Raw genomic sequence first — 51,063 nt, forward strand, 5'->3', positions numbered from 1 at the left:
TAGAATATCTTTGAGAATCGTGTTAAAAATCATATTTGTACAGATTCGAAGCAAATAGAATGAAGGTAATAGACTCTGAATAACAACTTTTTATTTGGAAAGGAACTATATGAGTACAGTTTTATTTGAAGATTTAGATTTAAATCCGCAGATTCTGCGGGCAATCAAAGAAATGGGATTTGAGGAGGCAACTCCGATCCAGGCACAGTCTATTCCGGCTGTTATGAGTGGCAGAGATGTCATTGGACAGGCGCAGACAGGAACAGGAAAAACGGCATCTTTCGGTATTCCGCTGCTTCACAAAGTGGATCCAAAACTGAAGAAGCCCCAGGCACTGATCTTATGCCCGACCCGTGAGCTTGCAATCCAGGTATCTAATGAGTTACACAACCTGGCAAAATACATGCATGGTATTAAGATTCTTCCAATCTACGGCGGACAGGAGATTGGAAAACAGATCCGTTCTTTGAAAGGCGGCGTACAGATCATCGTTGGTACTCCGGGCCGTGTGATGGACCATTTAAGAAGAAAAACCATCCGCTGTGATTTCATCCATACGATCATTCTGGATGAAGCAGATGAAATGCTAAATATGGGATTCCGTGAGGATATCGAAGAAGTATTGAAGTATCTTCCGGAAGATCGTCAGACCGTTCTTTTTTCCGCAACGATGCCGAAAGAGATCATGGAGATTACAAAACAGTATCAGAAAGATGCCCTGACCATTAAAGTTGTAAAAAAAGAGCTGACGGTGAAAAATATCGAGCAGTATTACTATGATGTAAGAAGAAAAGACAAACTTGATATTTTGACAAGACTTCTGGATGTTTATGATCCGAAGCTTTCCCTTGTATTCTGTAATACAAAACATATGGTAGATGAACTGGCAAACGAACTGCAGAACCGCGGTTATTTTGCAGAAGGTCTGCATGGTGATATGAAGCAGCAGCAGCGTGACCGCGTGATGCGTAACTTCCGTAATGGCAAGACAGAGATTCTGGTGGCAACAGATGTGGCTGCCCGCGGTATTGATGTCGATGACGTGGAGGCAGTATTTAACTACGATCTGCCGCAGGATGACGAGTACTATGTTCATCGTATCGGTCGTACCGGCCGCGCAGGCAGAACGGGTAGAGCATTTTCTTTTGTAAAAGGAAAAGAAGTTTACAAGTTAAAAGAAATCATGCGTTATTGCAAGACCAAGATCTATGCACAGCCGATTCCGTCCATGCGTGACGTAGAGGAAGCTAAATGCGAAAAAATTATGGATCAGTTAGACCAGATCATCGAAAATGAAGATCTGACCAAGATGGTAAATATGATCGAATCTCAGATCAATAACGGTGATTATACAGCAATGGATCTGGCAGCAGCCTTTTTATATCAGGCACTTGGAAAAGCAGAGCGCGAAGGTGTGAAACAGGATAATTTCGATTTCTCTGATACCGGTGCAGAAGATGGCATGGTTCGTCTCTTTATCAATATTGGCAAAAAACAGCGCGTGCGTCCGGGAGATATCCTTGGAGCAGTTGCCGGAGAATCCGGAATGCCGGGTGATCTGGTAGGAGCTATTGATATGTTTGACAGCTATACATTTGTAGAAGTTCCGAGAGAGTATGGAGCAGCTGTATTGAAAGCAATGAAAAATGCCAAGATCAAAGGAAAGAGCATTAATGTAGAGCCGGCCAATGCGAAATAGGGTTTTGGACTTTTTGAGCGGTGGCATGTAGGTAGTGAAGCGGCAGGGATTTAGGTCGTGAAAGAAAAAGAGGTTTAAATTGTATCACGCGAACTAAGACGTTCGCTTTGATAAAATTTAAACCTCTTTTTCAATATCAGAATATGGACTGCCGCAGTGTCAGTTAATGAGCCGCCGCAGAAGAATGCCGATTGAATATTTTTATGTAAATTGGAACTGAGAGGAAAGAATCGAATGCAAGACGGTAGAGCAATTTTCGTTATCGGAGCGAGCATAGCCCGCCTCCGTAAGTGTGTCTGAGCCGACAGCTGATTTTGCTGTGGGCGAGTTCGCGAGAGGAGGCGGAGATAGGCGGCGCAGCGAAGATAGAAAATTGTTCGTGTCTGCATTCGATTCTTTCCGTCAGTTCCTTTATATAAAAAACTCACATTATTTTCCTGCTTTTTTCAGGGCTTTCAGTGCCTGTCCTCCCATCGGGTAGAGTGCAATCAGATTGAAGATGGTCATAAGGCCAACACCTACGTCACCAAGATCCCATACTGTGGTGTAGGCTGCAAGTCCTCCGATGAAGAGCATTACAAGAGCCACGATTTTGTAGGCAGTCTGGTAACACCACTTATTTCCGAACAGGTAGGCTACGTTAGAGCGGGCATAGAACAGAATTCCGATGAAGGTGGAAAAACTGAACATTGCCAGAGTAGCTGCAATAAAGATCGTTCCAAATGTTCCAAGGTGGTACTGCATAGCAGTCTGCAGCAAATCCATGCCGACAAGTCCGTTGGTGAGTTCCTGTGGTACGAGAAGCAGGATCATTGCAGTACAGGTACAAATCACAATGGTATCAATAAATACGCCCAGTGACTGTACCAGACCAATTTTAACAGCGTCATCGCTTTTTGCAGCAGCTGCCGCACACGGAGCAGAACCGGAACCGGCTTCATTGGAAAACAGTCCTCGTTTTACACCATTCATTAATACAGCACCGAAGCCGCCGGCTGCAACCTGGCGGAAACCAAATGCTTCCTGGAAAATACGTGCAAAAACGTCCGGCATCTGTCCGAGGTGTGTAAGAATGATAATAACAGTAAAAATAAAGTATGCACATGCCATGATCGGAACCATGATGTCCAAAACTTTTACAGTTGCATTTTTCCGAAGTACAATAATTGCAGCAAGAACAACAAGGATGATAGTCGTTGCCAGCGGCGGGATGGAAAATGCATTTTCAAAGGCAGAGGTAACCGAATTGCTGATTACCTGACTGATTCCGCACCAGCAGATAAGACCGGAAATTGCAAAAAGTACAGCAAGTACGGAGTATTTGCGATAAGTGCCGTCTTTTCTTTTGGCAAAAAAATGATGCATATAATAAGCAGGTCCGCCATGGTATCCACCGTAGAGCGGATCTTTTTCTTTGTGAAGCTGTGCCAGGGTACCTTCAATAAAAGCAGTAGAAGAACCAAGCAGTGCGGTGATCCACATCCAGAATACAGCACCGGCGCCTCCTGCTGAGATAGCTGCTACAACACCTACGAGATTACCCATGCCGACGCGGGTAGCCGTGGAGACGATCAGTGTCTGAAACGAAGACAGACCGCCGCGTTTGTCTTTTTTTTCATTTAAGGCACGAACCATATCCGGAAAAAGGCGGATCGGCAGGAATTTTGTGCGAATGGTAAAGTAGATTCCGGTTGGAATCAGTAAAATAACCAGAAGCGGAAGACCTAATGTCCCGCCGCCGGGTAATGGAAGAGTGACCAGATCACCCCATAAAAAGTTGTACACAAGTTCAATAATTGTTGTCATGTTAAACAATCCCCCTAAATAATAAAAAATTACCTATCCATCAAGTTATATAAAATATCAAACGATATCAAATGTATAGAATGACAATTTTTGATGATTTAGTCAGTATATCATGTTTATACATAAGCGTCAACACGTTAAAGTATAACACTTCAACGTACGAAAATAGCAAAGTAAAAGAAACGCCAGAACCGAAAGTTGATGGAACGGGCGTTTCCTGATTATGGATTTGTTTTGTGATTTATTTCTGTATCTGAATTGACGGCATTCAGAAAAGTGTTGGTATTCGTTATGTAATATAATCAATTACATCTTCATTTCTTTCAGAAACAGCCGTTGTTTTTTCACAGTAACCAAGGGAAATGGCACATACAAAGTGATAATTCTCAGGTATTTTCAGCACTGTATGCATTTCCGGATTTTCAGAAAACATGAATTCCGCAGAGCCTATAATACAGCTTCCGATATTTTTCCCATAAGCTGCCAATGCAATATTTTCCGCAGCAGCACCACAATCAAAAGCTGTAAATTTTTCTTCCTTTGCGGAAATCACAATAACTGTTGGTGCATGATAAAATGTATGATATTCAGGTTGTGTTATCTTATTCTGTAAAAATGAAATTCCTGACTTTTCTATTCCGGCAATAGTGGCTTTATTCATTTGTTCAATTGTATTTGCATTGCTGACTACGGTAAAATGCCACAACTGCTCATTCATTGCATTCGGAGCCCAGATTCCGGCTCTTACAATTGCCTGTAAATCTTCCGCTGCAATCATATCTGGTTTATATCTTCTTATACTTCTTCTTTCTTTTATAAGGCGTTCAATCTGATTCATGATTTTCTATCTCCTGATATTTTTCTTAAAGTTATGTCAGATAAGACAATTAACAATAACTTTCATATAGGAAACGGATGGCGTTTTCCATATGTTCCTGAGTAACAGGTACAGGACTTGCATCCAGAAATCCATTATTGTTGATAGCTCCAGTGGCACAGCCGAGGGCCTGTTCAAGTGTTATGCCGCGTGCATTTAACGACTGGATCCCTGTATCACGAAGAAGGTTATGAATTTTATCCTGTAAATATTCTTCCGGCTGCTGTGCATGTGTGGAAGGATCATAACCAAACAGTTGTGCAACAGCAATACCACGATTAGAATCTATGGAAAATATATCATGAAGTACTGTTGTAAGGGTCAGGGCGCAGGCAACACCATGTGACAGATGAAACTGCAAACCGAATTCATGTGCAATGGCATGTCCAATGTGTACGCTGACCTCGTTAAATGCGATACCTGCAATGTTGCTTGCAAATGCCAGATTTTCACGGGCAGTGATATTATTTCCATCCACGTAGGCAATAAGTATATTTTTCGCGATCAGTTGAATGGCTTGCAAAGCCAGTGTATCAACTTTTTCTGTGTGATATTTTGAGGTGTAGGCTTCCAGTGCGTGGGACATGGCGTCAAATGCGGAAGCGGCAGTGACAGCCGGGGGTGCACTGACCGTCAGCATAGGATCAACAATGGCCAGATTCGCACTTCTGTAAACAGGAATCTTGGCATGGGAAGCAGTATCATGGATGACGCATAAACCGGTTACTTCACTTCCTGTTCCAGAGGAGGTTGGGAGCAGGATCAGGGGAATCCGTGAGGAAAACTCAGAAGCATTTCTGGCATAGTAATCAGAAATTGTACCTGGATTATCCAGCAATACGGAAATTGCTTTGGCGGTATCCATGCTGCTTCCACCACCAATACCGATAACCAGGTCAGAGTGACTTTCGCGGGCCAGTTTTGCAGCCGCATTTATAACATCATCCGGAGCATCCGGAACTACACCATCAAAAATAGTGTAGAAGATGTTCTGTTTTTCCAGTGTATCCGTAAGGGATGTGATAATATTTGTGTTTCGAATGCCCTGATCACAGACGCAAAAGACGCGAGTGCCATGATAACTTCGAATGTAGCCTGGCAATTCTGCTAATGTGTCAACGCCGAAAACAATAGGGCATACAGGTTGAACCTGTTGATAAATTGTTGACATATTTTACCTTCCTTTTTTGTTACATTCCCAGTAAGTTAGGAATAAATGTAATGATGACCGGTACCATACCAAAAAGTACGCAGGCTGCTAATTCTGCAATAAAGAATGGTGTGACACCTTTGAAAATCTTCATTGGATTTTCCCCGGTTATAATCGCAGTGGTAAATACGGAGTTACCAACTGGCGGGGTAATATTTCCGAGTTCGCATAAAAGTACCAGACAGATTGCCATTGCATACGGGTTAAATCCAAGGTTCTGAAGTAATGGTAATAAAACCGGTACAGTAATGATGATGATCGGCATAACTGCAATAAAGCATCCGCAGAACAGGTAAAATACAATGACAATCAGGAAAATAAAGATCGGTGCCATATGCAGACCGGAAATTAAATTTGCAAGCTGGTTTGCAAGGCCAGTGGTTGTAATAAATCTACTGAACAGGGAGCCGGCCATGATCATCAGGTAAATACCTGCAAACTGGGAAGCACTTTCGCATACTGCATGGATTAATTGCTTGATTGGCATACGTCGAATAAGTGCGTAAATAATAATGGCAACAGATGCAACTGCGCCGCCTACTGTGGCGGAGAACCATCCAAAGAAGGAGCCTCCAACGATCAGGGCAAATAAGGCCAGGATCGGAACCAGTAGTTTTAAACTTTTGATCTTGTCCTGAATGGTAATGTTACGGTCTTCTTCCGTTGGTTCAGGAACTTTATTTGGACGGATCAGCTGAGTTCCTTTGATAATAAACATCATGATCAGCATGGTGATGATTCCGGCAGCTGTTCCACAGATCAGGGCCGTTCCAATGGATAAATTGGATAAGATGCAGACCGTGATGATCGGAATACTTGGTGGAATCAGGGAGGACAAACTTCCTGCTGCTGAAATACATCCGAGGGAAAGTGAGTCATCATATTTTGCTTTTCTTAATTCCGGTGCGGCAATTTTACAGAATACAGCATTAGATGCAACGGAGATTCCGGAGCAGGCACCGAATAATGCGTTGGAAACAACGGTTGTATAGAGAAGACCACCGCGGTATTTGCCAACCCAGGCACGGGCACCATTATAAGCACCCGAAGCAATACCGGTTTCTCCGGCCAGTACACCGACGATCATAAACAATGGAACGACAGCAAAGGTGTAGGAAGCCGACAAAGAAAAGATACCATTGGATAACTGAGTGCCCAGCATGCTGATTCCACCGGTGATGTAGAAACCAACGACGGAAATAACAAACATGGAAATTGCAATTGGTACACCGAGAATAATCAGTGCGATCATAATGCCAAAACAGGCAAGACCGAAAATGGCTGTACTTGTCATAATGGTTCTCCTTCCTCTGATAATAAACCATCAGCTGTTGTAACATCTTTTGGTATTTCTCTGGTGATGCCGTTTACAAATACACGTAAAATACACCAGATCATTGCAAGCATCATTAATAATGTAAAAATAATAATAATCAGGTTAAATGGCCACAGCGGGAATGCTCCGTTTGCAGTGGAGGACATGGCATGGTATTTGAAATTCTGCTGTAATAAAGGGATGGAGTAACGGAAAATTGCACCAAAAATAGCAATTCCGCAGCCATCGGCAACAATAGACAGAATGTTTTTCACTACAGGCGGATAGTGTGAACTTAACAGATCAACCGCGATCAGTCCGGTGTCCAGTCTGACGTATACAATGGAACAGTAAACTGCGGCAAGAAAAAGGTAGGTTACCCAGTCATTTGCGGCAGGAATGGACCATTTGAAAAGTTTGGAAGTCAATACATTGGCTGTTGCCAGGAATGAAATAATGATCATAAAAATACCGGATAAAATAGAAATTTTTCCAAATATTTTTGTGAGTTTTTTGTCCAGTTTATAAAACATAAGAACGCTCCTTTCTAATCAGCTGGTTCATTTATGTTCTCTCAGATATAATCCCGGTAAAAATTCGGCAAGGCTGCCCATTTCTTCCACATTGTGCAGGTTCATGGCGCGGGTATGTTCCCGGGTATCGCCAGGTGCCCAGAAGCGGTTTCTGAGTTCGCAGCCATAGTAGGTATCACGGGCAACGTGAAGGAAACAGCTTAATAACTGACCGGTTTCCTGCAGACGTACTTCTGCAACCAGGAAGCATGAAATGTTGGCGGCTTTGACGCGGTCCGCATCAACCAGATCCGTATAATCATAAAAAGAAATAGCCATAGGGATGGTTTCGGTTCCGAAGGTCTCTTTGCTGATGTGGGTGCCTCCGATGGTTGTTCCCGGTTTTTTATTGTCCGCCCATTCAAAGGTACCGTGATCCGGACTCCAGAATTGATAATGATCTGTGTTTCTTAAATAGGAACTGAACCACCAGTCGATCATATATCCTTTTGCATATGGAAAACGTGCATAGGTGGATGAGTAGACAGTTCCGTCTTCCAGCATCACATCGCCAAACTCCATAGGACCATATCCAGGCGCCAGAAGTTCTTCAATAACATCCTGTGGAATATCTTTGTAGCTTTCAAATTTTTTCATAGTAAAAATCCTTTCTTATCAGTTTTTTGTTTTAAAAACGAAATACTCGCGAGATTTGATGTAATCACAATACCATTGAATAAAACGGGTTGTACACAGACAAAGAGTCAGACTGCATCGGACAAAATGTCATAGGAAAATGGCCGTCAGTTACTATGACAAAAAGTGGGAAGCATAGAGACATTTTGTTTCTGTTCGCCGATACACAAATATGCTTTAATCAGTTTATCGAAAACCTGGCCGGGTCATGATAAGACAAATTGATCAAGTGAGAAGGAGGAAAAACAATGCAGTCAATGGTTGTGAAAGAAAAAGATTGGGTTGTTGTAAATGATACAAAATTAGATTATCTGAGAATTTATCCAAAGTGTCATGTTACAGCACCGGAGGGGAAAACGGTGACAATGCTGCTGAATGGCCACCCGGAGCGGATTTTACCGGGAGAGTATGAAGGAGACATTCAGCTTTGCGTCAGAGATGCAATTGTCCGTCCGTTTGTATTTGACAATAATAAAGAGTATACATATCGTGTTGCAGCACACATTACAGATAATAAGATCGTGGATCAGACATCGGTACTGGACGGTATTCAGAAAGGAAGTGTCGGAGAGACACTTGCCGATAAAGTAGAGATCAAAGCGAATGATCCGGATTTTAACGGAATTATCGTGGATGGTAACAGCGAGTATAAGATTACAAATACGAAGATAGATTTTCTTGGAAATGGATCAAATGACTTTATGGGAATGGGCTTTGGAATTATGGCCAGAGACCAGGCAAAAGTCCTGATCGAGGACTGCGATATTCACACAAAAGGTGTAGTCAGAGGTACAGTTTACGCCGGAGATGATGCGGAACTGACCATGCGTCACAGTACGATTTTTGCGGAAACCACAGATGAAATGCCAATTGGCTATAAGCAGCATATTGGTCTGGGAAGTGCGTATTCCAACGCATGGGTGTTGGGAACACTTGGAACATGCCGTGCAACATTCTTTACAGACCGCGCAACGGTCAATATTGAAAATTGTATCTGTAAATCACAGGGATGGGGCGTACTTTCCATTGATATGCCACAGAATGTCCGGATGAATGTAAAAGATTCTGTGATTTATAAGACAGGAGAGAGTGCCTACGGTGCATTTTCTATCGGAAATACGATTGATACGTTTGACAATTGTGATTTTTCCGATATTACATATGCGATGATCATGGCAAGTAATGAAGCAAGTGGTGTATTTAAAAATCATACAAAAGTCAATGCGAGAATCGGTGTCATTGTATATCGTAACTATCAGGGAACACTTGATATTGTGGATAAATGTGTATTCCATACAGAAAAAGCAGGTATCTGTATCAAAGGATCCAGTTCCTATATCAACATTAAAGACAGTGAGTTTTATCCGCAGAACGGGGTATTGCTGCAGGTTATGGATAATGATGAGCAGCCAAATGCAGATGGTTATTACGAAGATCCGCTGGGAGAAGATGATATTCCAATGGAAGGCCGCGACATTACCGAGGCAGATCCGACAGAAGATGTCATGGTTACATTTTCTGATATGGAAATCCGCGATAACATTTTCAACTGCAGTACCAATTTATATGTAAATCAGAGATGCCCGCAGTTTGAGATGCCGTGGCAGCCACCAGAAGGACCAAAACATCATGGATTTGGCGCAGATCTTCAGGGCGCAAAGAATCTGGATGTTGTATTAGATCATGTAGATTGCAGCGGTCTGATCTCTGCAAGTATCGGACGCCATGCATCTCCGGTTCTCACATCTTATAACTATTATGAGATCGGTGTGGTAACCAATACCGTCAAAGAACCGGTAAATAACGGTGTGATCGTTCATCTGAATAACAATACCGTCTGGACAGTTCCGGGTGAGTGCTGGATCACAGGTATTCATATTGATGAGACTTCTGAGCTTACAGCACCAGAAGGAAAAACACTGGTCATGACAGTGGACGGAGAGACTGTATCTGCGAAACCGGGTACTTACAGAGGAAAAATTCATTTAGAAGTAGTCGATAAATAAAGTTTGGGGCAAATATTTTTTAGATTGAATGCTGCTTGTGGTACAATAAAAGAAAACGCAGGATGAGGGGCAAAACAGAATGAATCTTTTACATCTGGAATATTTTAAACTCGTTGCAGAAACACAAAATATTTCAAAAGCGGCGAATGAGTCTTATATTTCATCTTCCGGCTTGAGCAAAGTGATCGCGCGTCTGGAAAATGAAGTGGGATATCCGCTGTTTGAACGATACAGTAATAAATTGATCCTCAACGAAGCGGGGGAAATTATGTACCGTTTTGCAGAATCTGTACTGGATCAGCAGAAAAAATGCAAAGAAGAAATAAAAATGCTTATGGAAGAAGCAGAGCGAAATGTGCGGGTGGCAATCCCAGCAGATCGTCTCGTTTCCGGTATTTTCAATCTGTATATGAAAGAAAATCCAGAAATTATATTTAATCAGCTTGTGATGGGCACTCTGGAAAGTGAGCAGGCAATTATGAACCATGAGATTGATTTTGCCATAAGCCATAAAGCACCGGAAGCACCGGGATTCGTGTGGAAACCGTTGACAGAAACGGAAATGTGTCTGGCGGTTGGAAAAGAGCATGTGCTGGCGGTAAATGATATTCATGAGATTCGACTGGAGGAATTGAAAAATGAACTGTTTTTTATTCAGGCATCCAGTTCCGATGAGAGAAATGCGATCATTTCCTGGTGCAGACAGGCCAATTTTACTCCTCATATTTACCAGAGCAATCCGGAAATGACATTTCAGGCACTGAGTAAAGGAATTGGTGCGGCATTTGTCATGGATTATTTCTTCGGAGATGAGAAACAGCAGAGTCTGACCGGACAATATATGAATGGAAATGATATTGCGCATAAAGTAAATATCATCAGTCCGGAATGCATCATCCCAACGGGGCTGATCAGACGGGAAGGTCAGGTTTTAAGCAAATCTGCACAGAAATTATATCAGATGATATGTAGATATTATTGTGTAGAAGATGATTTATAAAAAATTCAATCTGAAAAAATTTGCGGTTCACGTTAATAAAACATAAAAAGGAGAAAACAATGAGCCGGAAAATTAGTTTAGTAAAAAAGTTATTAGCAGGAGCAGTATGTGTATCTATGCTTGGCGCAATGGTCGGATGTGGAACGACAACGGGGGACAGTGGAAATAACAGTGCAAATGCAAACGCCACTTCTGCGGAGAATGAAGAGGGGGCATCTTACAATAAATCCGATGCTTCACTGGTATTAAAAGTAGGATCTACATTTAATGAAGGATCCATTTTGTGTGATTCACTGGAACACATGTGTCAGCTGATCGAAGAAAAGACAAACGGCGATATTCAGTTTGAGCGTTATTATGGCGGAACATTGTATACATTGCCGGAAGAATTTTCCTATCTGCAGCAGGGCGCTGTTGATATGGCTTCTCCGATGCAGGGAATCGCATCACAGGTAATGCCGTTATGGCAGATTGGTGCAAATGGAACCACTGCATCAAAAGGTGTGGATGTTTTCAATTATATTGCAAATGAAGATGAGACAACTTCACCGTTGTTACAGGCAGAGGCAGAAGCTGCCGGTGTGCATCCGTTTGGATATAATATTGGTGATTATAATGTAATTGTATGCCGTTCCGAGGCATCCTCTATGGAAGATTTAAAAGGACGTGCCTTTGGTATTCCGGCGCAGGGTGCAGCGGTATATGAGGCAATGGGATTAAATGTAGTTACCTGCGAAACTGCAGATGCATATGAGTCCCTTTCCAGAGGCGTTGTGGATTGTTTCGCAGCTGGTATTTCTGCTGTATCTTCCATGAAATTGTATGAGACAGGAGAAAGCTGTCTGGTTCTTCCGGCAACCGGCGGTACAGGAATCTGCATGATGAATGAGGCTTCCTGGCAGAAATTATCCGAAGATCAGCAGAAGATTTTCACAGAAGCTTACGCAGAGACGATTTCTTGGATGAAAGACCGCTATGAGAATGAGCTGCTTCCGGCTTACGAAAAAGAGCTTTCAGATGCTTGTACATTAACTTATATTGAAGGTGATGAGCTGGAAAAACTGATTGATGTAAAGACAGAAACAACCATTTCCCAGTATGAGCAGGCTGCTGAAATCGCAGGTGTTTCTGATGATTATGAGCTGGTGCAGAATACAGCAAAAGAATATGCAGAAAAATTAAATGCGGAATAAAAATTCTGTATAAATGCAAAAAAATCGGAGAAGTTCTCCGATTTTTTGCATTTATGTAAAGATACATTAGTTGACGGAAACTTCTCCGGATAATACCTTTTTGTAGTCTTCGTAGTTCTTTTTCAGAAGTTCCGGTGTATTCAACTCATACGGACATTTCTTCATACACTGACCGCATTCCAGGCAGTTTTCAATTTTCTTCATCTCTTCCTGCATCTTCGGAGTCAGCCATCCTGCACTCGGAGCACGACGCAGCATCAGTGACATTCTTGCACACTGGTTGATCATGATGCCTGCCGGACATGGCATACAGTAACCGCAGCCGCGGCAGAAATCACCGGTCAGCTCCTGTTTTTCTTTTTCGATATAAGCGGAGATTTCCTCATCCATGGAAGGTGTATGTTCCATATAAGAAAGCCACTCTTCCAGCTCGGTCATTTTCTGAATTCCCCAGATTGGCAGAACATTGTCAAACTGTGTCATGTAAGCCATGGCAGCCTTGGAGTTGTGGATCAGCCCTCCAGCCAGTCCTTTCATGGCAATAAAGCCCATATTTTGTCTGGAACAGGCTTCTACCAGCTTCAGTTCCTGTGCAGAGGAAAGATAGCTGAACGGGAACTGCATGGTTTCGTACAGACCGGAAGCGACACATTCTTCTGCGATACCGATCTTGTGTGCAGTGACACCGATGTGGCGGATCATACCCTGTTCTTTTGCTTTCAGCATACATTCATACATTCCGGTTCCGTCTTCCGGGCGGTAACACTGGTTGACACAGTGGAACTGGTACAGATCAAGATAATCGGTTTTGAGTAAGTGCAGGGATGTTTCTAACTGACGCCAGAATTCATCCGGAGTCGTTGCGGCTGTTTTGGTGGCAATATAAATTTTATTGCGCATGTGTCCGAACGCTTCTCCCATTTTTTCTTCGCTGTCGCTGTAGGCACGGGCAGTGTCAAAAAATGTCATGCCGCCTTCGTAAGCGCGGTGCAGGATTTTGACTGCCTCTTCCGTGGATACACGCTGGATTGGTAATGCACCAAAGGCATTTTGTGGTGTCTGGATGCCGGTGGATCCTAATATAATTTGTTTCATAATGTTTCACCTCATAAATAGCTGTTTTTTATTAAAAAGATAGTATCAGTTATAGATATTGTATACTGCCAGGAAGCATGATGCAAGTTCAAGTCGAACCTGTTTATAAGATCTGAAAAGCATAAGATGTATCGAATGCTCATCAAGCAAAGACAAATGTGCGTTGTATAAAGAAAAATGCTTGCATATTGCAAAAACCTGTGATATGCTTTTCTACGGATTTGTCGTTGGTCGTTGAAATCAGATGCATATTATTGCATCGCAGACAAGTTCACTCTGGAGAGTCTTCGCATATGCGAAGCGCCGAAGGTGTCGCGGTTAAGTGATCGGATGATCTGTGCGTATCGTATGGATCGGTCCTTTCAGGTTATAACCGCTTATCTCTCAGGCAAAAGGACAGAGCATACCACAATATATGCATGTTCTACTCTTTAGAGGCTGATATGTTATCAGCCTTATTTTTTATATAAAAAGGGAGAGAAGAAAATGGCAAAATTATTCAATCAAATTCTTACATCAATCGACGATTTTGTATGGGGCGTTCCCCTGATCGTCCTCATTCTGGCAGTCGGTGTATTTCTGACCATAAGAGTCAAAGGTCTGCAGATCCGACTTCTGCCACGTGCAATCAAGGAACTTTTTGTAAATGAAAAAAGTGGTGACAGCGGAGAAGTATCCAGTTTTGCAGCATTGTGTACTGCATTGTCCGCAACTATCGGTACCGGTAATATCGTCGGTGTTGCAACCGCGCTGGTAGCCGGAGGTCCGGGTGCGTTATTCTGGATGTGGGTAGCTGCATTTGTAGGTATGGCTACCAAATATGCGGAGTGTCTGCTGGCAGTGAAATATCGTACCGTTGCAGAGGATGGTCATATTGTGGGTGGCCCGTTCTACTACATTGAAAAAGGTATGGGACCAAAGTGGAAATGGCTGGCAAAGATTTTCGCGTTTTTCGGTGTCTGTGTAGGTTTGTTTGGTATCGGAACATTTACACAGATCAATGGTATCACAAATGCCGTACAGACATTTTTTGATCCGGATAAAACATGGACTGTGCACATGTTTGGAATGGATTATTCCTGGACAGTTGTAATCGCAGGCGTATTGTTATCTATCTGTGTCGCACTGGTAGTTATCGGTGGTATCAAACGTATTTCCAGTGTTTCACAGGTTGTCGTACCGTTCATGGCAGTTGCATATGTAGTTGTTGTATTAATCATTCTGCTGACACATCTCGGAGATATTCCGGGAGCGTTCAAGACAATTATTGAGAGTGCGTTTGGTCTGCGGGCAGCAGCAGGTGGAGCGTTGGGAGCAGTATTGATGGCAATGCAGAAAGGTATTGCCCGTGGTATTTTCTCCAATGAGGCAGGTCTTGGTAGTGCACCGATCGCAGCAGCAGCAGCATTGACCGATTCTCCGGGACAGCAGGGCTTGATTTCTATGCTGGGAACATTTATTGATACAATCGTAATCTGTACAATGACTGGTCTTTCTATTGTAATTGCAGGTACATGGAATATCGGTCTGGAAGGTGTGGCAGTTACTACAAAAGCATTCCAGATGACATTACCGTTCCCGGAGCAGTTTTCATCCTTTATTCTGATGATCTGTCTGGTGTTCTTTGCATTTACGACGATTCTCGGATGGGATTATTACAGTGAAAAATGTCTGGAGTATTTATCCAATGGAAATCAGAAAGTAGTCAAAGGTTATCGTTGGTTATATATTCTGGCAGTATTTATCGGACCGTACATGACAGTTTCTGCTGTATGGACCATTGCAGATATCTTTAATGGACTGATGGCGATCCCGAACCTGATCGCACTGGTGGCACTGAGTGGAGTGGTTGTCAGTGAGACAAAGATTTATCTGAAACGTATCGGAAAAGCGTCATAAAAATTATTTTAAAAACTTTAATATATGAAACGAAAATGTGGTATTTTACCTTCGCGGCTAACAATCGCCTGCTTAGGAAAAATACCACATTTTCTTTATCTGCGTTTTCTAAATAATCTTAAAATTTTTCTATTACTTTTTCTGTTTCGTTTGTCGAAAACGAATAGTCCGATTTTTCTATTTAGATTGTAAAATATCAGGTTTTCTTTTTTATTCGTAAAAAAATTGCAGAAAAATAGCAACTTTTGGAAAGGTGATCCCCATATAGAAAACAGAGGGATTCTTAAAGTGTGATAACAAAGTGACATATCATTAACCAGCAGTTTATGTTTATATCCCCTGGAATCAGATAAACTGGGTACACATGAAAAAGACACTCTGCAAATCGTTCTCACCAGTTGCAGGAGAGATCAGACGTTAGATAGATCCGTGGTGGGATTGCATGCAGAAGGAAGGAGAAAAACATGAAGAATAATTACAGTTATGTAAATCCCGATAATGGAAATGTTTCCTGGAATGGACCGCTTGATAGACAAAAAGGCGATCATACCAATATGCCGCACCGCACCGCAGCATATCTGCCGGGAGATGAGAAAGGGCATGTAAATGCATCTTCATTAGGGGGTTCTTCGATTAATAACATAGTCCCACAAAATGCAGAACTTAATCATGGTGCTTATTATGCCATGGAACAAGGCGAACGTACAGCACTTGAGAACGGAGCTTCCATTCATTCTTCAAAAACTGCCATTGTTGATTCGGAACCCGGAAACAGACCGGATGTTTTTCTGGTTTCAGACAATGTGACTTATGCAGATGGTCATTCGGAATTGATCAGTCATTCTTTTACCAATGAATCTATTGCGACGCAGGAAGCATGGAATGACTGTTCCGCTGTTCTGCCGGACACTTTTGATGCTCAAAATTCGGCGGATGCGCTCGGTGTTCCCATGAGCAGTGCAGAGTACGCAGAGCTAATGGAAGAAACAGAAGCTGCATTACCCGGAATTGCAGAAGATTATGCAGCCGCAGATTTCAGCGGTGTACCGGCAAGCTGTGTGGCAGAATCTGATACTGCGTTTGCGGATACCGGAGGTGCAGGTGCTGGTAGTGATACAGGTGTTAGCAGTGATGCAGAGTGTGGCAACGACGCAGATTGTGACGATGCTGCAGATTGTGATTCCGATGATGAATAGAGAGGTGAGATTATGTTTTATGATATTCCTGCAACGATGAAAAAAGAAGAATCGCCACAATGGCCAGAAGGAGTTGGCTGTATTCAGGCGACGCTTCCAGACGGTATGGCAGTTGAAGTGCCGGTTCTGAAAGGAACAAATGTGGTGACTTTTGGTGTTGTTGGTACTGGAAAAACAAAATCTTTTACAGAAAACGCGGCAGACATATTGCTGGCCGGTGATCCTGATATAAAGGGAGTGTTTTTTGAGATAAAGCACTCTTTTATGGACAGATTTTTAGCAAATAACGATAAGGTGCTTACATATGATTCTAAAGCTGTACCGGAAAAGAATCTGTTTGTGCCAAATATGATAAAAGAGATTCGTCAGGCAAACGATTCAGAAGCAGAAATGAGAGAACTTGCAGATTTCCTTTTTGCAGAACTTTTGAATGGAGCGAATCAAAACCGGGCCTGGATTCAGGCAGCCCGAAACACTTTTATCGGTGTATTGCGAACCATTGTAGATTGTTTTCCGGGTGAAAACACTGGAAACGGGACGTTGATCCATGCTCTGCGTCGGATGACAACAGGTGAAATCCTAGCCTATTTAGCAAAAAATCCGCGTAATCATTCCATACTTTTAAAGGATTGGGGATACGATGTCCATTATCCCGAAGAATTTAAATTTACCAGACGTGCGTATGATATTCAGTTTTTTCTGAATCAGGTACTGGAAAATTTTTCGGGAAGCTTTGCAATGAATGGAACAGATACGATCCATGACTGGTTAGCCGGAAAATATGGAAGAAATTTGTTTTTCCACTATGATCTTGCATCTGCTGAGATATCCAGACCGTTTTTTCTGTACTATATGAAGAAAATCAAGGATTACAAATTGAGCAATACAGCGGGGACATCTGTGCCCATCCTTATGGTGCTGGACGAATTAGATAAGATGACAGATGGTGGGAAGACTGCAGATTGGGGACTTTTTCAGGCGGCGAATCTCGGGCGTGAGTATGGTTTACAGATTTTGCTTACCACGCAGTCTGTATCCAACCTTTATGGACTCAGTACAGATTTTAATGAGCATATTACAACCGGTGGTCTGGCAGGATTTCCATATCTTGTCAGTTTTCGTCCCGGAGATCCGGAGACGATATCAGTACTTCAGACGCTCTATGGTTCTGACTACAGAGAACATATTGTATTTCCGGCATCACGTTATGCCGAACCGACGGTGAGATGCGAGATGGAGCCTCTCGTTACGGAGGCTGAGTTTGCCTCTCTGGAAACCGGAGACTGTATTGTGAAAATATTGTCTCACCGTCCGCAAAGAGTACATATTGACCTGTAGATCAGGAGCGCACATACAAAGGAGGAACAGTATGAATTATTTACAATACATCAATTCCGTATACAGTTCTGCACAAAGCACTGTGGATATGAGATACCTTGTCAGTGGTGTCGATTCCCGGGTGCGACAAATCGTGGGACAGTATATTGTGAATTCGGTTTATGATGCAGGAAAGATTCTTTTTATTGTTGACAGTACAAAGGATGGCCGCGAATTTGGCAGTTTTGGCAGATTCAGAGTTTTGAACCCGCTGAACGGGGATGTTAATCTGTGCGATGATCTTCTCGAAGTATCTTCGCTCAGAGAAATCAGTCGTTTGCGGAGTTTACTTTCAGAACTTGGATTTGACGGAAGCAGGGCAATGAAAGTGGTCAGTTATCTTTCTTTTGTGAAAGAAACAGAACGGCGTCTTGGAAACTGCGGATCACTCCGTATAGAAACGCTGGAAGAATACAGTGGCACAGTGCTGGTTGAATGGAAACTGCGTCAGCTCGTGGAACGTGGAATGCTGACACATGGAAACTACGAATATCTGTTGGCACGTTACGCAGAGGTGAGCGGAGCGACCGCAGATTTTGAACAGTTTCTTATGATGCTGGCACCGTTCATTGGCAATGGATGTCAGCCTGGCAGTGGCTCGGCGGTACATTTTGCAATCGGTGAATTTGCTTCGGACAGACCGATGCAGGAAGTGATGAGCAGTCTGATGCTTGCATTTATCAGAAAGCAGCCGAAAAACTGTGCAGTGCTGATCATTGATGATGGAAAATCTGACCGCTGCTGTATTCTGGATATTTTGAAAAATCTGCCTGTTTCAACAGATGTACATATGTTTACCGCAGATGCATTTTCGTTGGATGACAGAGATATCAGCGTGCTGATGAGTACATTTCCGGTGAGGATTTATTGTCGCCATGATGCTATGAGTTCCTGTTTGAAAATTGAGGATTGCTGTGGACAGATGGATGTGGTAAAGCGCGCTTATCACACTGCGGTTGATAAGCGGATTCGTGCATCTACCGCGTTTGATCTGCTTCTGGGAACAAACAGGACAGATACGGAAGTCATCAATGCCCCGGTCCGGGAAGCCCGTTACCGAAAAGAAATGATTCATTCACTTTATACCGGTACAGCGATTATTGACTGTGGCGGGACACAGACATTGTTTCAATTTTGAGTTTTCAGGGAGGAGTTACTATGATTCGATTATCAGGTTTATTTAAAGTTGCAGCCGTATTGATGTTTGATTTTCTGGTTGTCTATACATTATGTCATAATGCACAGGCAGCCGCAGCGGTTACCGGTGTGATCGCACTTTATGTCTGGCTGGGTGGACATTTTACTTTGTTCAGAGAGGGAGCAGTCCGGGCTGACAAACTGCCTCAGTATGAACGGACACGTCTTGAGCATGCAAAATTGCAGCTTACAAAAGATGTAAAACGTACCAGCTCGGCAGATATTTCCAGTTTAAAAGTTTATCTGATTCCTGGAGACAGTGACATGCAGGCTACAGCATATGGATCTAATTGTATTTCTGTCTCTAAAGGAACCTTTGACAATACAGATCCCATGACATTAAACGCTGTCCTTGGACATGAGATTTCACACACCCTGCATCTGGATGCAGAATTCAGCAGAGCCGTTTTTGCCACGATTCTTCTTGCGTGTGGAGCGATCAGTGTGATGTCATTTGTATTTATGGTCATTATTTTTCTGATTTTTTTCGTGTGCAGCCTTTTTCGTTCATGGCTCGGTGTGATGGCTTTTAAAGGAACAACCAAAGTGGTAGGAGGTATGTTCCAACTGTTCCAGAAAGGGCTTGTCGTTATTTACCGGGCGGTTGCAGGCTGCGTAAGCCGTGCAGCAGAGTTTCGGTGTGACCGTTATGCAGCACAGCTTGGTTATGGCGTTCAGCTTGCACATTTTCTGTCCTATGCCGCACCGGATGATCCGCGTCAGATGACGCTTACAGAGGCTCTTTATCGTTCACATCCATCTTCCGCAAAGCGTGTAGCGCGCCTGGAAGCATTTCTGAGAGATGAGACACGTCCTGTGATCAGATAGAAGGGAGGATTCAAATGATACGCAATAATAATAGTTTTGCTCCTGAGAATTATATTCTGTTAGGAACGCCACTGACCCGGCAGTCTGATATCGAAAGCATCGTCCATAATGCGAAAACACAGCATCCGGAACAGTTTGCAGGAAAGAAAGATTCCTTTGCATTTGAGCTTCGTTATACAGAATCTTTTGATAAAAATTTTATGGAACTGAAACGTTTGCAGGGAACCGCAGCCGAGGTTGCCGGACGGAGAGATGAATTCAGAGGTTATATCGTGATCAATCTGAGCAGTTACCTGAATCATTACGAGGAAGATTATCTGAAGAAACTGATCCTCTTTCTGATTGATATGAGTGACTGTTGGAAGTACATCTTCATTGTAGATGATCAGAATGCCAGATCTGCCAGAGAGCTTGTCGGGAAAGTACTGACATTTTTTATCCATGATAATTTGCGCTGCAGCGTCAGTGAGAAAAAAGAAAAAACTCCCGTTGGTGATCCGGTGAGTGAAATCTGCAGGGAATGTGGAATCACCTGCACCTTGCAGGTGAAGAGAATCCTTCGCCGCATGCTTGACCAGAATTTCAGTAGTGAGCTGATCACAGCGTTGCTGACCGAAATGTCGTGGTATTCTGACAAATGCATCAATAAGGATATGCTGGAAAACTTTCTGTCAGGATCGGATTCCATGCTCCGATACATGCTGACACAGAAAGAATTTAACCGACTCATGTCATTTTTTAAATGTCGAAAGGAAAGTAGAGATGGAGAAAAAGAAGCAATATGAAGCCGTTTATGCGGGTTATGTTTTTGAAAAACCAGTCAATCACTGGACATCGCAGGAAGAAGTAAAGCATCGTCTTACAGAGGTGGATCTTACGAAACCAGGTACAATAAAAGCAGGCGGCATGCCCATTATATCGGATGGAAGACGGGCTTATATTGATGCCGGGGACAGCCATACTGCCATTATTGCATGCAGCGGTATGAAAAAGAGTATCTGCGGGTTCATGCCGTTGGAGATCATGCTTGCCAGAGCAGGAGAAAATATGGTTCTGACAGATCCCAAAGGAGAATTGTTCCATCGCACATCAGGATTCCTGAAAAGTCTGGGTTATAAGGTACTTTGTCTTGATTTTCGAACCATGGACAAGGACTGTTTTAATATTCTTTCTTATGCGGCCTCAACTTATCGAACCGAGGATAAAGATAAGGGACTGAGCCAGCTTTCGGATATTGTAAATGTACTTGCGGACAAGCAGAAACGCTTTGCGAAAGATCCGTTCTGGCCGGATACCGGTGAGATGTGGCTCAATGGTACAGGAGCGGTTATGCTGGATGGATTTCCGAGATTCAGTCAGGTGAATGTTATGAACTGGGCGGATTTTAACGTAAGAAGCTCTGCCGATATGATAAACGAAGCGCTGCTTCCGCTGATGCCTGATAATATGGCAAAATCTGCCCTGAAACAATGTCTGTCTTCCGCAGATAATACCTTCCGAAGCATTCTCATAACGGCATCCAGTTTCCTGTCACCGTTCAACCAGAATCCGAAACTTGCAGAAATGCTTTCGTACAGTACCTTTACGCTGGAAGATCTTGTGAAGCCAAAGACAGCACTGTTTCTGGTGACTGACGACACAACTTCCACAGCAGATATGATTCTGGGAATTATCATCAGCCAGATCCAGAGTTTTCTGGTCAGCAGAGCTTATCACCGGAAAGACGGTAAACTGGAAACCCGGGTCAACTTTGTGCTGGATGAATTTGCATCGCTGCCAATTCCAAATATGGATAAAGCACTGGCGACACACCGCAGCCGAAATATCAGATATTATCTGTGCATTCAGAGTCTTGCACTTTTAAAAGAACGTTATGAGAATCCGGAAAAACTTCTGGCCAATTGCGAATCTACGCTGTTTCTCGGATCCTGCGAGCTTGAATTGCTGAGTGAACTGGAAACAAAACTTGGAACCACACATATTACTTCGGATGGAAGTGAAAAACCCCTGTGTTCGCAGGCGGAACTTATGACGCTTGAGAAAACATGGGATTATAAGGAAGCAATCTATATGAACCTTTCTAAGGGAATCCGCTATTGCACGATGCTTCCAAGTATTGAGCACTATGAAATTGGAGATGATCCAGCCCCATCCTGCGTCAGACACCATCGGTCTATTGCAACTTATACGGTGAAACAGTTTATAACGGATATCATAAACAAGAGAATACGTGTACCTTTTGCATCGGGGAAAAATAGCGGAAATCTTGTCCCAGTTGATGAAACTATGGTTATTTCAAACTCGAAACGTGATCGTTATGCCCGGAGACAGAGGGCTTATGTGGAGAATGATGTTTCAGCTGAAATGGTTGCTGCTGAACTGGAAAAGCAATTTGAAGAGCTGTTTGGCACATGTGAAGATGATTAGAAGAGGAGGAATTACATATGTCGATACCAACAACAAGAATGGCTACATCTGCCGGTTATGTAACATCTGATTGTCTGTCAGAGGAATATTCCCGCAGAAGAATTTATATTACAGGAGAAATTACGGATTCACTGGCTGCTGATATCTGCTGTCAGATCAATCATCTTGCATCTTTGAGTGATGATGATATCACGCTCTGGATCATGTCGCCGGGAGGATCTGTCAGCGCCGGGGCGGCAATCCTTGATACCATGTCAAACTGTGGATGTGATATCAGGACAGTGGTGATGGGAACGGCGGCTTCCATGGCGGCTGTACTTGCCGCTTCCGGAACAAAAGGAAAGCGTTATATCGGTAAGAATGCATGGATGATGATCCATCAGGCATTAGGAGGCGTTTCCGGTCAGACGGCAGATATTCTCCGATGTGCCCGACATATTGAAAAAGTCAATCAACGTCTCTATGAGATTCTTGCGGCAAATTGTGGCGTGAGTGTGGAACAGATTGAGGCAGACTGTGACAGAGATTATCACCTGAGTGCCTCGGAAGCGATTGCGTATGGTCTGGCAGACCATCCTTTTTCAAGTTTTGATGAATAGATCTGCGATGCGGAAGGAAAAATTGATTGCTGATGCGTCGGAGAAACAGTATAGTATATTTATAAATGCAGCGAGGAGAAAGGAAAATTTATGAAATCGGAATTACAGGCAGAAGAAGTTCTGGCGATGTATGACGTCAGGGGTATACAGAAATTTATTTTTAAAAGTAATGTTGCAAAAGAAATCATCGGAGCATCAAAGTTGGTGGATCAGATCATTACGCAGGGAATGATTTCCTATCTGGAGAAGAACGTGCTACAGGAGCAGAAAAACAAGTATCTTACGGACTGGGAAAAGGATGATCCGGCTGCATTTTTAACGCAGGATGAGATACAGATGCAGATTCTGTTTATCGGAGGAGGAAATGCCTATGTATTGTTCCGTAAAGGAGAAATCTGTCAGAAGGTAAACCGTTATCTGGCGAAATATCTGTTGGAGGAGACGTATTCGCTGAATCTGGCAGTTGCGGTAGTAAAGAAAACAGATTCGTATGCGTACGATTATAATGCAATTCAGGAAGAAATGCGGCGGATCAAAGCGGCAATGCCGATGACAGAACCGATGGGAGCAATGCCGTTTATGGCAGTAGATTCTATTACGGGCTATCCGCTGACCAGCAGAGTGAAAGGTGATTATTATTGTACCGAAGCGAAGAAGAAGCGGGACAGATTTCCCAAGGATGAGAGTGAGAAAGTATTTGACAATATGGTAACTGAAAAAGGAGACAACTCCACGCTGGCGGTATGCCATATTGACGGAAACAGCATGGGAATGCGGATCTGTAAGGAGATGGAGCAGAAAAAAGAGTACAAGGATGCCGTTTCCTGTATGCGAAAACTTTCGCTGGAAATTGCGCAGGTTTTCCGCGAGACGTTTGACCAGATGACGAAGTATATGGATGAGCTGACACCGAAGGTCAAATCTTGTGTAAAAACGCATCTTTACAGGGAAATCATCGTGGCAGGAGATGATATTACCTTTGTGTGCAATGCAAAACTGGCCATTCCTGCGGTTCGATATTTTCTGGAAAACCTCGGAAATGAAAAAGATTACAGCGCCTGTGGAGGAATTGCTTTTTTCAACAGCCATTTTCCATTTTCCGATGCTTATCAGGTGGCAGAAGCCTGTTGTGACAGCGCAAAAAAACGTGCCAAGAAACCGGAAAGCAGGGGCGCTGACAATGCGATCGGAAACTTTTTTGATTTTCAGATCTGTACGAATGTGCGGGCAGCAGATCTTGAAAGTTATCGTGAGAAACATTATGTATCCGGAACAGAGTATTTTATTGCAAGACCGTATTATGTGGCGCCCAAAACGGACCGTCATGAACTGAATGCAGTAAATGAAAGATACAGTGTAGCACGTTTGGATGAGTGGTCAGAACAGTTTGGAAAAACCAGCATGCCACGCAGCAAGGCGAAGCAGCTGCGCAATGCGATCCCGGTGAAAAATAAACGGGAAGAGGCCGTATCGTTCCTTACTTCTCGTGGTTATCCTGTTTTTAAAGAGAGAAGCGAAGCGTATGCTTTGTGGTATGACGCGTTGGAGATCATGGATTTCAATATCGAGCTGGAAGATATCACCGTCCAGGCTCAGAGCTAGAGGGGGAAATGCAAAAAGATGAAGTTATATATAAAGCTGCTGTCGGATCTGTGCACCTATTCCGGTGAATCCTATAACAGTATGGTGGATACTGATGTTGTATACGACAAATATGGAATCCCCTATATTCCGGCCAAAAGAATCAAAGGATGTATCCGCGAGGCGGCATTGGAATTGCTGGAATTCGGACTGATCAGCAAAGATACATACGAAAAACTGTTTGGAAAAGAAGGGAGTCAGCAATCGGGATTTTCCCTGTCAAATGCTTATCTGAAAGAGCATGCCGCACTCGTAGCTGTGGCAGAGCATTTTAAAGAGAATGGACTGGCTGCACCGCAAAATGTGTTGGATCAGTATACAGATCTAAGAACCCAGACGGCGGTGGATTTAGAAACCGGTGTGGCAGATAAAAATTCTCTGCGCACGATGCGGGTGATCCGTCGCGGACTGGAATTTGAAGCGGAATGTAATCCGGGTAAAAAAGTGGATGCGGAATTGCTGAAATCATTAAAACTGGCTGTGTCACTGGTAAAACATATGGGGGTGTCACGCAGCAGAGGTTTGGGACTGGTAGAAATGAAGCTGGATAGCACCGGTAAAATGGATGCAGAGGGAACAAATAAGCACGTATTCATTACAAAGGAGCAGTTGAAAGAACATAATAAGATCAGCTACTGGATTACTTTGAAATCTACCATGGTCTGCAAATCCCCACAGGGAAATCAGGCGCAGACGCAGGATTACATCGCCGGAAGTAAAGTCCTTGGTCTGCTGGCGGGAGCACTTGGAAGAGAAGTCTATCTTGATCTGATGGAACATCATGGGATCCGGGTTTCCAATGCGTATATTATGAATGGAGAAAAGCGTTGCATGCCGGCACGAATTTCCCTTCAGAAACAAAAAGATCAGTCCTATGATAACGAAGGAAAGATGCTGCTCAAAGATATGCTGTATGATCCGGATGTTACAGGAAAACAGATGACACCGGCAGGAGTGGCATATATGGATGCAGACAATCATACAGCAAGTGTGGTGACGGAGATCAGTTATCATCATCAGAGACCGACGGATAAGTCGGTGGGACGTGCGACAGGCGAAGATGGTTCCAGTTTTTATCAGCTTTGCGGAATCAGCGCGGGTCAGACGTTCGGTGGATCTATCTATGTAGATAAAGTGTGTGCAGAAAAGATTTTGGATGCGGTAAATGCGCTGGGAGAAGTGCGCATGGGATATGGAAAATCCAGTGAATTTGGTGCCGTAGATTTTGTTTTATATGATGTGGAATCTTTTGGTGAGCAATCTCCGTCAATGATGCATGATGCGGTGCTCACGCTTGGGTCAGATGTCATTCTCTATAACGAATACGGAATGCCGAGTACAGAAATCAATGTATTGAAACACTGTTTGGAAGCTGTTATCGGAGTGGATGATCTGGAACTGACACACCCATTTCTGGATTTTGCCCTGATCGGAGGCTTTAACGTCACCTGGCAGCGGAGAAAACCGGCATTTCATGCCCTTGGTAAAGGCAGTACATTTCTTATACATTCAGATAAGGGATTTGATGCGGAACATCTGCATTCACAGTTTATCGGGGAGCGTACCGCAGAAGGTTACGGCGAACTGATTGTGACACCGGCAAAAGCATCGGCAGATGTCTGCATTTATAAAACGGCGGATGCTGCACCGAAAAAAATGGAAAATGCAGAAAAATCAGAAGTGACATCATCTAAGCCTCTGGATACGGAAGAAGCCATACGGAATCAACTGATTGCAGGAGAAGAAACCGGCCGCATTTTGCAGCAGCTTCTTCAGACCGAGTTTGCACGGCAGATGGAGGAAGCTGTCAGAATCAGGTTGAAGACTGCGTTGGAAGAAAATCAGGATCTGTTTACCGAAAAAGAGGAAAAAACGGGAGAACGTGTTGTAAAACGAGGATTAAATGCTTCTGTCGCAAAACTGCGTGCGATTTTTAAAAATGAAACAAGCTATCAGGCAATGAAAGAGCAGGCAGATGCGATTGAGGACAAGAAAAAAAGAGAAATCTGTCAGGATATTTTAAAACTGATTGTTCCAAAAGAGATGGAAACAGAAGTTTCCGAAAAGATAAATCAGCGCTATCAGGTACCTTTTACCAGTCAGTGGGATGAACATACATTGTATAAAAAAGTATATCGGATTTATCTGATAGAATTGAAATATCTGGTAAAATCACTGAACAAGGCAGAAAAGAAGGGGTGAGAGGAATGGAAAGGAATCATATTATAAAAAAGATAATGTTGTATGTGCAGGTTCGTTTTCTCTCACCACTGAATGTGTCCTCCGGTGAGGATGAATGGACGGATGCTGATCTGCTCAGAGATGGAAACGGAAATGCCTTTGTGCCCGGAAGTTCTCTGGCAGGAGCTATGCGTGCGTACATCAGAAAAGAAAAAAATGAACCCTGTCTGCTCGGGTATACAAAAAAAGAAAAAAATGGCCAGGATACCGGAAAAATGAGTGCGCTGTTTATTTCCGACCTGACATTTGATGAGCAGCCGTTATCCGGAGTCAGAGATGGTGTGGGATTAACGGCACAGAAAACGGCAAAATCGGAAAGCAAATATGATATGGAAATTCTGGAAGCCGGAAGCAGGGCGCATTTTTTCCTGGAACTGACCGTTCGTGAGAAGGATGACGAAGCGGAAATGCAGCAGGAGATAGGTAAGATTTTCCGTGGAATCAAGGAAGGGGAAATCCGTCTTGGAAGTAAAAAGACCAGAGGTTTTGGCAAATTTGAGATTTTGTCTGTTGCAGAAAAGGAATATACAAAAGAGAACTATGCTGATTATGCAAATGCATATCAGAATGATTCCTGGAGAGATGCCGAAAATCGGTTGAATGTATGGATGGAAAAGACAGACTGGGAGCCTTCTATGGTACATATAGAAGTACCACTCAGGATGAAAGGCGGGATCAGTATTCGGCGGTATGCAGCAAAAAAAGGAGAACCGGATTATGTGCATCTGACAAGACCGGCACTTCAGACAGATGAAAACGGAAACAAAGCGGAAAAGACAGAGATTCCGATACTTTCAGGAAGCAGCCTTGCCGGAGCGATTCGTCACCGCATGGAAACGATCATCGGGGAACTAAAGAAAGCTGGTGTAAACTTTCCGAAAAACAGTACCGATATGATCCACACCATATTTGGATATGTGGATGGGGATCAGGCCTGTGCATCGAATATCATTGTCCATGAAGTGGATATAAAAGGCGCAAAACCGCTTACGATGGTGCGAACCGGTGTCAGCCGCTTTGAGTCTGCGGTAAAAAACGGTTCTTTATATACAGAAAAAACATATGTGGATGGAACACTGAACGTGCGGATTGACGTGCGAAAAGGAAATAATCCGCAGGATGAAGCATGGATGATTGGTATTCTTCTTCTGGCGCTGAAAGACCTACAAAATGGATTGCTGGCCGTGGGAGGTCAGACAGCGATCGGAAGAGGTATTTTTTCGGCAAATGGTCCTATCACAATTGATGGAGAAGATAGTGTGGAAAATTTTCTTATTGGAAACCTGCTGAAAAACATGTCCGAAAATGGAGGGGAAGAAGCATGAATCTGTCAAAAGCACCCGAACAGGGAATCATGTATGCACTTTATACAGACAGAGTGGAATACAGACCTTACAAAAAAGAAGAATTATCCGAAGATGATATCCAGAAGCATCTTCTGGAACTGCATCTGTTTGATGACTCAACAGAGTACCGAATCATACAGTCAGAGCATGGTGAAATAGAGAACGTGATCAGTGATGAGAACATGCCACATGATGACATCTACTGTGAAAAAATTTATACCCTGAAAGAAAATGATGAGCAGTCAGGAGAACAGGATCTTTGCGTTGAGGTGGTCAATTATCTGACATATGATGAAAACGATCTGTTGCTGATCCGTAACTATCGGTTGAAAGAGGTGAGATAACGATGGGTGATACGAAAAACATGAGAGGTTTTGTAAATCCGTATAATTTTATCTGTTTTCCGAAAGAAAAGGCGCATGCTTATGCAGATGAAGACCGGCATACAGGTGTGATTCATTATACGATCACCACAAAGACACCTCTGTTTATACCAAATTCAAGTTCAGAGACAGCATTTACGGAATCCGAAACACCGGATCATAAATCCTGTGATTTCTTTTCTTATACGGAACTGGATCCGACAAAGAAATACGAGGATGAATATCATATTCCGGTCATTCCGGGCAGCGAAATGCGTGGTGTTGTCCGCAATGTATATGAAACATTGACGGATTCGTGCATGAGCGTGCTGAATACAGATACTTATCCGGTAAAAAGAAGCCCGGAACGATTTACACCGGCGCTGCTTCACCGGGACCATGAGGGAAACTGGGAATTGCTGCCTGCGCAGTCATTGCGGATTGGTCTGGGGGAAGATGCCCATTGGGAGACAACAAAAAAAGGAAAAAAGATTCGGCGGGCGACAAAACCTCCAAAGAATTTTGAAAATTTTCATAATGGAACAACGGTTTATTATCAAAAACCGGAACAAAATGAGAAAGGATCATGGAAAGCAATCGAACAATATTCTGATGAGCCGGGAAAATACACGAATTATGGATATTTGCTCAAATGGGGGATGGGAGTAGCCAAACTTCATTACCATGTATTTGCTGTACAAAAAAACAAACCGGCAATTTCGGAACTTAAGGTCAGCAGAGATATTGTAGAACGAAAAATGTTTCCGGTGCTTGAGTCTTATCTGGATCAGCCTGCATTGACACCACATAATAAGGCTGCCTACGAAGAATATGCAAATGATCTGAAAAGATTTTTGAATGGGAAGGAAGAAGCGTATTTTCCGGTGACATATTCCCAAATCGGCAATCGGGAGATTTTTTATCTGGCTCCTGCTATTTTTTCAAAAGAGGTATCCAATCAGAATCTGGATAAACTTGCCGGGAAGTTCCGTCCATGTAAAGAAGATTTTTGTCCGGCCTGTGACCTTTTTGGATCTGTTGGAACAAATAATGAAAATGCAAAAGGTTCCAAAATCCGTTTTTCAGATCTGTATCCGGAGAAATATGATCAGATAATGACAGAGTGGAAAGAACCTGAGCAGATAACCGATTTAAAGAAAGACGAACAGAAAAAAACAGACATCAATCAGAAGATAAAAAACGCATTTTATCTCGAAAAAAATAACGGAAAAGTCACATTACAGGCACTGGCTGAACCAAAACTTGGAAATGTGGAATTTTATCTGAAAAAACCGGACGAAAAAGCAGAATTTTGGACATATGATTATTATACTACACGAGATGAGTATGATGACGGACGTGGACAAACGCATCTGTATACTGCTTCCGGAAAGAATTGTCAGTTGCGTGGACGAAAATATTACTGGCATCACAGGAAGGTTGACATCTCACAGGAGATAGAGAAGACGAAACTAAATAAGACAATCCGACCGGTAAAATCAGGTGTGACATTTGAAGGTGAACTTTATTTTGAAGGGATTTCAAAGAGACAGTTAAATCAGTTGCTCTGGATTTTGGACAGCAGCGAACAGGTCGAAGGAAAAACGCCTGGATTAAAGCTGGGCGGAGCGAAACCGCTGGGCTACGGAAGCGTGGTTTGCAATGTGACATCTGTGGAAGAAAGAACGTTTTTGTTTGCTGACAATGTGCTGAGTTATCAGATGGAAAAGAAGGACCGGAGGGAAGAACCTGACTGGTTTCACATTTCCTATGGTGCAGATTCTGATAACGGGAAGGGCGCAGGATTCAGTGAAGCAGTAAAAGATGCATTTTTCAAAATAGCGGATATCTATGCTGTTCCGGAAGGTGTGGAGATCACATATCCGAAAATCTGGAATCAGAAAGATAAACCTCTGACGGAAGGATTTCGGTGGTTTGGCCAAAACCATGGCACGCTTTCCGGAAAAGGTATGCCAAAGAACCGGGCGGATGTGACAATTAAAAAAGTGTTGCCGGATATTTTGGAGGAAGATGTTTCACTACCATACAGTCTCAATCCTAATTATCAAAATCAGAAAAAAAGGAATTCATGATCATGCAGTTAGAAGTAGCCATTAATTTGCAGGAACCATTGGTTTTGCCGCTTAATTACAATCATATCATCCAGTCAATTATATATCGGGCATTAAGTGCAATGCCCGATTACTCAGAATTTCTCCACGAGTACGGATACGGCAATGGAAACAGGCAGTATAAAATGTTCCAGTTCAGCCAGTTGAACGGAGATTATTATGTTGATAAAAAGCATCACAAGATTGTATTCCGTTCGTATGTGAGCTTTGAAGTACGAAGTCCGGAACCGCTGCTGATCAATCTTCTGGCGATGAGTTTTCAGTATCAGGGGATTACATTTGGAACCATGAACTGTCGGGACATACATCTGGAATTATATGATTATACGGTAGAGGAGACCGAATTGCTTATCCGGATGAAAACGCCGCTCACCGTATATTCCACCGATTATGACACAAGAAGAACGTATTTTTATTCACCGGAAGAACCAGAATTTTATCAGAAGATCGTGGATAATTTCAGACGGAAATATGAGGCATTTTATGGAGTTCGGCCATTTCAGCCAATCACACTGACTTATGTCGGAGAAGAACTGCCGCAAAAACTTGTGACACGTTATCAGGGAAGCTATATCAATGCCTGGTATGGAAGCTATAAGCTTTCCGGAAAACGAAAATATCTGGACTTTCTGTATCAGACAGGATTGGGATCAAAAAATGCACAGGGATTTGGCATGTTTGAGATAAACTAAACGAAACCAAGAAAGAGAAAGGAACTGGTTATTTACAAAATGAAATATTGATAGCCTGTTTGCAGGAAAAGAGTAAGAAAGGTACTCCCGAATTTTTTCGGGGGTATTTTTTTACTTTTTTTGGAAACTTTTTGCAATGCCTGCTCCATATCTATAGTGAAAGGGAGGGAATGCATATGGAAACAAAAACACCCATTATGAAACAATTAAACAAAAAAACACATCCGGATGGTTTTATGAATTTCAGATTTGTACTTTCAAAAGCTGGAGAACGTGATTATAAAAATTCCCAGCTCTGCATTCAGGATGGACGCTATCTGACCCCATGGATTCAGGAAAGAATCCGCTGTCTTGGAGAGTATAAAAACAAAGTATACTGTCAGGTTGATGAGGCACTGAAATCCATTGCGCATACTGTCGGGAGTGAATGCAAAGAACTGGAAGTTCTGCTTCAGAGCAATACACCACAGAGTCAGAATCCGGAAAATCAGGAGCGTCAGCAGGCACGCCGTATGGAGCTCATTATTCATCTTTCCGAATTGAATATGGAAATGGAATCCATTGATGCGGCATTACAGCATCATCTGCAGAGAGCAGAAAATGTGATCATGAAACATCTGTCCAGTTATTGGAAAGGAATCCTGAAAGCTGCCGGAAGTACAGACATGCCATCCAAACCGGATGTGGAGCTTGCTGTCATTCCGGGACAGAAAGTATATGAGGCACATTTTAAATATATCAAACAGATTCTGACAAAAGGACTGATCCAGGGTGGCTATAGTGAGCCGATGAGATATGAAGAGAACTCTGGAAAAATGATGGGAGGTACAGAAGATGGCATGGTTGAAGCATAAGAAAAAGACAAATAAAAAAACGGGAAAATGGTTCAAAAAGAAGAAAGTGGTTGAACAGGAGGAACCTGTAATACTTCCGGTGTATGGACCGCATGACACATTGGTAGCACAGGATTATCAGACTCCGGCATCGTTAGCTTTTCTTGAGCAGAATTTTGAAAGCTGCTGTAAAGAATGGCTGGAGAAGGCAAAGCCGGATATGTACAACAAAGGTTATATGAACATGTTGATCGACAAGGTGCGCAAGGAAGCTCTTGCGGAACTTGATGAACAGGAAGTTTTCCACAAGAGAGTCATCTATGAACTCGGCAAGATCTGGAGAGGTGACGAAGTAAAAGCAATGGGAAAGCTTGCGGAAATAAAAGCTGAAAAAAAAGAAGTAGAGGAAGATCTGAAAAGAATCGAGCGGATCTACTACCGGCATACGGCGTTTGATCCGGAATATATGAACCAGAACAGTTTTGGAAAGAAGGAGGCATAATATGATGAGTAATGAGCGTGGCATCAAAATCATGCAGGATGAGGGCTATGCCCGTCCGATTGAGAGTGAAAACAAGCTTCAGAAGACAGAGTTTACCTGGTGGTCCAGTCCGATATTTATTATTTTTCTGACAGTTTCCATGAGTGTACTGGATGCGATGGTCCTGTACGATATTATGGATCTGGCGACGACGCAGTCAGAAAACCTGGGTAAGATCATATGTTTTGGTGTTGCACTGATATTGAACATGTTACCGTTACTGGTCGCAAAATTTGTTCATCAGGCAATGTACAAGATCAAGCGTGGTGCAGCAGTCTGGGCACTTCTTTCCACCATTGCATTTTTCACGCTGTTCGCAGCAACGGTATTTCTTCGTTTTTCCTATCAGGATCAGTATGGCAACAGAAGTGTCTCTCACTTTAAAAATGAAGCGGAGGTAGAGACAATGGAAGAAGCAGATACAGATACAGATGCTGGTTCAGATACCAAAGGATTTGCGGTGGTATTATTGCTTTCTGTGGAGCCGTTAGTGACTTCTATTGTGAACTTTGGACTTGCGTACATTTCAGATGATGAAGTAAGAGCACGTCTGAATCATCTGCGGAAACGCAGACTGGAGCTTGCGGAATGTGAAAGCGATCTGAATGCTTATTTGGCAACGAGAGAGCCGGCAGAAGAACGTTGTAAGAAGTTAGCGTTGATGGATGATAATGCCAAAAAAGCTGCACAGGATCGGGTGCCGGCAAGATGTGAGATTCTGGAATCCCGGGCGCATTTGTATCTGGCAGAATATCTCGGTGATTCAAAAGGCGCAAGTTATGTGACAGCTTATGAGCCGGAACCGGAGAAAATTTCTGAAGAACCAAAACTAACTTTACCGCCGTTACCGACGGAGGCAGAGTTTACGCAGGAAGATATGTCAGTGTTTTCTCCGGAGGGGGAGGTGGCTTGTGAGATGGCTGAGGAAGAGATTCCACCGGTACCATCAAGCATGTCTGAGGATAATGCAACAACGATGGAAGACACAGATGTGTCAGGACAAGTAGCATAAGAGAAGACAGGAGCATCAATATGAACGTAAAAAAATTATTATTTAAAACAATTGGAGTAACTTTTCTGGCAGGAGCCTTATTGACCGGTTGCAATTTCCCAAAAGGAAGTGCTTCCGAATCAGGAGGTACATCTGCAACAGATCTGCAGCCGATATCGGTCAGCGTTGTAGTAGGCGCACATTCCAATGCAAATGTGATTTCACCCAATGCGCAGGAGATTGGAGATCGACTTTACCAGTGTGCATACACGTATGGCACCGTCAGTCTGATTCGTGCAGACGGGAAACCGGAGGAATTCCTGAAAGCAAAGATTTCGGAACCGTCAACCCAAGGATTATCAGAGCGCAAACTGAAATCTATTGCGGAAGAATATGAGAGCGAGATTCTTGCAGCATTCCAGACAGATGGCATGGCCAAAGTGGAAGAAGTAGATACGCTGGAAGCCATTCGCCTGGCTGCAAATCCTTTAAAAACCGTAACAGAAGGCGACAAATATCTGATCATAGCAGACACAGGTGTCTCCACCACCGGTTACGTAAATTTCTGCGCGAATGACTTATTTAACACGCCGACAGAAGAAATCATACAGGCGCTTGAGGATGCAAAAGCGATTCCGGATTTGACATCTGTGCATGTAATATGGCTGTATGCCGGTCAGGTAGCAGAACCACAGCAGGCTCTAAGTGAAGCGCAGAAAGATAAGCTGATTGAAATCTGGACAGCAATTCTGGAAAAAGCAGGTGCGGCATCGATCGATTTCCGTCCGGATTCTGCATCATCCACACCATATACAAACCTGCCAAATGTATCGACGGTGAATGCAGATGACAGAGCGATTGATGTGACACCGCTGACCAAAATGATCCTTGATTCAGAGAGTGTATCTTTTGTCGGAGATCAGGCGGTTTTTGAGGATGAGAATCAGGCGAAACAGGCCATCAGCAGTGTCGCACAGACACTGCTGGCTCATCCGGATAATAAGGTATATGTTGTCGGATGTACAGCATCTTTGCCAGGGAAAGAAGCCTTTTGTCAGAGTCTTTCAGAAGACAGAGCGCAGGCTATTATCAACGAATTAAAAGACTTTGGAGTTCCGGAAGAACAGATGGTGGCAGTAGGTATGGGAAATCAGGTACCCTGGCATCTGGAAGATCTGGATGCAGATGGAAAGCAGATTGAATCAATTGCGCAGCAGAATCGCTGCGTTGTTGTGTTAGACACACAGGATCCGGAATATGCAGATGCTGTGAGCAGTTATCTGCATTGATCTTAAAATACGGAGGGAGAATGGAAGGAGGTGTTGCGTAGTGAAAACCAACAATGGTATACTTAGGATATTGGAAAAAAGAAGATGTAAATGCTTGTTGATTTTTCGAATCATCGACAAAAATTATGAAATATCATATTAAATTGGGAGGTTAAAGATGCAAAAGACATTTATTTCGGCGATTTCATTACAGGCACCGGGAAACTTAAAAAAATTTACCTATCATCCGGATGGATTTGAACTCAAAAACAATCGGGAGACAAGTTTTCCGATTGTGCCGATCATTGCAGAATATATGGGGGAGCGAAAGGAAGATGTTTGTGTGATTGCGATTTTGCCGGAAGGAAAGGATGCGGCGGAGAATTTTCAGACATTTAAAAATGAATTGCAGGAGATTGGATTAACGACTGAGAATGTGATCGGACTGTCTCTGGAAGGAAAGTCAAACGGAAAAAACGGAATAAAATTGCTGCTTCAACTTCTGGATGCCATTCCGGATGACACGTTAGTATATTCGGATATTACATATAATACAAAGCCGATGTCTGCCATGGTACTCTGTGCCATGAATCTTGTTGAAAAGGTGAAAGATGCTGAAGTAGCCGGTATCTATTATGGTGAAATCCCGAGAATCGGGGGAAAGGCCGTACCTGAGAATGCGGCACTGTGCGATATTACACAATTTAAATCATTGTTGGATATTACAAATTATATGGAACAACTGGAGATTGCGGATATCCGATCAGCTCTGGAATATCTGTTGCTGTAGGAAGAAAAATGTGGAGGAAGGAACCATGATTGAAATGGAATACATAGATCGTAAGTTGAAACCGGAGACGGAAGAAGCATTTACGGAAAAATATGGAAAAGTTCTGCACATGATATCTGAAATGGAGACGGATTTTGATCTTCGGAAAAATAAGCTGAGTGAGATTTTAAACGATAACAGGATGAAGTATGATGATTTTGTACTGGACGTGTTAAAGGTCAGTAATTCGACATTCTATAAGCTGCTGAATCGAATCAATAATCCTGATTATGCAGACCGGGAGATAGAATATAAAAAAGAAGGACAATCGATTACGGATGATCCAGAGGTGTTTATGGAGTCCGTCAAAGATGCGATTCAATATTACGACGAAAAAAAGGGCTCATTTATAAGGCTGCTCCGACGCATTTACGCAAGGGACAGAAAGAAAAGCAGTGCAGATGAACATGATGCAGCCATGAAATATGGTGGCATGGGAGGATTAAACAAAAAGAGAACTCTTGTTGCCAAAATCATTAAGCAGATGGATGAACTTGCAATGATCACCGGAGAGACAAATCTGGATAAACTATGGGATTATTCGAAAGAAAAGTTTGCCGGTATTATGAGCAAAAAAGATTTTATGAGGATTATCTCGATAAAAATTATGGCAAATTCTCAAACAGATGAAGACGGAAATGAGATGAGCCTGGAAGAAATTCTGGCAGATGATCATCCGGAAACAGATCCTACGGTAATGGTTATGACCGATGAAGATACCTGGAACAGACTGTTATCGAAGGCAGCGGTCGTGTTTAACGAATTAAACAAAGCGCAGTTGGTATACCCGCAGTCTTTTATGACCAGAAATATTTTGAGTGAACTGAAATTTGAAGTGAAAAAAATAGACGGCAGAATGAAAAAAGTTCGTTATGAGAGTGAACCGGCAGGGGACATAGAGATTTATAAACTGATGCTGCCAAGTGAGCAGATTCTCTGGGAGAAGCTTTTCCATCATGAATATCTGAACAGTGCGTTTCAGATGGAGAAAAGAGAAGATCCGGAAAACCTGGAGAATGTGTATTCCTGGTTGTTGAATAAAGACTACAATCTGACGAATGATTATATTGCGAAGCTATTTGACGTTCACAAATCAAAGGTGTCCAAGCAGGCAAAAAAATACGCAGAAATGATGGAAGAATTAAAAAAACTGGATTGGCGATAAAATAATAAGACAGTTAAATTTGTCAGACAAAGTAATGCAATTTTTAGCGAGGTGAAATACAAAAGATGACGGATCATCCTTATTTAAGTTCTTTCAAAAAACAGCTTCATTTTCCGGCACATGAATTAAAGGTGCTTTCCGGTTTCGCAGGTTATCTAATAAATCAGGATAAACCCGGCAGCCATTCCTGTCCTTATGGACTTTTAGTGCAATATGACGATGAAGCATTGAAAAACATTTTTATACAGGCGGTAGATGATCTTCTGATTGATTTGCCAACAAGGAAAAAGTACTGTCTGAAAGGAATTAGCGCCAAAAATTTTTCCACCATGACCTTTCGAAAATGTGGTATCAATTCTGCGTCCGGAGACATTTTTATACTTCTGGACTGTGATGGAATCACCTCAACGGACCACCTTGTTCAGGAATTTGAGAACCATCCTGAAATAATCAAAATCGTATGTGCGTCCTCAGAATCTGTTGAGACTCTTCTCAGAAATGATCCACATCTGTATCATAGATTGCTGCCCCGTCATATACATGTGGCACCTCTTGACGCTTTGGAAATAGCGGATCATTTCATGGAGCAACTGGATCGGGAAGGATATCATTATTCGGATGGATTTAAAGAAGAACTGACCTATTATATCGATACGATATATGACAGTGCGGATTTTAAAGATGTTGCATTTATCTCTGATCTCATGCGGCGTATTGTCCTTCAGATGGAAGAAAATGAAGGAAGCAATGCTTACAAAGACAATGCTGTCATAGATGAAAGTTTTGTTCCTTATTCCCAAAAAGTTCAGATACGCCGCAGTCAGGAAGAACCGGTCAAGACAAGCGCGCCAGTGGAAACAAGTACTCAGATGCAACTGGAAGATTTATTTTGCGACAAATCTCCATGTTCCAGAGCTGATTTTTTTACAGAATCAGAATCCGGCAAAAATGCAGGTATCTTTCTGGTGCTTAGCGCATATAACCCAAGAAGTATCTGCAGCGACTACAATGTCGTTTCAGATTCTTTCACTGTGTCAGAAGATACCTGTACTTATAAAGGTATTCAGACCAATGATGCACCCGTTCAGCATCTGATTGATGAAGTGTATCGCTCCGGTTACAATCTGAAGAAAATCGTTTGTATTACGACTCCGAAAGTTCTTGACAGCATTGCGGGTGATGGTATCAGTAATTATGAACGGTTTCAGAATCTGGCAGAGAAGTATGCAGAATCGGTCTGGAATGAAACTGGAATTGAGATAACGAATATTGTCTATAACAATGAAACTGATTCGCCGGATTACGATAAATTTTACAAAGATCTGAATGAGGAATCCGGTAATCTGGACGCTTTTTTTGTCGACTATACCGGCGGTCTTCGTGATATGAGTTTCCTGATGGTTGTCGCAATACGATTTTTGGAGTTTAAAAACATAGAATGTAAGAAAGTAATCTACAGTGATTTCTTTTCCAACCCGAAGAAAATAAAATGTTTAGACAGTGTGTATAACCTTTTTCAGATGATTAATGGCATGAATGAATTTGTATCTTCAGGCACAACACGCCAACTGGATGATATCTTCCAGAAGGAGAATCCTTTAATTCTCGCTATCCGAAACTTTTCTCATGCAACAAATGTCGGGGATATGGCGCATATTGATGAATTTGTACATAAGCTGGCTGAAGAACTCGAGAAAAATACGGCCAGTGGAAACTTAAAGGACATTATGATTTCTTCCATGAACGAAATTATCCGGAAAAAAATATTCGGAGTCAGTGAAAATCTGTCCTTGATTGAAAATGGAAGAATTGATTATTGCAGACTGATTGAATGGTGCATTGAGAACAAAATGTATCAGCAGGCTGCTACGTTGTATATAGAAAAAATCCCTGTCGTATATTGGCAGGACGGTATCATTACGGATCTGGTAAAATTAAGTTCTAATACAACCATGCCCGATTCCAGTGAAGTTACTACTTTTTATACAGATTTACCTGCCCAGTTGTTTTCAACTACCGAAAAAACAGTGCGTGATCTCTTAAAAAATGTTGTTCCACCGGGTCGTAATAAGTGGAACCATAACGAATTTATAAAAGAGTTGAAAAGAACCCTGGTGCATTATCCGGATATCTGTCAAAGACTGACAGATATTATTACTACCTATTACAAGAATTTTGACAGGAAAACCGGATCCTGTTCGATAGAGAAATTTGATATTCAGATTGAAGAGAAAAACATTCGTACATTCATGAATAATATATCGGAAGCGATATATTCTGATATATTTTATTACCTGATACATGGTAATTTGGATGGATACGCAGGCAGAAAAAAATCAAAAGGAAGCGAAAAAACGCGGCTTTTACATAATCTCATAGCATTTTGGGACTTAAAGGATGCATTTCCCAAAACCAGCAATGACGCTTTATTATGCAGATTGCTGGCATTTTATCTGGCAATAAAGATTTTGCGGAATAAAATGAGTCATGCTGCAGAAAATATTGTTTCAAGTGATATGGAACTGACAGATAGCCTGGAAAAATTCCTGAACGAAATAGAAGAAACGGATGACATTAAAATTTCACTGTCCGAGAATGATATTCACATGCTCCTGATCAGAGCAATGAAGTATTCAAGGGAGGCAAAGAAAGCTCCTTTTAAAAAATTCAAACTGGTTGATTAAATGATGTTTGGGTCAAAACATGCCATATAAAACCACGCCTGTGCAAGCACATCGTGGTTTCAGGCTTTTGACCCTGGCATCACTAAATTATTAAGCTTAATGGTATGATGAGGGGAAAAGGTACTTTGTCCATCAATTGGAGCTTTCCAAATACTCCAGAATGGTCTTTACTTCCTCTTTTGCATATTTTTTTGCAGATGCCTCAAGTGGTTGAGATACATATTTGTCATAATCATACGAAGTATAATTTTCAAAATTTTCTTTCCAGTCGCAGAGTTCCTGAAAATATTGCGTATCGATCACTGACAGATCCCAATTCATATTGGTGACAATATAATCCTCCATGGCATGATAGATTTCTTCGCATAGAGTTTCCATGGATTCCTGACCTGTTTGTTTATTTAAGTACTGAGTATCAAAGACAATTTCAGCTGATTCACCATCATAATATGCTATTGTGCTTGTATTATTCAATTTTTCTGAACGGATGGGTACAGGATCAATGCCAAGTCTGTTTGCTTCAAATGCCAGAAACTGCTGTGAAAGATCAAGTTTTTCCTGCGTGTCCTTTTGACACCAGTTTTTCTCTTCGAATTCCTGCAATAATGTTCTGTTTCTTGCAAGTAGTTCTTTTTTCTGAGCATCACTAAAACCTTCATCATCAAAAAAAGTAACAGAATTTTCGTCCCAGGATGGGGTATAAGCTACGCCCTCCATGTCATAAACGAAATAAGCAAAATAGGAAGGCATACAACACAGCAAAGCTACTGCTAATAGAGCCAACCTGTAATTTTTTCGTTTTATCGATCTATATGCTTTGGGTGTGCGACACCTTGCTTTTTCCTTAAAATTATTTATAACTGCTATGAGAAAAACAAGAATGGATAATACTGCGATCAACACTGCGATTTTAAAATGGCGTTGCGCAAAATAGAGCAGCAGAAACGCTTCTGTCGGCAATAAATGATAGAATATTTCGTAAATTCCTTTAAAATATTTTCTGGCTCCTGATGCCTGCCAGATTAGATTAAATGCAATGAACATACCTAATGTTTTATAAGGACTTCGCATATAATCCAGTTCTTCTATATACAGAATTTTGCTGTTATAGTATAAAGATAAAGCCAGCATGATCGGAATAATAATAGATAGCTTGCTTAGTATTCTTGTTATATAAAAAATTCCACGTTTTTTTCTCATCAATTTTCCCCTTTTATCAGATACATTGTTTACAGGTTGAGCTACGAATCAGATCATGCTGCATTTTGCTTTTTCACTATAGATATGGAGCATGTATTTCAAAAAGTTTCCATAAAAGCGGAACAATCCGAGTATGACAAAAAAGTACGTTGACCTCAGAATGCGATTTTCAGAAATTAGTAAAATGTCCGCAAATCCAGTAACTGCGTAGGTTGTAGAGATTTTGTCTCAAAATAGGTCGACGCACTTTTAGATGCAAAAATAATTGATTTTAGGAAAAATAGGGAGTATGATAAAGAAAACAGCTGATAAATGCTGTTGTTGCACATTGCCTATGAGGAATTGACACTCTCTTACCTCCTTGATTTAATTGTTATTAGTAATGTTGCACATTGCCTATGAGGAATTGACACTATACTTTTCATTCAGTGCACCTCCATTGTTGTGTTGCACATTGCCTATGAGGAATTGAAACCTATAGCCAACGCAATTTTCAGGTACATTTTGAAATTCTGATGTTGTACATTGCCTATGAGGAATAGAAAAATTAAATATAAGAATCATAAAAAAACCAACAGCATATAGTCTGTCTGGTTCCCTGAAAGCGTAAGAATCGTACTCCCGAATTTTCGGGAGTATTTTTTTACGACTTTTTCTGATTTTGTGGAAACTTTTTGAAATAACGGTTCCATATCAATAGTGAAGAGGAAATGAACCTAAAGAAAAAAGGAGAGACAAAATTATGAAGAAGATGAAAGCAAAACATAATGAAAAAGACCGTATCGTATGTGTATCATTACCGGGAAAACAGAGTTTCTATTATCAGCCAGTCGGAACAAAGGAGCGTTTGTGGCTTTTCGACACAGATTTCTCAGGATCTGTTTTTATATTTTTCCGTCAGAATGGCAGGTGTCTGGAAGAAAGGGGGTTCAGCCTGACTTGCAGAGAATTGTATAAGATTGGTTATGGCAAAAACAAAAAAATTAATAGGATACTTGATCGTATTCCGGCTCAGGCGGATTATGTGCTCCGCGAATATGTGAATGATATACAGACACCTTGCATTAAGGCAGTTCGACTTTGCGGGAAAAATGATGATTATGACCGCGTAGCTTAGCCACAGAAAAAAGGAGGAAAAATCAATGAATATGATCAGAACCGAAAATGAGAAGAATTATGGACAGCTTGAAGCGCAGGCAGAAGGAAATGCGGACGTTGAAGCATTTGTATTCCAAAATGGTGAAATAGTACCTCTTGGGCAGACACAGAATTCTGTTGCTCCGGTCATCAAGACGGCTGCTGAACCGAATTTTGGTCAGTTGGAAGATCAGGCTAATGGGTTAGCAGATGTTGAGGCTTTTGTATTTCGGAATGGTGAGGTGGTGCCCGCATATCAGGCGGAGAACTCCAATACACCTGTGATTAATACAGCTCCAGAGAAAAACTATGTACGATAGGAGGAAGAGCTATGTACTGGTATGAAAAAGAGAATGGTGCACTGTTGAGATTTGAAAAAGATGCATTTTTAAAGTTTATGCGAGAATATAATCATCCGGATATGAAGATGATGTTTAGCTATGACAACCAACATAGATTTTGTGTAGATGTAAGACTGCCGGTTAAACCAGCACCAGATGAACGTTGGAGAACCTTTGTATTCCACATTGTGTATGAACATGATCATCCGGGAAGAGATGCGGATGGACTTTTTGGTGGATCGATTAAGGTTTATCCTATGACAAAGTTAAAGCCGGGATTTCATCATTTAATATCTGATTCGAGGATGGGACTTCCTTATATATGTCAGGTGAAAACTACGGATTCTGCCTCGGTGAATGGTTATACGGCTATGACAAGAGTGCTTCGCTGGATTGACGTATATTGTGTATGGGAGAAAACAGGGGTAGATCGAGATAAATAATGGAGGTGTTTGCAAATGTTATGGTGTAAAGAAAAATATCATGTTTATATTACTCGCAATACATATAGAGGCATGCTGCTCGAAGCGGGCAGGCATCCAGGCAAGGAGAGCATTATCCAGATGCCCGGTATCCGTATTGGCAACGATTTTTACTTTGATGTGGTAGCGGATAGTGGAATAAATGCTACCTACACACCGACCATGTGCGAAAAGGATCATATGTATGCAGACCATCTGGCTACCAGGATTTCAGAATATTATGATTTTTCGAACGGTCAGTTGACGGTATCACAGGTTCACAGGCATCCAGATGGCTGCTTACGTTTCAGTCAGGGTGATCATCCGGCAAATATCAAGCTGGCGCGCCAGTTTGGCGGTGTTGTCAATGGACTCATTTTTATTGATCCAAAGTTCAGAATTAAATTCTGGTACATTGATGAGAACGGAGTTGAGACGGAAGCAGAGTATGAAATTAATGATAGAGCAGTATGGGCAGCGATGCCGCGTATCAATTTGACCAGACTCAGAGAAACCGTTGAGCGTAATGAGGCGAAATGTGCGGAATTCAGAAAAAAAGAATACAGACACGAGAGAACAGGTGAAACAAAAGGATTCATCCGTTCAAAATTATCAGGTCTGTTAAAAAGTCATTTAGAGGAGGAAGAGCATATGTACAGCAAAGTAGAAAGAGCACAACAGACAGTGATGCTGCAGGAAGAAACGACTGCAAATAGTGCCGGTTTTGTGGATAATACGGGAGAAGAAGATACATCTGCGGAAAGCTTTATCGATTTTGAAAAAATGCAGGAAGCCCTCAGACCATACACGATTCTGATGCCGGAGGAGTATAGAAAAGAGCGCTATGAAGGTGAACTTATGGGTTATTATCATCCAGAGACTAAAACTTATAATATTACGCCGCAGAAACTTCAAAGTGTCAGAACGGATGCAGCAGTATTAGGTGTGGCAAGCCGAAAGGAGCGGTTGGAAAGCGGAACAGACAATACCAGCGATCAGAGTGATCTGTCTGTTGTCTGGAACGATGATCAGGCAGAAATATCCATCAGAGATAATGAGACTGCGGAGATCCACATCGATTATTACTCCTGCCAACAGGATATTTTTTCCAGAAATCAGGGGATTATAGAAAAGGACAGTATGGCAGTCAGACAGGCCATTATTTCAGGTATTGGATCAGGAGGCTTTAAGGTAGGCCTGGAACTGGTCAGAGCGGGAATTGGCTCTCTGATTGTGGCAGACAATGATATTATTGCTTATCACAATGTTTGCAGACATGAGTGTGGCATCCATGATGTTGGAAAATATAAAGTGGACTGTTTCAGAGAAAGAGCTGCGGATATCAATCCAAACTGCAAGGTTTATACATTCAGAGATTTGATCCAACATGTAGATCCGGCTGAACTTGATAAATTAATCTGGAAAAATTCTATTATCCTTTGCTGTGCGGATAACCGCCATTGTGGATATGTCTGCAATGAACTGGCTGATAAATATCATATTCCTATGATTGACGCAGGTTGTGGTCCAAGGGCAAGTACGGGGGAAATTTTTTATTATAAACCGGATGCCGGAATGGCATGTTATACCTGTGCGTATGGGGAAGATAAAGGTGTAGATTACAGTAATCAGGCAGTGCGCAGACGATTTTATGCAACGGAAAGAGAATTGGAAAAACTCCATTTCCAGCCGGGGATGTATTTAGATATCCAGCTTACAGCAATTTTTGAGGCAAAACTGGCCATTGATCTTCTTATGGAGAAAGAGGAAGGTTATGAACCGAAGTTACTTCCATATATCAACCAGGTTACAGTGTTACTGAATTATCCGATGGATCAGGACATCAATCCGTATATGCATTTGTTTGGTCTGGAAGGAGAACGCAGACCTTTGACCTGGAAGTCAGGTACAGCACAAAGGAATGAATTCTGTGGCAATTGTGGGAAAAAGGTTTCTTAAGAAAGTTTTTGGTGTGAGTTGCAGGATAATGAAAGAAAAAGGAAAGCTTTTTAAATGCTTAAAAACAGGAGGTATCACATATGAGTTATGTGTTAATCAATGGCAAGCGATATTATAAAGATGACCGGACAGGAGAAACTACGAGAGATAATGTTTCACAGGCAGTGGCAGATCAAAGAGCCCGGAAAAATCAGCAGATGGCGGGTAGAAGCAGTGCAGCAGTCAACCGCAACCGTACAGCGCATGCCAGAACTCGACGGAAAGCTGTTATTGTCTGCATTGTGATCGCAATGTTTATCGCAGCATTTTTTTATAAATATTCCCATACTTCTTCAGAGGAACAGGCAGCAGGAAAATATATGAATGCAGAGCAGACACAGGAGATTATAACAGGAGGGGAGATAAGCTATGAGATATTCTGAGAAAGATTATATTGCAATTGGTTTCGATGGCGACCGGACAAATATTACACCAGTTATTTTGATGAACGGTAACAGTGGATTAAAGAAAGTGCTTCATGGTATCAGTGCTAAGAAAAATATGGAAATTTATCATGTCAATTTTGCTGATAAAATTTGTATTGAGGAAGGACGAGTCAGCTTACCGCAGGATATACCGTTCATTGATTTGATCATTAAGTTCAAGCCGGAAGAGGATTGTGGCACAGTCACGATCTGCAATACGGATCAGGTATGGAGTTATAATGTGAAAGAAAAAGCAGAAGCAACGGATGCAATTGAAAATCCTGAAGAATGCATGTTACATGAAGAAAAAGTCCCCGAGGAGGCATTTCTTATTCAGAAAAAAGAGATCGTAGATAAAGATAAGGTACGTGAACTTGAACAGAAAAAACAGACAAATATCATATGGCCGGATGAGTTGGCGGCAGAACTGATGCATGATATTTATGGTCAGGATGAAGCTATAAAAAAGATCAGTGAGCTGATCGCAGCAAATCTGCGAAGAAAGCAGCCGGAGGTTGAGGTTATTGTTCTTTTTGGCCCGACGGGAGTTGGAAAAACAGAAGTTGGTAAAGCACTTCCGAGAGCTTTGGAAAAGCTTACCGGTCAGACTTACGGTTTTCACCAGATTGCACTCAACGAATTTATAGGTGAGCATTCGGTCAACAGGTTTTTTGGCTCTCCGCCTTCTTATGTCGGCTATAAAGATCCTACTGTGTTCGAACCAGTGCGTTCCAACCCATACCAGGTTTATTTAATGGATGAGATTGAGAAAGCTACAGACCGCATATATACTGGTCTGATGGAATGTTTTTCAAGTGGCATTGTTCATATGGCAGACAATTCACAGGATATTGATCTGAGTCATGTAATATTTGTTATTACCAGTAATATTCCGGTAGATATGAAAGCTTATGAGGAGGCGTCTGCGTTTCGAAAGAAAGAAATATGCAGGAATACGCTTGCGAAGGCATGTGGGCATCCGGAAATTGCCGGAAAAATCACAAACTGTCTGGCTTTTCGTGAACTGCCTGTAGATGCGCTTACTGATATTGTCAGCAAATTTGTCATAGAAGAACTGAAAAACTACGAAATGGAATTAGAACATATGGATGAGCGACTTATGGTTCAACTGAAGGAGCAACACAGTAATTATGGTGCCAGGGGTGTTAAAGATGCTGTAAGAGAAGCAATTACTACGGCAACGGTATACGACCGAAACATAGGCAGATACTCGGGCAAAAGAGTTATATTATCAGGAGACATAGATGATATCAGGATAACAATTGTGTGATATAAATACAGATATAGAGAAATAAGAAACTATTAAACAAAAAGGAGCTGAGCAAAATGAACGAAAACAATGAATATAAGATTGCATATAAAAAATTAGTATGATGGAGATATTATACAGATTAAGACAATATATAAATATTTTTCAAAATTAAATTAGGAAGAAAGCAGCAGAAACGCTCAGCGAGGGTGCACATTGTCTGGGAGACAATGGTTTTGCGCCGACCGAAACGAAGTGTAGAGTGCAGTGATTCTGAGAAGAATATGTCAGCTTTCACTGACCAGAATTACGACCAAGTCTCACGTGCGTTCGACTTGAATGAGCGAAAACAGACAAAAATGGCTTAAAAAGTACGTCGATCTCAGAACGCGATTTTCAGAAATTAGAAAAATGTCCGCAAATCCAGTAACTGTGCGGGTTGTAGAGATTTTGTCTCAAAATAGGTTGACGTACTTTTAGATGGAAAAATAATTGATTTTAGAAAAAATAGGGAGTATGATAAAGAAAACAGCTGATAAATGCTGTGGTTGAACATTACCTAAGAGGGATTGAAACGTTCTCTCATAAGAACATCTCCATAAAGTTTAAGTTGTATATTGCCTAAGAGGAATTGACACACTTAATGTAACTTGCCATGCTAATGGACTTCCTTTCGTTGTACATTGCCTAAGAGGAATTGAAAAAGTAAATATAAGAATGACCAAGAGACCAGTAGCATATAGTCTGTCTGGTTTCCTGAAAGCGTAAGAATCGTACTCCCGAATTTTCGGGAGTATTTTTTTGCAATTTTTTCTGATTATGTGGAAACTTTTTGAAATACCGGTTCCATATCAATAGTGAAGAGGAAATGAATCTAAAGAAAAAAGGAGAGACAAAATTATGAAGAAGATGAAAGCGGGACTAATGTAGCCGTTAATAGCTGTACTGATATGAGGAAAGGAGTTCATGATGAGATTTATAATTTTATTATTTGCGATATTTGTAATCTGTTGTATATTTCCGGCCTTTGCAGCTTTGCTTGGAAACGGGCTGATTGCGCTGGCACCGGTTGCAAAAGCGTTTATGCCATGTCTCATTATAATTGTGGGACTTTATATACTGATTAAAAGTGTTTTGAAGTAAGGAGAGAGGCAATGTTTGTTAATTTTTCCAATCATCCAAGTAGTTTATGGAGTGAGAAACAGCGAAAAGAAGCTGAAAAATATGGTGAAATAGTTGATCTGAAATTTCCGTCAGTGAATCCGGATGATTCCAGAGATGATCTTATAAGACTGGCAGAATGCTATATCCAGCAGATATTAAAATTCAAACCGCAGTGTGTTATGTGCCAGGGTGAAATGGGACTGGTATATCATGTCGTAAGGAAATTAAAAGAAGAAGACATAAAGGTTGTGGCAGCATGTAGTCACAGAATGGTCGAGGAAACAATAGATGCAGATAATAATTCGGTGAAGTCATCGAAGTTTGTATTTATTCAGTTCAGGGAATATTAAAAAGTAACCGTTGATAAAACGAACGTCCACTTTACTGAGCGTATATTCACCACAGAAAGAGGAGAAAAAACAATGCAAATGAAAAAGATCGATAATCCAAAAGAAAAAATATTAGTTGAAATTTCAAACAGTCTGCAGGAAGCATTTAATATCCTTGGAGAGTATCAGTTTGAAGTTCCACCATGTCCGGTTGTTTATACGGGGGATGATAGAGAATATATGGTAAAGCTGAATCGGGAATGGTATTACGAATATCCATATCCAAAAGTAGGTGAAGCAGTTGGAAAATTACTGATAGAACATGTTTCGCCGGATTTTTTGTCCCAGGGCAGTATCTATAATTTCCATGAACTGATTGGCGATTATTATCTGTCGGAAGGAAATGCAAAATTTGCACTGGCCATGTATGATTTTGCATATCATACGATTGTTCCGAGCAATTATGCTGACTTAAAACGACGGAATTTACAGTTGAAAATGGCAGATATTCTGTATACAAAGATGGAAGGCAGACAGGAAGACGCACTACAGATTTTAAAAAAGGTGTATGAAGAAGTGAAACAGGAAATGCCTTCTGGTTCCTGTCCGATATTGCATCTGCAATATACGGCAGCATTGCTGGCAGAAGTTCTTGAAACAACAGAAAAGGGACGGGGATATGAGTTTTTAAGCAGCGAACGTTTTGTTTTTGAGTCGAAGCAACCGTCATTTTATCTGTTCTGTATCGAACTTGAGCTTGCCGCTAAATTTCAGGAATACGAAGATCTGTGTATGTATTTCCTGAAAATGGCGCAGAAACACAGGGAACTTTTATCGGGACTTACATTGCTGAATGGAAAATATGATCAATGGTTATGCAGTGGGACGGAGAGAGAAATCATAAATTCAGAGGAGCTTCGAACAAGACTGGAAAAGTGTCGTGAAAATCTGCTAGTTTTAGTATTAAGCAGGATAAACTTACAATAAACAATCGTTTTAATGTCCAGTATTGGTGTATGAAACGAAAATGTGGTATTTTACCTTCGCGGCTAACAATCGCCTGCTTAGGAAAAATACCACATTTTCTTTAGTTGCGTTTTCTGACTTTATTCCGTAATATTATATTTTCTTAATTTATAATACAGCGATGACCGGTCGATATTCAGCAGCCGAGCCGCCTTTGCCTTGTTTCCGTTAGTCTGTAACAGTGCCTGAATAATAGCTTCCTTTTCTGTATTCTGTATCTTACGGGACAGATCATTCCAGGACAGTTCACTGGTCTGAGAGGAGGCACTGACTGGTGCTTTTGGCTGTGCAGCTGAAATATCCGGTACTGCCGACAATGGTGTCTGTAAATCGGATGGAGATAAAGCAGCAGCGGAAGCATCCGGATTTGTGTGGATAGTCTGCTGAACCAGTTCCTGCAGGAAACCACAGCTTTTCATTGTGATGGTACGGTTGTTGTTGATGGTGCACAGGCGTTCCACAATGTGTTCCAGTTCCCGGACATTTCCAGGCCAGTCATAGGACTGGAAGAGCTGAAGGACATCGGTATCAATGGAAATGACATGCGTATCATGTTCTGCATTGTATTTTTGAATGAAATAATCCGTCAGTTCAGCAATATCTTTTTTGCGATTTCGAAGTGGCGGAATTTTTAATTCTACCGTATTAATGCGGTAATAGAGGTCGCTTCGGAAGCGTTTTGCCTGAATTAGCTGTTGCAGATTCTGGTTTGTACAGCAGATGATTCTTACATTGACCTTGATCGTATTGATACCGCCGATCCGTTCAAACTCCTGTTCCTGAAGGACGCGCAGCAATTTGCTCTGGAGTGTCTGTGGCATTTCACCGATTTCATCCAACAGAATGGTGCCATGGTTTGCTAGTTCGAATTTACCGGGTTTCCCGTTTTTGGAAGCACCGGAAAAAGCGCCTGGTTCGTATCCGAACAATTCTGATTCCAGCAGTTCGGTAGGAATAGCGGCACAGTTGATTTTTATATAAGGATAAAATTTTCGGGGGCTCATTTCGTGAATGGCTTTTGCAAATAATTCTTTTCCGACACCGGTTTCTCCTGTAATCAGGATTGGCAGATCTGATGCAGCATAATCCGAAATGGTCTGTTTGATCTCAAGTAGAGCAGGAGAGTGACCGATGATGCGGTTCAGGCTGTCAAAATGATTCTGCAACATATTTAATTCATGCCGGTAAAATTCGTTTTCTTTGCGGACAGCAGAGAGTTCACGATTCAGTTGTGTGACTGTGGGAAGGACATCCTGTATGATTGTTACGGCAGCAGCGCCAATGACCTGACCGTTTTGAAAAATCGGCATGCGATTGCAGGCAACCGTCACATTTTTCTTCTGGGAATGGTCATAAAGTGTCATCAGGTGTCCGATGTCCGGTTTGCCGGATTTCAATACTTCGACCATGCGGGTCTTGGGAATCACATCGGTGACAGGCTGTCCGATGGCCTGTTCCCGCGGAATACCAAGGAGACTGGCATAGGATTCATTCAGATAAACAATGGTTGCATTTTTATCTATAATTACAAAATTTGGAAAAGTTTCCAATGCATCTAATAATAATCTTGAAAGTTTCATTTAAAATCCTCTTTTTGCTAGTGGGAAAGGTTAAATGCAAGAATGCCTTTGGTATCCTTGCTGCGAGATGCAAGTCATGCAATGCATGACATATTCTTCAGAATCAGTATGACACATATGTGTGGAAAATGCAAATAAAACGTAGAAAAGTGTAGGAAAAATAAACACATATAGACACTGATTGTGTTAAAAAATAAACAGTGTTTTTGCGCAAACCGCATAAGTCAAGGCTTTTAAAAGTTGGCACGATTATTGCAGTGTATTAGGTAACCTCTTGGAAACCTAAGCGATTCAGCGGGCTTTTTTTAAGCTCAAATGGGGGTTTGGGTATTATATTTAAGTCGAGCGCATGAATGCAGGACGTAATTCTGAGAGACGATCATGAAACTATAATAACTATGGAGGAAAAGTAAAAAATGGATTTCGGATTAAGTAAGAAACACGAAATGGCAAGAAGCCTTTTCAAAGAATTCGC

The 51,063-nt window shown here is 41.9% G+C and carries 43 protein-coding genes, 1 CRISPR repeat array and 1 riboswitch; of the genes, 34 read left to right on the top strand and 9 right to left on the bottom strand.

The window, feature by feature from the left end:
- Positions 1–109 precede the first annotated feature (109 nt).
- Positions 110–1,699 (top strand): DEAD/DEAH box helicase, encoded by a 1,590-nt coding sequence (locus Q0I54_RS04505; protein WP_296116801.1) that lies wholly within the window; start codon positions 110–112, stop codon positions 1,697–1,699.
- A gap of 429 nt (positions 1,700–2,128) precedes the next feature.
- Here Q0I54_RS04505 and Q0I54_RS04510 read toward each other — a convergent pair whose 3' ends face one another.
- From Q0I54_RS04510 to Q0I54_RS04535, 6 genes are all read right to left on the bottom strand, one after another.
- Positions 2,129–3,505 (bottom strand): alanine/glycine:cation symporter family protein, encoded by a 1,377-nt coding sequence (locus Q0I54_RS04510; protein WP_296116803.1) that lies wholly within the window; start codon positions 3,503–3,505, stop codon positions 2,129–2,131.
- 289 nt (positions 3,506–3,794) lie between these two features.
- The gene (locus tag Q0I54_RS04515) at positions 3,795–4,343 is read right to left on the bottom strand and encodes a nitroreductase family protein (protein WP_296116805.1); all 549 of its coding nucleotides are present in this window, start codon (positions 4,341–4,343) and stop codon (positions 3,795–3,797) included.
- Between the two features lie 49 nt (positions 4,344–4,392).
- Positions 4,393–5,553: an iron-containing alcohol dehydrogenase gene (locus Q0I54_RS04520; protein WP_296116806.1), complete on the bottom strand. Its 1,161-nt coding sequence runs from the start codon at positions 5,551–5,553 to the stop codon at positions 4,393–4,395.
- A gap of 19 nt (positions 5,554–5,572) precedes the next feature.
- A complete protein-coding gene (locus tag Q0I54_RS04525) occupies positions 5,573–6,886 on the bottom strand; it encodes a TRAP transporter large permease (protein WP_296116808.1) in 1,314 nt (437 codons plus the stop codon).
- Entirely contained in the window at positions 6,883–7,440 is a 558-nt protein-coding gene (locus Q0I54_RS04530) for a TRAP transporter small permease (RefSeq protein WP_296116810.1), read from the bottom strand. The genes Q0I54_RS04525 and Q0I54_RS04530 overlap by 4 nt, the downstream gene beginning before the upstream one ends.
- Positions 7,441–7,467: 27 nt before the next feature.
- Complete coding sequence (locus Q0I54_RS04535; RefSeq protein ID WP_288620344.1) at positions 7,468–8,076, bottom strand: DAPG hydrolase family protein; 609 nt, start codon at positions 8,074–8,076, stop codon at positions 7,468–7,470.
- A gap of 287 nt (positions 8,077–8,363) precedes the next feature.
- Between Q0I54_RS04535 and Q0I54_RS04540 the strand changes: the two genes are divergently transcribed.
- The 3 genes from Q0I54_RS04540 (at position 8,364) to Q0I54_RS04550 (ending at position 12,314) form a co-directional block, all read left to right on the top strand.
- Positions 8,364–10,121 carry a right-handed parallel beta-helix repeat-containing protein gene (locus Q0I54_RS04540; protein ID WP_296116812.1) on the top strand — a complete coding sequence of 586 codons (1,758 nt, stop codon included), beginning with the start codon at positions 8,364–8,366 and terminating at the stop codon, positions 10,119–10,121.
- 79 nt (positions 10,122–10,200) lie between these two features.
- Positions 10,201–11,121 (top strand): LysR family transcriptional regulator, encoded by a 921-nt coding sequence (locus tag Q0I54_RS04545; protein WP_296116814.1) that lies wholly within the window; start codon positions 10,201–10,203, stop codon positions 11,119–11,121.
- Positions 11,122–11,180: 59 nt separating this feature from the next.
- Complete coding sequence (locus tag Q0I54_RS04550; protein WP_296116817.1) at positions 11,181–12,314, top strand: TRAP transporter substrate-binding protein; 1,134 nt, start codon at positions 11,181–11,183, stop codon at positions 12,312–12,314.
- Between the two features lie 66 nt (positions 12,315–12,380).
- Here the strand turns inward: Q0I54_RS04550 and Q0I54_RS04555 are convergent, their stop codons facing one another.
- Complete coding sequence (locus Q0I54_RS04555; RefSeq protein ID WP_296116818.1) at positions 12,381–13,409, bottom strand: aldo/keto reductase; 1,029 nt, start codon at positions 13,407–13,409, stop codon at positions 12,381–12,383.
- Positions 13,410–13,675: 266 nt separating this feature from the next.
- Positions 13,676–13,819: riboswitch (glycine riboswitch) on the top strand.
- A gap of 76 nt (positions 13,820–13,895) precedes the next feature.
- Here Q0I54_RS04555 and Q0I54_RS04560 point away from each other — a divergent pair.
- The 21 genes from Q0I54_RS04560 (at position 13,896) to Q0I54_RS04660 (ending at position 39,657) form a co-directional block, all read left to right on the top strand.
- Positions 13,896–15,308: a sodium:alanine symporter family protein gene (locus Q0I54_RS04560; RefSeq protein WP_296116819.1), complete on the top strand. Its 1,413-nt coding sequence runs from the start codon at positions 13,896–13,898 to the stop codon at positions 15,306–15,308.
- Positions 15,309–15,772: 464 nt separating this feature from the next.
- A complete protein-coding gene (locus Q0I54_RS04565; protein WP_296116820.1) occupies positions 15,773–16,504 on the top strand; it encodes a DNA/RNA non-specific endonuclease in 732 nt (243 codons plus the stop codon).
- Between the two features lie 12 nt (positions 16,505–16,516).
- Positions 16,517–17,842, top strand: coding sequence for a type IV secretion system DNA-binding domain-containing protein (locus tag Q0I54_RS04570; protein ID WP_296116821.1), 1,326 nt, complete (start codon positions 16,517–16,519; stop codon positions 17,840–17,842).
- Positions 17,843–17,873: 31 nt separating this feature from the next.
- Positions 17,874–19,019, top strand: a complete 1,146-nt coding sequence (locus Q0I54_RS04575; RefSeq protein WP_296116823.1) for a hypothetical protein — start codon at positions 17,874–17,876, stop codon at positions 19,017–19,019.
- 20 nt (positions 19,020–19,039) lie between these two features.
- Complete coding sequence (locus Q0I54_RS04580; protein WP_296116824.1) at positions 19,040–19,906, top strand: M48 family metalloprotease; 867 nt, start codon at positions 19,040–19,042, stop codon at positions 19,904–19,906.
- A gap of 14 nt (positions 19,907–19,920) precedes the next feature.
- On the top strand, positions 19,921–20,691 hold the full coding sequence (locus Q0I54_RS04585; RefSeq protein ID WP_296116825.1) for a hypothetical protein: 771 nt from the start codon (positions 19,921–19,923) through the stop codon (positions 20,689–20,691).
- Positions 20,669–22,333 (top strand): type IV secretory system conjugative DNA transfer family protein, encoded by a 1,665-nt coding sequence (locus tag Q0I54_RS04590; protein WP_296116826.1) that lies wholly within the window; start codon positions 20,669–20,671, stop codon positions 22,331–22,333. Before Q0I54_RS04585 ends, Q0I54_RS04590 begins: the two co-directional genes overlap by 23 nt.
- Positions 22,334–22,350: 17 nt before the next feature.
- Positions 22,351–22,932 carry a ClpP family protease gene (locus Q0I54_RS04595; RefSeq protein WP_296116828.1) on the top strand — a complete coding sequence of 194 codons (582 nt, stop codon included), beginning with the start codon at positions 22,351–22,353 and terminating at the stop codon, positions 22,930–22,932.
- Positions 22,933–23,022: 90 nt separating this feature from the next.
- Positions 23,023–24,534, top strand: a complete 1,512-nt coding sequence (locus tag Q0I54_RS04600) for a Cas10/Cmr2 second palm domain-containing protein (protein WP_296116829.1) — start codon at positions 23,023–23,025, stop codon at positions 24,532–24,534.
- An 18-nt stretch (positions 24,535–24,552) separates the two neighbouring features.
- Positions 24,553–26,775, top strand: a complete 2,223-nt coding sequence (locus Q0I54_RS04605; RefSeq protein ID WP_296116830.1) for an RAMP superfamily CRISPR-associated protein — start codon at positions 24,553–24,555, stop codon at positions 26,773–26,775.
- A gap of 5 nt (positions 26,776–26,780) precedes the next feature.
- Positions 26,781–28,139: an RAMP superfamily CRISPR-associated protein gene (locus Q0I54_RS04610; RefSeq protein WP_296116831.1), complete on the top strand. Its 1,359-nt coding sequence runs from the start codon at positions 26,781–26,783 to the stop codon at positions 28,137–28,139.
- Positions 28,136–28,504: a hypothetical protein gene (locus Q0I54_RS04615; RefSeq protein WP_296116833.1), complete on the top strand. Its 369-nt coding sequence runs from the start codon at positions 28,136–28,138 to the stop codon at positions 28,502–28,504. The genes Q0I54_RS04610 and Q0I54_RS04615 overlap by 4 nt, the downstream gene beginning before the upstream one ends.
- A gap of 2 nt (positions 28,505–28,506) precedes the next feature.
- Positions 28,507–30,615: a TIGR03986 family CRISPR-associated RAMP protein gene (locus Q0I54_RS04620; RefSeq protein WP_296116835.1), complete on the top strand. Its 2,109-nt coding sequence runs from the start codon at positions 28,507–28,509 to the stop codon at positions 30,613–30,615.
- A gap of 2 nt (positions 30,616–30,617) precedes the next feature.
- Complete coding sequence (gene cas6, locus Q0I54_RS04625) at positions 30,618–31,346, top strand: CRISPR-associated endoribonuclease Cas6 (protein WP_296116836.1); 729 nt, start codon at positions 30,618–30,620, stop codon at positions 31,344–31,346.
- Positions 31,347–31,522: 176 nt separating this feature from the next.
- Positions 31,523–32,200 carry a hypothetical protein gene (locus tag Q0I54_RS04630; protein ID WP_296116838.1) on the top strand — a complete coding sequence of 226 codons (678 nt, stop codon included), beginning with the start codon at positions 31,523–31,525 and terminating at the stop codon, positions 32,198–32,200.
- Complete coding sequence (locus Q0I54_RS04635) at positions 32,181–32,681, top strand: hypothetical protein (RefSeq protein ID WP_296116840.1); 501 nt, start codon at positions 32,181–32,183, stop codon at positions 32,679–32,681. The genes Q0I54_RS04630 and Q0I54_RS04635 overlap by 20 nt, the downstream gene beginning before the upstream one ends.
- 1 nt (position 32,682) lies before the next feature.
- Positions 32,683–33,732 carry a hypothetical protein gene (locus Q0I54_RS04640; RefSeq protein WP_296116842.1) on the top strand — a complete coding sequence of 350 codons (1,050 nt, stop codon included), beginning with the start codon at positions 32,683–32,685 and terminating at the stop codon, positions 33,730–33,732.
- A gap of 20 nt (positions 33,733–33,752) precedes the next feature.
- Entirely contained in the window at positions 33,753–35,000 is a 1,248-nt protein-coding gene (locus Q0I54_RS04645; RefSeq protein WP_296116844.1) for an OmpA family protein, read from the top strand.
- 157 nt (positions 35,001–35,157) lie between these two features.
- Positions 35,158–35,769, top strand: coding sequence for a TM1812 family CRISPR-associated protein (locus tag Q0I54_RS04650; protein ID WP_296116846.1), 612 nt, complete (start codon positions 35,158–35,160; stop codon positions 35,767–35,769).
- 25 nt (positions 35,770–35,794) lie between these two features.
- Positions 35,795–36,973 (top strand): hypothetical protein, encoded by a 1,179-nt coding sequence (locus Q0I54_RS04655; protein WP_296116847.1) that lies wholly within the window; start codon positions 35,795–35,797, stop codon positions 36,971–36,973.
- A 65-nt stretch (positions 36,974–37,038) separates the two neighbouring features.
- The gene (locus Q0I54_RS04660) at positions 37,039–39,657 is read left to right on the top strand and encodes a TM1812 family CRISPR-associated protein (RefSeq protein WP_296116849.1); all 2,619 of its coding nucleotides are present in this window, start codon (positions 37,039–37,041) and stop codon (positions 39,655–39,657) included.
- Positions 39,658–39,789: 132 nt separating this feature from the next.
- On the opposite strand, the gene Q0I54_RS04665 is transcribed toward Q0I54_RS04660, so the two are convergent.
- On the bottom strand, positions 39,790–40,857 hold the full coding sequence (locus Q0I54_RS04665; protein WP_296116850.1) for a hypothetical protein: 1,068 nt from the start codon (positions 40,855–40,857) through the stop codon (positions 39,790–39,792).
- A gap of 319 nt (positions 40,858–41,176) precedes the next feature.
- A CRISPR array of direct repeats spans positions 41,177–41,403; the repeat unit is 27 nt; unit sequence TGTTGCACATTGCCTATGAGGAATTGA.
- Positions 41,404–41,599: 196 nt separating this feature from the next.
- On the opposite strand from Q0I54_RS04665, the gene Q0I54_RS04670 reads away from it, so the two are divergent.
- The 9 genes from Q0I54_RS04670 to Q0I54_RS04710 all read left to right on the top strand — a co-directional run bounded on the left by Q0I54_RS04670 (position 41,600) and on the right by Q0I54_RS04710 (position 48,969).
- Positions 41,600–41,974: a hypothetical protein gene (locus tag Q0I54_RS04670; RefSeq protein WP_296116852.1), complete on the top strand. Its 375-nt coding sequence runs from the start codon at positions 41,600–41,602 to the stop codon at positions 41,972–41,974.
- Positions 41,975–41,999: 25 nt separating this feature from the next.
- Positions 42,000–42,314, top strand: a complete 315-nt coding sequence (locus Q0I54_RS04675) for a hypothetical protein (protein ID WP_296116854.1) — start codon at positions 42,000–42,002, stop codon at positions 42,312–42,314.
- An 11-nt stretch (positions 42,315–42,325) separates the two neighbouring features.
- Positions 42,326–42,778 carry a hypothetical protein gene (locus Q0I54_RS04680; protein ID WP_296116856.1) on the top strand — a complete coding sequence of 151 codons (453 nt, stop codon included), beginning with the start codon at positions 42,326–42,328 and terminating at the stop codon, positions 42,776–42,778.
- A 15-nt stretch (positions 42,779–42,793) separates the two neighbouring features.
- Entirely contained in the window at positions 42,794–44,755 is a 1,962-nt protein-coding gene (locus tag Q0I54_RS04685; protein ID WP_296116858.1) for a ThiF family adenylyltransferase, read from the top strand.
- 80 nt (positions 44,756–44,835) lie between these two features.
- Entirely contained in the window at positions 44,836–45,177 is a 342-nt protein-coding gene (locus Q0I54_RS04690) for a hypothetical protein (protein WP_215726341.1), read from the top strand.
- Positions 45,164–46,510 carry an AAA family ATPase gene (locus Q0I54_RS04695; protein ID WP_296116862.1) on the top strand — a complete coding sequence of 449 codons (1,347 nt, stop codon included), beginning with the start codon at positions 45,164–45,166 and terminating at the stop codon, positions 46,508–46,510. The genes Q0I54_RS04690 and Q0I54_RS04695 overlap by 14 nt, the downstream gene beginning before the upstream one ends.
- A 945-nt stretch (positions 46,511–47,455) precedes the next feature.
- Complete coding sequence (locus tag Q0I54_RS04700; RefSeq protein WP_296116865.1) at positions 47,456–47,632, top strand: hypothetical protein; 177 nt, start codon at positions 47,456–47,458, stop codon at positions 47,630–47,632.
- Between the two features lie 11 nt (positions 47,633–47,643).
- Positions 47,644–48,003: a hypothetical protein gene (locus Q0I54_RS04705; protein ID WP_296116867.1), complete on the top strand. Its 360-nt coding sequence runs from the start codon at positions 47,644–47,646 to the stop codon at positions 48,001–48,003.
- Between the two features lie 72 nt (positions 48,004–48,075).
- Complete coding sequence (locus Q0I54_RS04710; protein WP_296116870.1) at positions 48,076–48,969, top strand: hypothetical protein; 894 nt, start codon at positions 48,076–48,078, stop codon at positions 48,967–48,969.
- Between the two features lie 119 nt (positions 48,970–49,088).
- On the opposite strand, the gene Q0I54_RS04715 is transcribed toward Q0I54_RS04710, so the two are convergent.
- Positions 49,089–50,588: a sigma-54-dependent Fis family transcriptional regulator gene (locus tag Q0I54_RS04715; protein WP_296116872.1), complete on the bottom strand. Its 1,500-nt coding sequence runs from the start codon at positions 50,586–50,588 to the stop codon at positions 49,089–49,091.
- Between the last annotated feature and the right edge of the window lie 475 nt (positions 50,589–51,063).

Origin of the sequence: uncultured Eubacterium sp., assembly GCF_934295145.1 — a bacterium.
Classification (GTDB): domain Bacteria; phylum Bacillota; class Clostridia; order Lachnospirales; family Lachnospiraceae; genus Eubacterium_I.

Bases quoted from the DNA above. Each gene is read 5' to 3' on its own strand.
- Q0I54_RS04640 (WP_296116842.1), top strand. From the start codon at position 32,683: ATGATGAGTAATGAGCGTGGCATCAAAATCATGCAGGATGAGGGCTAT.
- Q0I54_RS04645 (WP_296116844.1), top strand. From the start codon at position 33,753: ATGAACGTAAAAAAATTATTATTTAAAACAATTGGAGTAACTTTTCTG.
- Q0I54_RS04595 (WP_296116828.1), top strand. From the start codon at position 22,351: ATGTCGATACCAACAACAAGAATGGCTACATCTGCCGGTTATGTAACA.
- Q0I54_RS04580 (WP_296116824.1), top strand. From the start codon at position 19,040: ATGATTCGATTATCAGGTTTATTTAAAGTTGCAGCCGTATTGATGTTT.
- Q0I54_RS04680 (WP_296116856.1), top strand. From the start codon at position 42,326: ATGTACTGGTATGAAAAAGAGAATGGTGCACTGTTGAGATTTGAAAAA.
- Q0I54_RS04690 (WP_215726341.1), top strand. From the start codon at position 44,836: ATGAGTTATGTGTTAATCAATGGCAAGCGATATTATAAAGATGACCGG.
- cas6 (WP_296116836.1), top strand. From the start codon at position 30,618: ATGCAGTTAGAAGTAGCCATTAATTTGCAGGAACCATTGGTTTTGCCG.
- Q0I54_RS04575 (WP_296116823.1), top strand. From the start codon at position 17,874: ATGAATTATTTACAATACATCAATTCCGTATACAGTTCTGCACAAAGC.
- Q0I54_RS04655 (WP_296116847.1), top strand. From the start codon at position 35,795: ATGATTGAAATGGAATACATAGATCGTAAGTTGAAACCGGAGACGGAA.
- Q0I54_RS04660 (WP_296116849.1), top strand. From the start codon at position 37,039: ATGACGGATCATCCTTATTTAAGTTCTTTCAAAAAACAGCTTCATTTT.
- Q0I54_RS04715 (WP_296116872.1), bottom strand. From the start codon at position 50,588: ATGAAACTTTCAAGATTATTATTAGATGCATTGGAAACTTTTCCAAAT.
- Q0I54_RS04515 (WP_296116805.1), bottom strand. From the start codon at position 4,343: ATGAATCAGATTGAACGCCTTATAAAAGAAAGAAGAAGTATAAGAAGA.
- Q0I54_RS04540 (WP_296116812.1), top strand. From the start codon at position 8,364: ATGCAGTCAATGGTTGTGAAAGAAAAAGATTGGGTTGTTGTAAATGAT.
- Q0I54_RS04650 (WP_296116846.1), top strand. From the start codon at position 35,158: ATGCAAAAGACATTTATTTCGGCGATTTCATTACAGGCACCGGGAAAC.
- Q0I54_RS04510 (WP_296116803.1), bottom strand. From the start codon at position 3,505: ATGACAACAATTATTGAACTTGTGTACAACTTTTTATGGGGTGATCTG.
- Q0I54_RS04555 (WP_296116818.1), bottom strand. From the start codon at position 13,409: ATGAAACAAATTATATTAGGATCCACCGGCATCCAGACACCACAAAAT.
- Q0I54_RS04675 (WP_296116854.1), top strand. From the start codon at position 42,000: ATGAATATGATCAGAACCGAAAATGAGAAGAATTATGGACAGCTTGAA.
- Q0I54_RS04620 (WP_296116835.1), top strand. From the start codon at position 28,507: ATGGGTGATACGAAAAACATGAGAGGTTTTGTAAATCCGTATAATTTT.
- Q0I54_RS04560 (WP_296116819.1), top strand. From the start codon at position 13,896: ATGGCAAAATTATTCAATCAAATTCTTACATCAATCGACGATTTTGTA.
- Q0I54_RS04700 (WP_296116865.1), top strand. From the start codon at position 47,456: ATGATGAGATTTATAATTTTATTATTTGCGATATTTGTAATCTGTTGT.
- Q0I54_RS04705 (WP_296116867.1), top strand. From the start codon at position 47,644: ATGTTTGTTAATTTTTCCAATCATCCAAGTAGTTTATGGAGTGAGAAA.
- Q0I54_RS04685 (WP_296116858.1), top strand. From the start codon at position 42,794: ATGTTATGGTGTAAAGAAAAATATCATGTTTATATTACTCGCAATACA.
- Q0I54_RS04670 (WP_296116852.1), top strand. From the start codon at position 41,600: ATGAAGAAGATGAAAGCAAAACATAATGAAAAAGACCGTATCGTATGT.
- Q0I54_RS04545 (WP_296116814.1), top strand. From the start codon at position 10,201: ATGAATCTTTTACATCTGGAATATTTTAAACTCGTTGCAGAAACACAA.
- Q0I54_RS04695 (WP_296116862.1), top strand. From the start codon at position 45,164: ATGAGATATTCTGAGAAAGATTATATTGCAATTGGTTTCGATGGCGAC.
- Q0I54_RS04630 (WP_296116838.1), top strand. From the start codon at position 31,523: ATGGAAACAAAAACACCCATTATGAAACAATTAAACAAAAAAACACAT.
- Q0I54_RS04570 (WP_296116821.1), top strand. From the start codon at position 16,517: ATGTTTTATGATATTCCTGCAACGATGAAAAAAGAAGAATCGCCACAA.
- Q0I54_RS04550 (WP_296116817.1), top strand. From the start codon at position 11,181: ATGAGCCGGAAAATTAGTTTAGTAAAAAAGTTATTAGCAGGAGCAGTA.
- Q0I54_RS04710 (WP_296116870.1), top strand. From the start codon at position 48,076: ATGCAAATGAAAAAGATCGATAATCCAAAAGAAAAAATATTAGTTGAA.
- Q0I54_RS04605 (WP_296116830.1), top strand. From the start codon at position 24,553: ATGAAGTTATATATAAAGCTGCTGTCGGATCTGTGCACCTATTCCGGT.
- Q0I54_RS04520 (WP_296116806.1), bottom strand. From the start codon at position 5,553: ATGTCAACAATTTATCAACAGGTTCAACCTGTATGCCCTATTGTTTTC.
- Q0I54_RS04610 (WP_296116831.1), top strand. From the start codon at position 26,781: ATGGAAAGGAATCATATTATAAAAAAGATAATGTTGTATGTGCAGGTT.
- Q0I54_RS04585 (WP_296116825.1), top strand. From the start codon at position 19,921: ATGATACGCAATAATAATAGTTTTGCTCCTGAGAATTATATTCTGTTA.
- Q0I54_RS04590 (WP_296116826.1), top strand. From the start codon at position 20,669: ATGGAGAAAAAGAAGCAATATGAAGCCGTTTATGCGGGTTATGTTTTT.
- Q0I54_RS04600 (WP_296116829.1), top strand. From the start codon at position 23,023: ATGAAATCGGAATTACAGGCAGAAGAAGTTCTGGCGATGTATGACGTC.
- Q0I54_RS04665 (WP_296116850.1), bottom strand. From the start codon at position 40,857: ATGAGAAAAAAACGTGGAATTTTTTATATAACAAGAATACTAAGCAAG.
- Q0I54_RS04535 (WP_288620344.1), bottom strand. From the start codon at position 8,076: ATGAAAAAATTTGAAAGCTACAAAGATATTCCACAGGATGTTATTGAA.
- Q0I54_RS04635 (WP_296116840.1), top strand. From the start codon at position 32,181: ATGGCATGGTTGAAGCATAAGAAAAAGACAAATAAAAAAACGGGAAAA.
- Q0I54_RS04615 (WP_296116833.1), top strand. From the start codon at position 28,136: ATGAATCTGTCAAAAGCACCCGAACAGGGAATCATGTATGCACTTTAT.
- Q0I54_RS04525 (WP_296116808.1), bottom strand. From the start codon at position 6,886: ATGACAAGTACAGCCATTTTCGGTCTTGCCTGTTTTGGCATTATGATC.
- Q0I54_RS04565 (WP_296116820.1), top strand. From the start codon at position 15,773: ATGAAGAATAATTACAGTTATGTAAATCCCGATAATGGAAATGTTTCC.
- Q0I54_RS04530 (WP_296116810.1), bottom strand. From the start codon at position 7,440: ATGTTTTATAAACTGGACAAAAAACTCACAAAAATATTTGGAAAAATT.
- Q0I54_RS04505 (WP_296116801.1), top strand. From the start codon at position 110: ATGAGTACAGTTTTATTTGAAGATTTAGATTTAAATCCGCAGATTCTG.